Annotated in this window: 49 protein-coding genes (2 of these 49 running past the window's edge); 27 read left to right on the top strand and 22 right to left on the bottom strand. The window is 56.9% G+C overall.

Annotation, left to right across the window (positions count from 1 at the left end):
• From ACU6HM_RS00760 to ACU6HM_RS00745, 4 genes are all read right to left on the bottom strand, one after another.
• Positions 1–316 carry the start of an HAD family hydrolase gene (locus ACU6HM_RS00760; protein ID WP_009459750.1) on the bottom strand. The gene continues 365 nt to the left of window position 1, outside the view, so only the first 316 of its 681 coding nucleotides appear in the window; it begins with the start codon at positions 314–316; its stop codon lies beyond the left edge, outside the window.
• Positions 317–386: 70 nt separating this feature from the next.
• Positions 387–1,226, bottom strand: a complete 840-nt coding sequence (locus ACU6HM_RS00755; protein WP_009459752.1) for an AfsA-related hotdog domain-containing protein — start codon at positions 1,224–1,226, stop codon at positions 387–389.
• A gap of 97 nt (positions 1,227–1,323) precedes the next feature.
• Entirely contained in the window at positions 1,324–2,520 is a 1,197-nt protein-coding gene (locus ACU6HM_RS00750) for an MFS transporter (protein ID WP_446763240.1), read from the bottom strand.
• 62 nt (positions 2,521–2,582) lie between these two features.
• Positions 2,583–3,098, bottom strand: coding sequence for a MarR family winged helix-turn-helix transcriptional regulator (locus tag ACU6HM_RS00745; RefSeq protein ID WP_009459754.1), 516 nt, complete (start codon positions 3,096–3,098; stop codon positions 2,583–2,585).
• A 191-nt stretch (positions 3,099–3,289) separates the two neighbouring features.
• On the opposite strand from ACU6HM_RS00745, the gene ACU6HM_RS00740 reads away from it, so the two are divergent.
• A complete protein-coding gene (locus ACU6HM_RS00740; RefSeq protein ID WP_446763239.1) occupies positions 3,290–3,790 on the top strand; it encodes a DinB family protein in 501 nt (166 codons plus the stop codon).
• Between the two features lie 175 nt (positions 3,791–3,965).
• Here the strand turns inward: ACU6HM_RS00740 and fauA are convergent, their stop codons facing one another.
• The 3 genes from fauA to ACU6HM_RS00725 all read right to left on the bottom strand — a co-directional run bounded on the left by fauA (position 3,966) and on the right by ACU6HM_RS00725 (position 8,538).
• The gene (fauA, locus tag ACU6HM_RS00735) at positions 3,966–6,164 is read right to left on the bottom strand and encodes a TonB-dependent alcaligin siderophore receptor FauA (protein WP_336971207.1); all 2,199 of its coding nucleotides are present in this window, start codon (positions 6,162–6,164) and stop codon (positions 3,966–3,968) included.
• 106 nt (positions 6,165–6,270) lie between these two features.
• A complete protein-coding gene (locus ACU6HM_RS00730) occupies positions 6,271–7,446 on the bottom strand; it encodes a Bcr/CflA family efflux MFS transporter (protein WP_446763554.1) in 1,176 nt (391 codons plus the stop codon).
• A gap of 147 nt (positions 7,447–7,593) precedes the next feature.
• Positions 7,594–8,538 carry a helix-turn-helix transcriptional regulator gene (locus ACU6HM_RS00725; RefSeq protein ID WP_239054538.1) on the bottom strand — a complete coding sequence of 315 codons (945 nt, stop codon included), beginning with the start codon at positions 8,536–8,538 and terminating at the stop codon, positions 7,594–7,596.
• Positions 8,539–9,019: 481 nt separating this feature from the next.
• Here ACU6HM_RS00725 and ACU6HM_RS00720 point away from each other — a divergent pair, with 481 nt between their 5' ends.
• Positions 9,020–9,922: an alpha/beta hydrolase gene (locus ACU6HM_RS00720; RefSeq protein ID WP_446763238.1), complete on the top strand. Its 903-nt coding sequence runs from the start codon at positions 9,020–9,022 to the stop codon at positions 9,920–9,922.
• Between the two features lie 51 nt (positions 9,923–9,973).
• On the opposite strand, the gene ACU6HM_RS00715 is transcribed toward ACU6HM_RS00720, so the two are convergent.
• From ACU6HM_RS00715 to ACU6HM_RS00670, 10 genes are all read right to left on the bottom strand, one after another.
• A complete protein-coding gene (locus ACU6HM_RS00715; protein ID WP_446763237.1) occupies positions 9,974–11,725 on the bottom strand; it encodes a DUF4153 domain-containing protein in 1,752 nt (583 codons plus the stop codon).
• Between the two features lie 193 nt (positions 11,726–11,918).
• Positions 11,919–12,614, bottom strand: a complete 696-nt coding sequence (locus ACU6HM_RS00710) for an RES family NAD+ phosphorylase (RefSeq protein ID WP_009459224.1) — start codon at positions 12,612–12,614, stop codon at positions 11,919–11,921.
• Positions 12,607–13,281 carry a hypothetical protein gene (locus ACU6HM_RS00705; protein ID WP_254498933.1) on the bottom strand — a complete coding sequence of 225 codons (675 nt, stop codon included), beginning with the start codon at positions 13,279–13,281 and terminating at the stop codon, positions 12,607–12,609. The genes ACU6HM_RS00710 and ACU6HM_RS00705 overlap by 8 nt, the downstream gene beginning before the upstream one ends.
• A gap of 319 nt (positions 13,282–13,600) precedes the next feature.
• The gene (locus ACU6HM_RS00700) at positions 13,601–14,755 is read right to left on the bottom strand and encodes an iron-containing alcohol dehydrogenase (RefSeq protein ID WP_021446920.1); all 1,155 of its coding nucleotides are present in this window, start codon (positions 14,753–14,755) and stop codon (positions 13,601–13,603) included.
• Between the two features lie 11 nt (positions 14,756–14,766).
• Entirely contained in the window at positions 14,767–15,429 is a 663-nt protein-coding gene (locus tag ACU6HM_RS00695; protein ID WP_083053200.1) for an ABC transporter ATP-binding protein, read from the bottom strand.
• Positions 15,419–16,168, bottom strand: coding sequence for an ABC transporter ATP-binding protein (locus ACU6HM_RS00690; protein WP_446763236.1), 750 nt, complete (start codon positions 16,166–16,168; stop codon positions 15,419–15,421). The genes ACU6HM_RS00695 and ACU6HM_RS00690 overlap by 11 nt, the downstream gene beginning before the upstream one ends.
• Positions 16,165–17,151 (bottom strand): branched-chain amino acid ABC transporter permease, encoded by a 987-nt coding sequence (locus tag ACU6HM_RS00685; RefSeq protein WP_021446921.1) that lies wholly within the window; start codon positions 17,149–17,151, stop codon positions 16,165–16,167. Before ACU6HM_RS00685 ends, ACU6HM_RS00690 begins: the two co-directional genes overlap by 4 nt.
• Positions 17,148–18,044, bottom strand: coding sequence for a branched-chain amino acid ABC transporter permease (locus ACU6HM_RS00680; RefSeq protein WP_250755965.1), 897 nt, complete (start codon positions 18,042–18,044; stop codon positions 17,148–17,150). Before ACU6HM_RS00680 ends, ACU6HM_RS00685 begins: the two co-directional genes overlap by 4 nt.
• A 252-nt stretch (positions 18,045–18,296) precedes the next feature.
• Positions 18,297–19,595 carry an ABC transporter substrate-binding protein gene (locus ACU6HM_RS00675; protein WP_446763235.1) on the bottom strand — a complete coding sequence of 433 codons (1,299 nt, stop codon included), beginning with the start codon at positions 19,593–19,595 and terminating at the stop codon, positions 18,297–18,299.
• Between the two features lie 98 nt (positions 19,596–19,693).
• The gene (locus tag ACU6HM_RS00670; RefSeq protein WP_009459235.1) at positions 19,694–21,169 is read right to left on the bottom strand and encodes an NAD-dependent succinate-semialdehyde dehydrogenase; all 1,476 of its coding nucleotides are present in this window, start codon (positions 21,167–21,169) and stop codon (positions 19,694–19,696) included.
• A gap of 310 nt (positions 21,170–21,479) precedes the next feature.
• Here ACU6HM_RS00670 and ACU6HM_RS00665 point away from each other — a divergent pair, with 310 nt between their 5' ends.
• The 3 genes from ACU6HM_RS00665 to ACU6HM_RS00655 all read left to right on the top strand — a co-directional run bounded on the left by ACU6HM_RS00665 (position 21,480) and on the right by ACU6HM_RS00655 (position 24,763).
• Complete coding sequence (locus tag ACU6HM_RS00665; protein ID WP_031232690.1) at positions 21,480–22,268, top strand: IclR family transcriptional regulator; 789 nt, start codon at positions 21,480–21,482, stop codon at positions 22,266–22,268.
• 337 nt (positions 22,269–22,605) lie between these two features.
• Complete coding sequence (gene dbpA / locus ACU6HM_RS00660; protein WP_083053198.1) at positions 22,606–24,006, top strand: ATP-dependent RNA helicase DbpA; 1,401 nt, start codon at positions 22,606–22,608, stop codon at positions 24,004–24,006.
• Positions 24,007–24,316: 310 nt separating this feature from the next.
• Complete coding sequence (locus tag ACU6HM_RS00655) at positions 24,317–24,763, top strand: OsmC family protein (RefSeq protein ID WP_239054546.1); 447 nt, start codon at positions 24,317–24,319, stop codon at positions 24,761–24,763.
• A 45-nt stretch (positions 24,764–24,808) separates the two neighbouring features.
• Here the strand turns inward: ACU6HM_RS00655 and ACU6HM_RS00650 are convergent, their stop codons facing one another.
• Positions 24,809–25,762, bottom strand: coding sequence for a LysR substrate-binding domain-containing protein (locus ACU6HM_RS00650; protein WP_009459251.1), 954 nt, complete (start codon positions 25,760–25,762; stop codon positions 24,809–24,811).
• Between the two features lie 385 nt (positions 25,763–26,147).
• Between ACU6HM_RS00650 and hcaE the strand changes: the two genes are divergently transcribed.
• The 12 genes from hcaE to ACU6HM_RS00590 all read left to right on the top strand — a co-directional run bounded on the left by hcaE (position 26,148) and on the right by ACU6HM_RS00590 (position 37,537).
• Positions 26,148–27,506, top strand: a complete 1,359-nt coding sequence (gene hcaE / locus ACU6HM_RS00645; RefSeq protein WP_009459253.1) for a 3-phenylpropionate/cinnamic acid dioxygenase subunit alpha — start codon at positions 26,148–26,150, stop codon at positions 27,504–27,506.
• The gene (gene hcaF, locus ACU6HM_RS00640; protein WP_035272051.1) at positions 27,503–28,051 is read left to right on the top strand and encodes a 3-phenylpropionate/cinnamic acid dioxygenase subunit beta; all 549 of its coding nucleotides are present in this window, start codon (positions 27,503–27,505) and stop codon (positions 28,049–28,051) included. The genes hcaE and hcaF overlap by 4 nt, the downstream gene beginning before the upstream one ends.
• A gap of 28 nt (positions 28,052–28,079) precedes the next feature.
• Positions 28,080–28,400, top strand: a complete 321-nt coding sequence (hcaC, locus tag ACU6HM_RS00635; protein ID WP_060186504.1) for a 3-phenylpropionate/cinnamic acid dioxygenase ferredoxin subunit — start codon at positions 28,080–28,082, stop codon at positions 28,398–28,400.
• Positions 28,397–29,212, top strand: a complete 816-nt coding sequence (gene hcaB, locus ACU6HM_RS00630; RefSeq protein WP_060186371.1) for a 3-phenylpropionate-dihydrodiol/cinnamic acid-dihydrodiol dehydrogenase — start codon at positions 28,397–28,399, stop codon at positions 29,210–29,212. The genes hcaC and hcaB overlap by 4 nt, the downstream gene beginning before the upstream one ends.
• Complete coding sequence (hcaD, locus tag ACU6HM_RS00625) at positions 29,212–30,498, top strand: 3-phenylpropionate/cinnamic acid dioxygenase ferredoxin--NAD(+) reductase subunit (RefSeq protein ID WP_060186370.1); 1,287 nt, start codon at positions 29,212–29,214, stop codon at positions 30,496–30,498. The genes hcaB and hcaD overlap by 1 nt, the downstream gene beginning before the upstream one ends.
• A 14-nt stretch (positions 30,499–30,512) precedes the next feature.
• On the top strand, positions 30,513–31,460 hold the full coding sequence (locus tag ACU6HM_RS00620) for a 3-carboxyethylcatechol 2,3-dioxygenase (protein WP_083053195.1): 948 nt from the start codon (positions 30,513–30,515) through the stop codon (positions 31,458–31,460).
• A gap of 32 nt (positions 31,461–31,492) precedes the next feature.
• On the top strand, positions 31,493–32,347 hold the full coding sequence (locus ACU6HM_RS00615; protein WP_060186368.1) for an alpha/beta fold hydrolase: 855 nt from the start codon (positions 31,493–31,495) through the stop codon (positions 32,345–32,347).
• Between the two features lies 1 nt (position 32,348).
• Positions 32,349–33,146: a 2-keto-4-pentenoate hydratase gene (mhpD, locus tag ACU6HM_RS00610; protein WP_009459271.1), complete on the top strand. Its 798-nt coding sequence runs from the start codon at positions 32,349–32,351 to the stop codon at positions 33,144–33,146.
• 25 nt (positions 33,147–33,171) lie between these two features.
• Positions 33,172–34,116, top strand: a complete 945-nt coding sequence (locus ACU6HM_RS00605; protein WP_250755969.1) for an acetaldehyde dehydrogenase (acetylating) — start codon at positions 33,172–33,174, stop codon at positions 34,114–34,116.
• A gap of 17 nt (positions 34,117–34,133) precedes the next feature.
• A complete protein-coding gene (gene dmpG / locus ACU6HM_RS00600) occupies positions 34,134–35,168 on the top strand; it encodes a 4-hydroxy-2-oxovalerate aldolase (protein WP_115634055.1) in 1,035 nt (344 codons plus the stop codon).
• A gap of 141 nt (positions 35,169–35,309) precedes the next feature.
• Positions 35,310–36,554: a 3-(3-hydroxy-phenyl)propionate transporter MhpT gene (gene mhpT / locus ACU6HM_RS00595; protein WP_250755970.1), complete on the top strand. Its 1,245-nt coding sequence runs from the start codon at positions 35,310–35,312 to the stop codon at positions 36,552–36,554.
• 362 nt (positions 36,555–36,916) lie between these two features.
• Positions 36,917–37,537, top strand: coding sequence for a hypothetical protein (locus ACU6HM_RS00590; RefSeq protein WP_238441753.1), 621 nt, complete (start codon positions 36,917–36,919; stop codon positions 37,535–37,537).
• Between the two features lie 42 nt (positions 37,538–37,579).
• On the opposite strand, the gene ACU6HM_RS00585 is transcribed toward ACU6HM_RS00590, so the two are convergent.
• On the bottom strand, positions 37,580–38,752 hold the full coding sequence (locus ACU6HM_RS00585; protein ID WP_254498928.1) for a fimbrial protein: 1,173 nt from the start codon (positions 38,750–38,752) through the stop codon (positions 37,580–37,582).
• A gap of 366 nt (positions 38,753–39,118) precedes the next feature.
• Between ACU6HM_RS00585 and ACU6HM_RS00580 the strand changes: the two genes are divergently transcribed.
• The 6 genes from ACU6HM_RS00580 to ACU6HM_RS00555 all read left to right on the top strand — a co-directional run bounded on the left by ACU6HM_RS00580 (position 39,119) and on the right by ACU6HM_RS00555 (position 50,021).
• Positions 39,119–39,682: a fimbrial protein gene (locus ACU6HM_RS00580; protein ID WP_247966543.1), complete on the top strand. Its 564-nt coding sequence runs from the start codon at positions 39,119–39,121 to the stop codon at positions 39,680–39,682.
• Between the two features lie 67 nt (positions 39,683–39,749).
• Positions 39,750–40,505 carry a fimbrial biogenesis chaperone gene (locus ACU6HM_RS00575; protein WP_446763234.1) on the top strand — a complete coding sequence of 252 codons (756 nt, stop codon included), beginning with the start codon at positions 39,750–39,752 and terminating at the stop codon, positions 40,503–40,505.
• A 129-nt stretch (positions 40,506–40,634) separates the two neighbouring features.
• Positions 40,635–43,310, top strand: a complete 2,676-nt coding sequence (locus ACU6HM_RS00570) for a fimbria/pilus outer membrane usher protein (RefSeq protein ID WP_250755973.1) — start codon at positions 40,635–40,637, stop codon at positions 43,308–43,310.
• Positions 43,311–43,336: 26 nt separating this feature from the next.
• Positions 43,337–46,099, top strand: a complete 2,763-nt coding sequence (locus ACU6HM_RS00565) for an ATP-binding protein (protein ID WP_446763233.1) — start codon at positions 43,337–43,339, stop codon at positions 46,097–46,099.
• A 96-nt stretch (positions 46,100–46,195) separates the two neighbouring features.
• Positions 46,196–49,339: a response regulator gene (locus ACU6HM_RS00560; RefSeq protein WP_446763232.1), complete on the top strand. Its 3,144-nt coding sequence runs from the start codon at positions 46,196–46,198 to the stop codon at positions 49,337–49,339.
• Positions 49,340–49,361: 22 nt separating this feature from the next.
• Positions 49,362–50,021: a response regulator gene (locus tag ACU6HM_RS00555; RefSeq protein ID WP_035272032.1), complete on the top strand. Its 660-nt coding sequence runs from the start codon at positions 49,362–49,364 to the stop codon at positions 50,019–50,021.
• A 32-nt stretch (positions 50,022–50,053) separates the two neighbouring features.
• Here the strand turns inward: ACU6HM_RS00555 and ACU6HM_RS00550 are convergent, their stop codons facing one another.
• Both ACU6HM_RS00550 and ACU6HM_RS00545 read right to left on the bottom strand, forming a co-directional pair.
• Entirely contained in the window at positions 50,054–51,052 is a 999-nt protein-coding gene (locus tag ACU6HM_RS00550; protein ID WP_369327081.1) for an EAL domain-containing protein, read from the bottom strand.
• A 160-nt stretch (positions 51,053–51,212) separates the two neighbouring features.
• The gene (locus tag ACU6HM_RS00545) at positions 51,213–52,331 is read right to left on the bottom strand and encodes a fimbrial protein (RefSeq protein ID WP_115633983.1); all 1,119 of its coding nucleotides are present in this window, start codon (positions 52,329–52,331) and stop codon (positions 51,213–51,215) included.
• Between the two features lie 402 nt (positions 52,332–52,733).
• Here ACU6HM_RS00545 and ACU6HM_RS00540 point away from each other — a divergent pair, with 402 nt between their 5' ends.
• Together ACU6HM_RS00540 and ACU6HM_RS00535 are read left to right on the top strand one after the other, a co-directional pair.
• Entirely contained in the window at positions 52,734–52,916 is a 183-nt protein-coding gene (locus ACU6HM_RS00540) for a hypothetical protein (protein ID WP_003803240.1), read from the top strand.
• Complete coding sequence (locus ACU6HM_RS00535) at positions 52,909–54,321, top strand: amidase (protein WP_446763231.1); 1,413 nt, start codon at positions 52,909–52,911, stop codon at positions 54,319–54,321. Before ACU6HM_RS00540 ends, ACU6HM_RS00535 begins: the two co-directional genes overlap by 8 nt.
• A 373-nt stretch (positions 54,322–54,694) precedes the next feature.
• Here the strand turns inward: ACU6HM_RS00535 and ACU6HM_RS00530 are convergent, their stop codons facing one another.
• Positions 54,695–56,041 carry an aminotransferase-like domain-containing protein gene (locus ACU6HM_RS00530; RefSeq protein WP_254498925.1) on the bottom strand — a complete coding sequence of 449 codons (1,347 nt, stop codon included), beginning with the start codon at positions 56,039–56,041 and terminating at the stop codon, positions 54,695–54,697.
• A 219-nt stretch (positions 56,042–56,260) separates the two neighbouring features.
• Between ACU6HM_RS00530 and ACU6HM_RS00525 the strand changes: the two genes are divergently transcribed.
• Both ACU6HM_RS00525 and ACU6HM_RS00520 read left to right on the top strand, forming a co-directional pair.
• Positions 56,261–57,457: an MFS transporter gene (locus tag ACU6HM_RS00525; protein ID WP_324575434.1), complete on the top strand. Its 1,197-nt coding sequence runs from the start codon at positions 56,261–56,263 to the stop codon at positions 57,455–57,457.
• Positions 57,458–57,668: 211 nt separating this feature from the next.
• Positions 57,669–57,671, top strand: partial view of a hypothetical protein gene (locus ACU6HM_RS00520; protein ID WP_446763230.1) — the 5' end (the start) only. The gene runs 360 nt beyond the window's last position; only the first 3 of its 363 coding nucleotides appear in the window; its start codon is at positions 57,669–57,671; its stop codon lies off the right edge, out of view.

Below are 57,671 nucleotides of genomic sequence, written 5' to 3'. Positions count from 1 at the left end.
CCCGCAAAGCCTGGATGGCTGGCTGAATGTAGTAGTTCTCTTGCTGGCGCATTTGCTGATGCCAGTCTGCTATCGCTGCTTGTAAATCAGTTTGTCTGCAGCCCTTGAACACATGCCAGAACAAGCGATTAATTTCGTCTCTGGATGTACCATCGGCAATCTGTCCACGCATTCGCCGCTCAGCTTCTTGACTAGCAGCCTCACCGCCCTCTTGTCCAAGCGTTTTGCACCAGTAGTAATTGCGAAAACTGAACATGCTTTTCATGTTGATGAGAGTTTCATCAACATCAAAAAATGCAAATTGAATTGTTCCCATCCCCTGCCTTTCCTTAAGTTCGACCAGGACAAAATCCTGGTCGACGATCTTTCAAAAAACCGTAATCGCTCTACAGCAAGGCTTGCTCTGGGCAAGAAGCCGTTGCCTGATTCGATAGAAAGGCAGAGACATCATCCGTGACATCGCTCTGGGCATTGAGCATGCCCAACTCATTGACATACTGCTGGACAACACTGGCGGCCAACTGGTTTTCCTTCTGAGTAATCAGCACATCATCAAAGACCGTGAACTTGACTTCCATACCTGCAACGACTGCACCGCCCTGATAAATATTCATGTCAGCATGAAACCAGACCCGATCCGCCCTGAGCTTTTTCTGCTCCAGAACGTGATAGCGGATTTGAGCGGGCAAAGGAAACGCAAACGCCTGAAACCGCATCGTCATCGTGTTGATCACAAAGTAGCGCTTGGGTGCTTGGTAGTCCTCCAGGCAAAACCGCTCTGTTACCGCCAAAAACATCTGACGGCACGCCTCTGTCAGCACCATTCCCTGCACATGCTGTCCAGTCAGATGGTCCAGCATCAGCTCGTTCCGATCATCCAGCATCAAGTCCGCAATAAAGCCACCATCTTGCGCAACTTCAGGTACAGAGATCAGTGTGTTTTCCGGGCGATGCTTATGTACCAGGGGCTTGGCAGCCAGGCGCTTCCCTCGCCATGTGTGCCAATGCTTGAACTCCTGAAGCAGGCCTTTACTGATACCTACAAACCAGGCATGACTGACCTGCTCCTGACTCAAACCCTGGCCAGCGATCAACTGCCGGCCAGCCAACGGTCCGCGCTCAGGAGACTCGTCATGCAACAGCTTCATCAGACGCTCATACAGCAATAAATTTTCATTCTGAGCAAATCGGTCAAAGCCCTTCGGAACAACAATAAGTACTTCCATTTTTCTACTCTCCCTTAAAAATTCTTGACGCTGATGTTTTGCAAAGGCACTTATTAACTGAGCCCTTCTCATCTTTCCGTGATAGCTGCCTTTCTTCTTATTGCTTGTTAACGAGCAGCTCACTGCGCCTTAATCCACTAAGGGCATAGATCGCACACCCTGCCAGCAAGCCAGCCAGCAATAAATACGTATCCTCCAAAGGCCAGGCCGCAATCTGCTGAGCCACCCAAGGCCCCAGGCTTGCGCCGATGAACAGCACAAAGGTGTAAAGCGATACCGCCAAACCTCGTACTGACAATTCGCTTAGCCCGGCTACTCGAGCGATCAGGCTCGGCACACTGATACCAATCCCAGCCACAAAGATGAAACTGGCTCCAAGCAGTCCCAAAGGATGGGCCTGTCCGGCTAACGCACTGAGTGCCAGGCCGGTGGCAGCACACACCAGGCCAGCGCTCAGTACTCGCTCAGGCCCCATTCTGGGCATGACCAGCGCCACCAATAAAGGCATCAAAAAGGCAGGGGCAACCAGAGCGCGCGTCATCATGGGAGACAGGCCCAACTGTGTGAACTGCGCAGCCAGCTTGCTATCAAGCGTCATATAAAAGGCAACAAAGCACAGCAGCAGAAAGAAGGCCGGCACATAGACACGCAGCAATCCGGGGTTGGCCAGCAGTCGGCCCACCGATCGGTAATTGCGCAGAAAACCGTGCAGGCCCTGCGACTCCATCTCATCAGCCGCTCTGCGCCATAAGCGCCATGCCGTCAGCATGAAAATGCCACTCAAGGGCAAGAAAGCCGCTCCTAGCCCCCAACGACCGGCAATCAAGCCGCCATATATTTGCCCCAGCAGGCCTGCCGACAAAAAGGCGGTGCTCATCCAGGCAACACTCCACATCCTCTGTCGTGGACTGCCCCGCTCTGCCAGATAGGCAATCGCCACCGGAGGAAATGAAGAAGCAGCCAGCCCCTGACACAGCCGGCCAACAACAATGGCGGCAGGTGACTGCACCACCGCCAGCAAAGCAGTCAGTCCGGCCAAAGCCAGCAAGCCGCCAACCATGACCTTGCAGCGCCCCAAGCGATCCGACAGCGGTCCAAAAATCAGAAAACCCAAGGCGTAGGCAAACCCAAAACTGCTGACCATGCCTGTTGCACCCACCCCGTAGGATTGCTCCAGGACGGCAAGCACCGGCAAAGGCAGATAAAGCAAAGAGACGACGGACAAGGCACAGATCACCATCAATGCCCGCAGGCCCGTACCTACAGATCCCTCTTCATGTGCGGATACATTCATCTTTAATGTTCCTGGCTGTTATACAGTAAGCTACATATCTGTTTAAAAAAAACGGCAGACAACTATCCGCCGTTTGTCTTGGGCAACACGCCTTCCTGCTTAATCTTGAACATCAATCGAATCAGCATCTCCCGCTCTGATTCATCGAAATGGCTCATCAGCTTGGCAACCCACACATAATGCGCTGGCAAGGCTTGGCCCAGCACCTGTGCCCCGTGCTCGGTCAATCGAACCACCCAGGCACGACGATCCTGTGGGTGCTGCTCCCGATCACACAGGCCTGCTGCTTCCATGCGATCAATAATGCGTGTCATGGTTTGTGAGGTGACCGACACCCCGTCGGCCAGCACACCAATGCTCAAGCCCTCTGGATTGCGTTTCAGCAAAATCAGAACAAAGAACTGGGTCTGAGACAAACCGCTTGTCCGATCAAGATTGGCCTCAAACGCAGATAACATCTCGCTGGTGGCAGAAGCCCAGATCAACCAGGTATGCAAGCCATCCACATCCGGATTGCTGTACTCGGCTCCCAGCGTTACCAATGTGTCGTAACTGGGAAGGTCCTTGAGTTCAAACATCGCGTCACCAAATAATCACCACGGCTGAAATGTAGCTGACTACCTATCTGCAGGTCAAGCGCTTTGACATTGGGGCAAGTCAGGACAGGCAAAGACAAGATTCCGTCTTGCTCCTGCTGCCTGTTTGAAGAAATAATCACGATACTCCAGCCCCTGACACAGCCCCCATGACACCTCAAACTGCAATCCGAATGGCTGATTACAACAGCCAGATGAACCGCCGTCTTTACGATGCGGCGGCGAGCCTTTCAGCGCAGGACTTGCATCAGGAACGCGGGGCTTTCTTCGGTTCGCTGTTCAAGACCATGATGCACATTGCTGTGGGAGACACCGTCTGGCTGCAGCGCTTTGCCCAGCATCCTGATGCCCACGTCTTGCGCGAAGAAATCGAGGTGTTTACCAAGCCACATGCACTGGACCAGCAGTTGTTCGACACCTTGGCAGAACTGAATCAGTACCGTCACAAGCTGGACCGGATCATTATTGATTGGGCCGCCACGCTGACACCGGAGCAACTGGGCCAAACGCTACGCTACAGCAATATGGCGGGCCAGAGTATGGAGAAGGATTTTGCGCTTTTAGTGACGCACTTTTTTAATCACCAGACTCACCATCGCGGTCAGGCCAGCACCTTGTTGTATCAGGCAGGTGTCGATATTGGGGTGACTGATTTATTGGCTTTGGTGTCCTGATTTTGTAGCCCGCAGGCCTCAAAGCAGACCGACAGCGCTGTACTTGTAGCTCAAGGGCGACAAGATCTCGGTGTCCGAGATACAGCAAGCAACCTATCCGCTTCCAATAAAAAAGCCTGCTTGGCGATGGCAAGCAGGCTTTTGCATCAGGCTCTACTGCCTGCACCTTTCTCTCTTAATACTGCGCCCGCAAGGACAGCATCACGTTCTGGGGCGCCCCATACCAGCCCTGGTTATAAAACCCGATCTGCGAGTAGTACTTCTTGTCGAACAGGTTATTCACGTTCAGCGTGGCGGACATGCGCTTGTTGAAGTCATAGCGCGCCATCAGGTTGACGATGGCATAGCTGCCCTGCTCTACCTTGACCACTTTACGGCCCGGTGCGGTCGCATCCTGGTACATGCGGTTTTGCCAGTCGATACCACCACCCACTGTCAGCCCTTGCCAATCGCCCTGCAAACGATAGGTGGTGTAGAGCTTGAACAAAGTACGCGGCTTGCTGGTGTTGATGGGTTTGCCTTGTGCATCCTTGGCCGTGAAGGTCGTCAAGCTGCTGGCCAGGTTCCAACCGGGCATCAACTCCCCGCCCAGCTCCAGTTCGATACCTTCTACCTTGGCTCCTGACACGGGGCGATAGGCGGGGGTATTGGGCGGCGCGCCGATCACATTATTGCCAGTGGCTTCGGCAAGATTGTCCTGGCGGGTCTGGAACACGGATACCGCCCCATTCAAGCGGCCATCCAGCCAGGCGGCCTTCAAGCCCAGTTCGTAGCTTTTACCCGTGATGGGAGCCAGAAGATCACCCTGTTCGTTGCGGGCGTTCTGCGGTTTGAAGATTTCCGTATAGCTGGCGTAAGCCGTGTAGGTGTCGTCAAAGTCGTAGATCAGGCCGGCATAAGGGATGAACTCATTGCGGTTGCGATACTGGCGTTTGGCACCAAAGTAGGTCTGGTCCGTCTCCCAGTTACTCAAGCGTCCACCTACCATCAAGCGCAGATTATCCATCAAGGAAAAACGCCCTACGGCATAGGCACCAGACTGTCTGTTGTTCATGTCATCCGCCTGGGAGGGCTCGCCTGACCACACGGGTTCGGGCACGCGGCCCGGCTGATAAAAACTGCCCGCATCCGGCAAAGGTGCCAGGGCGCGATACTGCGGGAAGGAGACGCGGTCCTGGGACATCATCCAGCCCGCAGAGAACTCATGCTCTTTACCGAACAGCTCGAAGGGGCCGGACAAAGAGGCATTGAATGCCTTGCGACGCACATCCCCCTTGTAATAGGAATAGGAGTTGGCAGTACCCAAGCCGGTTTCCCGATCCGGGTAGCCGCCCCGGAAAATCTGCTTCATGGATGCATCGGTGTGCGACTGGTTATAAGTCAGGCGCAGCTTCAAGTCATTGGCAAACTGATGGCTCAAATCCAGAAAGCCCGTGGTGGTGTCATTCTCGATGCGCGACCAGTCCGTATTGTTGGAAACAGAGCGCTTGAAGTCTGTACGCGAACCATCGCTATAGAACAGCGGAAAACCACTGCCAAAGCCATTGTTCGAGCTGGACTGATAGGCCACTCCACCAGTCAATTCCATGCCGGGCATCAGGTCAGCCGTAATCACGCCATACAAGGTGCGCGTCTTGGTGTCCTGCAAACTGGTGTAGCTATTGGCCTTGCCATAAGCCCCCACAATACGCCCGCGAATACGGCCATCTTCGGTAATGGGTGTGGAAACATCGGCATAACCACGGGCAAAGTCCCAGCTGCCTACGTTCACGCCCCCCGATGCTGCAAAATCACGCAAGGGACGCTTGCGTACATAGTTGACCGAGGCCGAGGGGCTGCCCGCCCCCGTCATCAAACCTGTCGCACCGCGCACCACTTCAACCCGATCAAACACCACCAGGTCCAGATTGCTTTCACCAAAAGCCCAGGGCGAGAGCACAGGCTGGGTCCAGCCATCAAACTGATAGTTATCGATACCAAAGCCACGCGAGGAAAAGGAATAACGGTTGGTATCGCTACGCGTCACGGAAATACCCGGCGCGCTTTGCAAGGCATCAGCCGTTGTCTGCATACCGCGGTCTTCCATCATCTGGCGGGTCACCACGCTGACCGATTGCGGTGTTTCACGAATGGACAGTGACAAACCCGTGGCTGTGCTCATTGCCTTGGTGGTGTAGGACTGGCTGGTTTCGGTCACCCCCGGATCTCGATTGCCTTTGATCGTAATTGTGGACAGCTCCACGGGGGATTGATCAGGAGCCTTGTCCTGTGCCCAGGCTGGGCTGCCCGCGGCCGCCAGCAGCATGGCGGAGCGAGTAAGAGGTGTCAGCAAACGCACTCGCAGGCGAGCAGAGCTGGAAGAAACGGCAAACATGAAGGTGGATCTCAGCAAAGGTTTTAGATGCGAACAATTATCATCTTCATGCTTGAGAGCGATGTATTCACAAACGCAAAAACGCTATGCCAAACATCAGTCCTGCCTATGACACGGCCCGATCTGCACGCTTTTGCAGCCAAAGCCAAGCGACAAGACTGGCAACTACGGCCAACAGCATCGCGGCCGCCATGCGCACAGGCTGCCCGTAAACCCAAGGTACGCACCAGCCACTGACCAGGGAAAAGGTAGCCATCTGACAAAACCCCAGCAAGGAAGCCGCCAGCCCTGCGCGTGCGGGAACCTGCGCCAAGACCTGCATGGTCATCACCGGAAACAGCATGGCCAGCCCGGCGGCAAAGAATGCCGGCAACCCGACCGCCCACAGCAACGCGGGTTCTGCAGCACGTGCCAGGTAGGCGACATAGGCCAGGCAGCTCCCCAGCATCAAGCCATAGGCACAAGTAATCAGCTTGCGCGCTTCCCAACGGCGAGCGAGCTGGGCCGAGGCCAAGGCTCCCGCGCTGGCCCCAATCACCAAGGGCACGAACAAGGCAGCAAACGCGGTCTCGGGCAGCTTCAAGGTATGGGTGATGAAATCAGGCGCGGCACCAATCAAAAATGCCTGCGCACCGATCAACAAGCTCAAAGCCAGGCTCATCCCCATAAAAGGGATATTGCACAGCAAAAGCCATAGCTCGACCCGCAACTGCGCCCAGACCAAAGGCTGACGTCTGGACGTCGGCAAGGTCTCTGGCAGGCGCAGCGCGCACAGACAAGCCGCCAGCGCGGCCAATACGGCCAGCATCCAGAACACGGAGCGCCAGCCCAGATGGGCGATCAACTGCCCGCCCACAATCGGCGCCAGCGCGGGCGAGACATTGAACACCAGCACGATATAAGAAAATGTGCGCTGCGCCTGCTGCCCCTGATAGCAATCACGCACCATGGCCTGCCCGATGACCAAGCCAGCTCCGGCGGACAAACCTTGCAGGACACGGCCCGCCAACAAGAACGAGAAGCTGGGCGCTACAGCCACCATCACAGAACCTGCCACATAAACCAGCAAGGAAACCAGCACCACTGGCTTGCGTCCCCAGGCATCGGAGAAGGTACCGTGCAAGAGCAACATGGCCGCATACGCAGACATATACACACCCAGGGTCTGCTGCACGCTGTGTGGCGGCACATTGAATTCCTGTTCCAGAGCGCTGAATGCAGGTAAATAGGCATCAATGGTGGCCGGTGCCACGCAGGCGAGCAGGCCCAACATCAAGACCATCAAGGGATACGGAGGAAGCAGGAAGGGCGGCACAGTCACATACAAAAAGAAGCAGCCCACAAGGGGCAGGGTCTTTCAGCATGAGCGATGCAAGCACCGTCGGGGAATGCGCAACGCTTGAAGAGCTTTGGGCAATGACGGGACAGCCTAGTTCAATTCGCTAGGTGAGATGCCATAGCGCTCACGGAATGCCGTGGCGAAGTTGGTGGCATGGCGATAGCCTACATAGTGCGCTGCCTGCTGTACGCTCCAGCCTTGTGCCAGATACTCTCGCGCCAGTTCCAGCCTGCGCTCACGCAGCCAGCCAAATACCGAGCATTGATAGACCGCCTGAAACTTCACCCGCAAAGTGCTGGGACTCATGCAGGCCAGTTTGGCCAGATCTGCCAAGGTGTAGTCCTCGCCAGGCGAATGGTAGAGGCGCTCTCTGACACGTTCGAGCAATTGCCGGTCGCGCGCGGAGACGGGGGAATCTTTTTCTGTTTCTCGGGCCAGGCCATCCAGCGCATGAGCCAGCACTTGCAAGCTGACCCCCTCCAGCAACAGATTGTGCAAGGTGCCCTGCCAGGGACTGTCTATCAACTGATCGATCGCGCTCAACAAATGCGGGGGCACCGCCCAGCGTTGCAATCGTATCCGCGAAGAACCCATGACGTTGGCCAGCATCTCTCCCAAGGGTGAGTCAGCCAAGCTGTCAGGCGTATGTAAAGTGATGTTCAAGCCACGCAGACGCTGCCCAGCAGGATGAGTTCCTGTCATGGCCACCGCGTCCGCATGTGCAATGGTGGCCCCACTTTGAGCCATCATGCTGACCGTTTTCTGGCTGGCGAGCTGAGTCTGCGCCCGACCCTGCAACATGACAATGGCCGAGAACTGCGGCGCGGCCAAAGAGGTCGCCTGGTATTGGTGGTGAGTGATGATGTCTGAAAGCACCATCTTCATGCCGGGCCGGACCTCGTATTCCTGCACGCGCCCTTCGGCAATACAAACCTGCTCCATGTCCTGCTTGGGACCGTTGTAATCCGGCAAGCAATAGCGAAAACCCGTCGGACTACCGAGTCGGTCAAAGTCCGATACCGTAAATCTGATCATAGGAGTGTGGGAGCAAGCAGCCCGAGCCAGGCCCGCAAATAATTCTTTAATGGCGCGGATGGCAGGAAAGGGTGAAATAGGCCACATGAGAATAGCACACATTCTCAATTATATGGCGGCTTTATATTTCTACCCTTGCCGTCATGAAACCTGCGCTATCGGGATAGACTGGCAGGCAAGCCTGTCTCTGTACGCTGAACCAGCATGAAATTTATAATCCATACCATCGCTGCTCTCTTTTTCTGGTGGCTATTTTACGAACGCTATTACCAGTATCGCGACTGCATTCAAGCCGCTTCTTCAAGCTGCTATGGGCCTGAAGGTAATAACCTGATCAGTGGGGGAGCAGTCTGGTCTGTCCCCGCTTTGTTCTTTAGCAGCATCGCGGCTTACCAGCTGTATAAATTGATTCGTCACTACAGAGGCCGCGGGATGTAATAATAATCATTATCAACTCACCTTATCGCCCTACACTTTGATAATGACCTCCCTGCCCCGCTTTCTGATCAGTGCCGCCACGCTCTGCCTGGCGTTCACACTTCCCTCCCACGCCCAACAAACCCAGCGCCCCTGGAACGAGGCAGCCGGCCCCTCCATCGTAGGCCAGCAACAAAGCCTGTACCGCTTCGAGACGCTGATCATGTCCTCGGAAGACAGCAAGCGGCACTACAAAATACAGATAGGCACGCCCAACCGTCCCGCCCCCGCACGCGGTCATCCGGTGATTTATATGGTGGATGGCAATGCCGCCATGGCCAGTATTGATGTGGACGACCTGAAAGCCATCAGCGCCTTGTCTGCCCCGGTCCTGGTTGCCATTGGCTACGACACCGAAGCGCGCCACGATGTGATTGCCCGCGCCTTCGACTACACGCCTCCCGTTACGGAAAACGGCGTCAGCAAACCTGTGGAAGTACGGGGCCGTTCAGGCGGCGGTGCAGATATTTTTCTGGACTATATAGAAACCCACATCAAGCCTGCCGTGGAAGAACGCGAGCCTATTGATCGCTCCCGCCAGACCCTGTGGGGCCACTCTTACGGCGGCCTGTTCGCCTTGCACACCCTGTTCACCCATCCTGATCTGTACCAGCGCTACGTGGCGGGCGATCCCTCCCTGTGGTGGTATGACGGGATTCTGGTCAAGACGGCTCAGGCTTTTGATACAACGCTGGCCAAGGACAAGCGCATTGCCATCATGGTGGGCGGGCAGCGCCGCAGTACCTCCATGAGCAATGCTGCGGCTCAATGGTCCGCACAGGATATGGCCAAGCATTTACAGGATGCAGGGCTGAACGTCAGCTACGAAAACTTCAGCGACTTGAACCACGGGCAGATGCTGGCCGCCTCCTTGAAGCCTGCTCTGCGACTTGCGGCCCAGCCGTGATGCCTTCAAACCAAAGGCATCACCACTGATCGCTCTATCAGCGCCCTGCCCTCAAGGGCGCTGAGCTGCACCTATAAAGCCGCCGTCCGGCAACTTCAAGACACTGAAAGGCGCGGGCTCAATGACCGCTCCCTTGGCGTGAATGCCATCAATGACGGCGCCCATATTATCCGGCGACAAACCGGGCGTGAAAGCGGTCGCCTTCTCCCATTCCCCATTAGCGGTCTGCACAAAGACAGCACCATTATTCATGGGGTTGTTGACCGACAGAACAACCGCTTCGTCTCCCGCTTCGCCCGGCAACAAATCCACAAATACCAGCAAGCAACCGGCGTGGTTACCCTGAGTTCGAGTCTCGCAAGCCTTGGCCAGATAGGCGATGTCCCAACCTGGATAGGTTTCGATAAAGGACTGACGTAAAGGATGGTCAGCCGGAGAGCTGGGCAAAGAGCCCAAGAGCATCTGCCGCGCCTTGTCCTCACCGATGTCCCAGACTTCGAGCTCTTGATCCGGCACAGCCTCCTCAGGTTTATCCTCGGACTTCCCGACCAGCAAGTTCTTCTCAACCACATAGTCCACGGCCTTTTGCCCTGGCAGTCCCCAATACATTCTCATTTCCGTATCCGGGAACTCATCCGCGCTTAGCGTGCCGGCCTCCAGCCGGGCCACTTGCGAAGCCGCCGAGATCGCTTCGGGAGAGCCGATGCGAAGCAGCCAGATAATGGCCAGCACTATCAGGGCCAACGCCATCCCCACATTGGAGCGACGTACTCGCGCCATCCAGTTTTGAGGGTGGCAGGAAGCCCAGAAGTAGCTCAAACCATAGCCCGCCGCCACCAGCGCTGCCGTCGTTACCAGAACACGAATTGGGGTCCAACCATATTGAGCAACTCGCTCCCCTATCGCCCACAAGGCAACGCCTGCCAGCACGGGCATGACAAAACCCAGTAAACGGGCCGAGGCGCGCAATAAAGGGTTTGCGCTGGCATTCGTATCCTCGTCCGCAACAACAGAAGACACCAGAGTCGACGCCCCCAGAACAGCCGCCACGCACAGGGCGGCCAGTGGCAAGCCCTCACCCGTACGCCAGGGCAAGGCGACGATGAACACCACCATCACCACCAGCAAAACAGGGGTCAGCAAACGCAGCAGTTTCAGCAACAGAATGGGGGACAGATAGCCACCATCCGAGTCCGAGGCCAGAGCCAGACCGGCTCCCACCAAAGCACCAGACACCACAGCCGCAACCGTGGGTTCCAGCAGAACATCCCCTAACAGGGTGATGCCGACAAAGCTGAGCAACATATGGCACGCCATCAGCACGCCCCAGGCCAGGCCGCAGAAGAACAATGCGACGGCCCAGGAACACACCATGGACCAACTCAGCTCGAACAGGCGACGGTAATCAGCCCAATCGCGTGGACGCTCTACCAGAATGGCAAGAAATGGCAGAGTAATAGTCGCCAGCAGCCCCATTGCCACCCACATCTGCGGGGCCCGCCAAAAAAGGGCGACCTCAGCATATCCCCCTTGCGCCTGCAAGATCAGCGCCGCGCTGGCCACTCCCAGCCCCAGGGACACCAGCAAGGCCTTGCGCACAGCGACGTGCATCAGCAAGGTGAAAGACGCCACCCCAAAGATTCCCACCGCCAACAGCAAGGACACCCAGATATGCTCACGCGGCGCGGGCGCCATCATCAGATTGCTGAAGGCCACCCATTCAAGCAGGCCCAGCACTGCACCGGCCAAACACAAGGTCAGCGTCCGCCGGTTTTGTAAGGAAGAAAATGAGATCGCAATCATGGTGAGTAAAAAGCAGTCGATTCAACAATGACAGCATATGGAAAGCACCATTGCTGACGACATCAGGCCATAAAAGGAAAGCCCAGACTATGCCCTGCAAAACTGGGCTAGTTTAGTACGGTGAAGAGCCGTCTCTCAGTACCGGATAGAGCCGCTCTTGTAAGCAGACGTTAGGCCTGAAGATATCGATTACTTAGGCACTACCTGGAACGATCACCACCCCAATCCGTTCGGCCAGATCCAGCACGGCATCGTAGCTAACCGGATCTTCGCTCAAGCTCTGCGATGGGCCCTGGGCTTTCAAGACGCTTTTGACGATGCGATTCCCAAAGAGCATCACAGCTCGCGCCGAATCGTCCTGCCGGGACACCCAGCACAAGCCTTGGGCTTGGGGGCATTGCTGATAAATCGCGGCAGCCCACAGGCGGGTTGCCGGATATTGATCTTTTTCAGTGTCGATCAGTTGCTTGCGTGTCACACCCAGCTTCCTTAGCGAAACGCTGGCCAGATCCACTAACACCAAAGGCGCGTTCAGCAGCACGGTGGAATGCACCTGCCCCAACAACTTTTTCTTGTCATAGCTTTTAAAGCCTGCGGCGTGCGGAACGTCATGAAAGACAGTCTCCATCATGGCGCAATCGCGGCTGGTGCCACCGTACAAGGTGGGAATCGGCTTGCCCTGCTCATCCTGAATCGGACTGAAACGCGCATTGCCCTGCATGCCCGGATTGAACTGAGTCGCCAAATATTTATCTTGATGAACGCGATGCAGTAACTGCCCTTTGGGCCAGTCCATCAAGGTCAAGCGCAGCTCACCGTCCGGAACGGGGATTACCGATACCCCCTCCGCCGGGATGTGCTTTTTATCCAGAGCCGCAGGCTTAGCCATGAGTCACGGCTTGCACTTCATCTTGCGCAGCGGCGATGACCTTTTCCGGCGCAGAAATCAACAAGTCCTGCGGGCGCTTGCCACCCAAGAAGCTGTTGGTGGACATGAACCAGTAGGCCATGCCCCAGCTGTCTTTATGCCCGGCCAGAATGTCGAGCACTTGCGCCAAGGGTTTGGCGGGACGAAAACTGGTGTCCGGGTCCAGACCGTAGCCGGGGAAATAATCCACACCACCATGATTGATGGCAAAAATCTGCCCCTGCTTCTTCCACTTGTTGGGCTGGGCACTGGGATTGCGTGTGCTCAATCCTGCCAGTTGCGCCACTTCTGCGGCACTGAGCCAGTCCCCGCTTTCCAGTACGGCCTTGCGGGCCTGCACCAGCATGGCAGCTTCTTTCAACAAACGGGGCGATGGGGGCGTGCGCGGCACCAGCACTTCGGCCAGGCGCTCCAGCGACTCCTTGTCCTGACGCTCTTGCAAGACCTCGAACATGGACGAGGCCACATTGGTGAAGTTCTCTGCCAAAGCCTTGAAGGCGGCCGGTTTGATGTGATCGAAAGCCAGCACCAGCACTTGTTCTGCCTTGGATTTGCCCAAACTTACCTTAACCTCTTTGGGCGTACCCACCAGGGTCGAGACGCTGGGACTACTTACCAGGACGCTCATGGATAGACTCCTTGAAGGTTATTTATGATGATTAATAATAGCATAACCTTGATAACCCAAAAACCGACCTGTACAAGCAAACAGCCTAGCCTCAGCTACGTCCTTATCGCTCGTTCTGACACGCATCAGGCAGACGCGGCACCGCTGCCCTGCCGCATAAAACGGAACTCGCGCCATCAAGAAACTTAACTCCCCATTCCTATTTCTCTTCCCTATCTCTATTAGCGTCGTTGCAGCCCCCCATTGAGCAGACGAAAAAAAAACCTGAGCCGGCACAGCACCAGACTCAGGCAAAAAGGTTTCCGCTGTTAGCGGTCTATCAGAACGCGGCGCTGTAAATAGCGAAGGCGTCGTCTTCAGTCACGTCGCGGGGGTTGTTACCCAGCAGACGGGTTTGTTTCATGGCTTCCTGGGCCATACGGCGCAGGTCGCTTTCCTTGATGCCGACTTCGCGCAGTTGACGCTCGATGCCGGTATCAATGGCGATCTGTTCCATGAAGTTGATGAAGGCTTCGGTCTTGGAGGCCTCATCACCCTGGATGCCGGGGATCAGCACTTCCGCCAGTTCGGCATACAGCGGAGCGGCGGCCGGAGCGTTGAAGCGCAGAACGTGGGGCAGCACCAGCGAGTTCGACAAGCCATGTGGCACGTGGAAAATACCGCCGATCGGGTAAGCCAATGCGTGTACGGCACCCACGGGAGCGTTCGCAAAAGCCTGACCAGCCAGCGTGGCACCCAGCAGGATGTCCTGGCGAGCCTCGGCATCCTGGCCGTTGCGACAAACGTGCACCAGCTTGCTGCCAATCAGACGCAGGGCCTGTTTGGCCAGATTGTCCGACAGCGGGTTTTTCAGAATACGGCTGGTGTAGGCCTCGATGGCGTGCACCATGGCGTCGATACCCGTCGCCGCAGTGATGCGCGGTGGCAAGCCCAATGTCAGTTGCGAGTCCAGAATGGCCAGATCAGCGTACAGCTCGGGCGCCACCACACCGGATTTGGTGGTTTCGCCGGTGGTCACGATGGAAATAGGCGTCACTTCCGAGCCTGTTCCCGCCGTGGTCGGGATCTGCACCAAGGGCAGGCGCGAGCCGCGCACATTATCAATGCCGTACATCTCTTGCAGGGGCTGGTCTGACGCCAGCAGGACGGCCAGCAATTTGGCCACGTCCATGGACGAACCGCCACCCAGGCCAACAACGATTTCCGTTTTGGCCTGGCGAGCGCGCTCCGTTGCCTGCAAAACAATGTGCTCTGGAGGATCGGCAATAACATCGTCAATCACTTGCACGGTCCAGCCGTTGGCTTTCAGATCAGCCAGGGCAGGATCCAGCAAGCCGCTTTCGTGCAGGAAACGGTCAGTCACCAGACAAACGCGCTCTTGCGAGTAGCGCTTGCGCAGGATCTGACCGAGCCGGGCAGCGGCTCCGCTTTCAACATAAATAGCGGGGGTGGTTCTGAACTCGAATGCCGACATGGGCTTTCTCCTTATGGTATGGCGGGCTGCGGTACTTCGATACGGCCGCGGTCCATCCGGTAGGTGTAATCAATCACATTGCCTGCGTGCTGCAAGTCAGCACCGGACAACAAGGCACTGAAGCCCTCTTTGCTCAACTCGCCCACCACTTCTGCAATACGCTTGGACAGCGCAGGAGCAACACCTTCAAAAGGCTCGTCCAGCAAAAGCAGCTTGTCAGCCGTCATCAAGGCTCGGCCAATGGCGACCAGCTTTTGTTGACCGCCCGACAATTGCAGGGCGCGGCGTGGGCCAAATACTTTCAACTCAGGAATGATGCGCCAGACGCGATCCAGACGCTCTTCAATGTCCTGGGATTTCAAGGCCCAGGCGGGCAGGCGGATGTTCTCTTCCACGCTCAGCTCGGGGATCAGTTTGCGATCCTCGGGGGCAAAACCCATGCCCAGGCTGGTGCGACGGTAAGCGGGCATCTTGGCCAGTTCCTGACCATCAAACATGACCGAGCCATTGTCCACGGCCAGCAAGCCCATTACGGTGCGCATTAGCGTGGTTTTACCCGCACCGTTACGGCCGGCCAGACCCACGATCTGGCCTTGGCGCACTTGCAGGTTTACCTGGCGCAAGATGCTGGTGGGGCCAATACGTACATCCAGATTTTTGACATCAAGCAGCATTATCGGCCTCCTGTTTATTGCGTCGCACCGGCTCGCCGATGATGTATTCACGGACCTGCTCATGGGCCAGCACTTCGTCCGGAGTGCCGTTGGCCAAAATGGTGCCGTCGTAGAAAGCCAGCACGCGATCGCTGTAGCGACGCACGATTTCCATATCGTGCTCCACAAACAGAACCGTCACGCCTGCATCACGAACCACTTTCATGACGCGGTCCATCACTTCAAATTTCTCGTCACTGGCCACACCACTGGTGGGCTCGTCCAGCAACAGCACTTTAGGCTGGGCCACCATGGCCAAAGCAATGTCCAGCAACTTGCGAATCCCTTCAGGCAAGGTGCCTGCCTGGGACTGGGCGAAGGCGCTCAGGCCAAAACGCTCCAGAATCGCACTGGCTTCGGACAAGGGCTGCTTGGCCACGCCCAGGGCAATTTCCACGTTTTCCAAGGCGTTCAAGGAGGTGAACAGCTGAGGGATCTGGAAAGAACGGGCGATTCCCATGCGTGTTACTTCCCGGGGTGGCAAACCCGTGATCTCGCGACCGGCAAAAAAGATATTGCCGGAGTCCGGCTTCATGTAGCCGGTCAACATGTTCACGAAGGTGGTTTTACCTGCGCCATTGGTACCGATCAGGCCCGTAATGGTTTGCGCATGGATATCAACGGTCATATCGCGCGCAGCGTGGACAGCGCCAAACTGCTTGCACAAACCTTTAGCAGAAATCAAGGGTGACTGACTCATGAGCGGGCCCCTGTCGGTGAAGAAGAATCGTTGGAGGTAGCCGCTGCATTGCGACGGTTCAGAATACTGATCAGGCCACCGGGCAAGAACACAATCAGGGCCAACATGCTGACACCCATGACAATCTGCCAGGTGTTAGGAGCATATTGATAAGCCAGTGTGCGGATCAGTTCCAGGCTCAGCGCACCCAGGAAAGGTGCGTAAGCGTTACGAGTACCGCCCAGCACAGCAATAAAGATGAACTCGCCCGAAGTGGTCCAGAACGCCAGTTCAGGGTCCACGTGACCGATGCTCAGCGAGGACAAGGCACCGCCCAGACCAGCCAGAGCCGCCGCCAGCACGTAGCTCAGGTGAATATTGCGGTAAGCCGAAGCACCCAGATATTCAACACGGATTTCATTGTCCTTGATGGCTGGGCCCAGACGACCGGCACGGCTGCGCAGAAAACCTTGCATGGCCCACAGCACAAAACCCACCAGAACCACGGTCAGGACGAACACGCCTGGACGCGAGAGGGTTTCAGCAAAGGCACCCCACATGAAGGAAGGCGCGTGCACGTTAAAGCCGTCACTGCCACCCAGGCTGGGGTTACGCACCAGCAAGCCGTACATGATCATGGACAGGGCCAGGCTCAGCATGGCGAAGAAAATATCGCGGTAGCGAGCCAGCAGAAAACCCAGAACCCAGGCCAGCAGCGCAGCGCAAGCAGCGGCAAATGGCAGCAGGATCACGGCTTCACGCCAGTCCAGGTAGTTCATGGCCATACCGACACCATAGGCGCCGATGCAGTAGTACAAGCCTTGACCAAAAGAGGCCAGGCCGGAGCGCAGCAAGAGCACCACGCCCAGGGCAACCAGGCCCTTGGCCAGCGCCACCGTGATCAGAAACTGCCAGGATGGCAGGCCAAAGCCCACAATCAGGGCGGCCACCGTAATGACCAGGGCAATCATGCCCTGCTTAAGCGTAATGTTGGTCTTGTTCATATCTTTCGGGCCTCGGCGGCAGCAAACAATCCTTTAGGACGGACGGCCAACACCAGTGCCATTACCGCGTAGATGGAGAAGAGTTCGATTTCAGGCCAGTAATGCACGGCAAAAGAGCGCACCAGGCCCACAATCACAGCGCCCAGAGCAGCACCAGGCAAGGAGCCCAGACCACCGATCACGACCACGGCGAAAGCCATCACGATGACTTCCACGCCCATGCCGGGAGCGACAGAGATGGTAGGAGCCGTCAGCGCACCACCCAGGGCGGCCAGCGTGGCACCAGCAATAAACGTCAGCAGGAAGTAGCGTTGCACGTTAACGCCCATGGCCTGACTGACTTCGCGGTCATGAATCACGGCCAGCAAGATGCGGCCTTGACGCGAATACTTCAGGAACAAGGTCAGGAACAGGCCAGCCAGAATGGCAGCCACAACAATCACAAAGCTGTAGGTGGGGTAGAACAGGTCGCCGAATTCGACGTTACCCAGCAAACCATAAGGTTCGGCGATCACATAAGGATCCACGCCCCAGACCAGCTTGACGGTATCTTCCAGGATCAGGAAGACCGCGTAGGTAATCAGCAAAGAGACAACAGGTTCTTCCTGGTAGAAGAAGCGCAGCAGGCCATATTCAATGACCAGCCCCAGCACCAGACCGGCAATAAGCGCGGCCAGGATCAGCATCAAATAGCTGCCGTATGGGCTTTGATCGGTAGAGAGCCACTGCGTCACCATGGTGACAGCGGTATAGGCGCCAATGGTATAGAGGCTGCCGTGGGCCATGTTCAGGATCTTCATCACACCATAGATCAGCGTGAGTCCGACCGCGACCAGAAACAGCCAGGCGGCGTACATGATGCCATCTATTAGGGCAGCAGAAAGAAGAGACATAGTCGGTTTCTGTGGAAAGGGAATAAAAAATGCCACCACGCCACAAGCTTGGTGCGCTTCTCCTTGGGGGAGGAGCCTTTACCTCGCAAGCAACTGGGCGGTAATGCACATACCACTGCGACGCCTTCGGTGTCCCCCTTACAGGGAGCCTTAACCTTGGGAGCGGCCCGGCGGTAAAAACCGGACATGCAAAAAACGGTCTTGCATGCCCGGATTGTCAGGGCAGCGTCCTTTTCAGGACGTCTGCTCGGATCAGTACTTCAGACCACCCTTGATCCAGTCGATGGACTTCACGCCTTCGGGTGGAGTGACTTCTTCAGGTTTGAAGTGACGCAAGTCGGTGTAGCTGATCACGCCTTTATCGTTTTTCACCACGCCCAGGGTCGTACCTTGAACAGCCTGGTGACCTTTACCCAAAGACATGGTCACATCGCCCGATGGGCTCTCGAAGGTCAGGTGCTCGAATGCAGTAACCACTTGTTCGGTGGAAGGGGTTTTGCCTTCGTTGGCAGCCTGGGCTTTTTCGTAAGCCGCTTTCAGACCCAGCAGAGTTTGCGTCATCTTGTAGGACGGGTAGCTAGGATCTGCATTGAACTGTTCGCGGTAGCTGGCACGCAACCAACGGTTCAATTCATTGTCAGGAGCGAAAGCAGCGTGCGGGCCGCGAGCACCGATGATGGTGCCAGTCGGGATCTGGTTATTGGCACGGTGTGTTGCCGTTTCACCGGCGGTCAGCACGGTCAGGGTGTTGCGGAACAGACCGCGTGGCAGAGCCTGCACCACGAAGCCCTCCAGATCACCACCCCAGAAGCTGGAGTGAATCACTTCAGGACGGGCAGCCATCAAGGACGAGATTTCGGCGTTGTACTGACCAGCGCCCAGCTTGGGCATTTGCGAGGTCTTGGCTTCTACACCGGGCTTGAGGGCTTGCAGTGTGCCTTCAAAGTCGTGCCAGGCGTCCTGGCCCCAGGCGTAGTTCTGGTTGATACCGGCGTAGCTCTTCAACTCGGGGTTGCGCTCCAGCACAAAGCGGGCAGCAGCCACGTTGTCCATGGTGGCGTGAGCCACCGGACGGAACACGTATTTGTAGCTGGCATCTTCAAACAGACGCGGTGTGCCGCAGTCGAAAATCAGGGTCAGTTTTTTCAGCTCTTCAGCAACGGGGGCCACGGCCAGGCAATCACCCGAGGAGATGTAGCCAACCACGATGTCCACGTTCTGTTGCTGAACCAGGTTGCGGTATTCGCTGACCTGTTTGGCGGTGCCGCCGTTCTCGTCAATGAAAACCAGTTCAATCGGCGCGCCACCCAGACCCTTGGTGTTGTAAGGGGCAGGAACTTTACCTTCATTCAATTGGGCAGCCGTCAGTTCAGCGGCATTTTTGGCTGGAACGCCAAAAGGACCGGAAGCGGCGCCGGACAAGAAGGTGACCACACCAATCTTGATGGGTTTGACATCATCAGCGTTAACAGTCGTGCTGACCATCAGGCCGGCGGTGGCCAGTGTCAGGGCCAAAGTCAATTTTCGTGGGGTTGCAGACAGGATAGACATAGCGTCTCCTTTATTTAGCTTATTGTGGGGTTCTGCTGATGGGGTGCTCTATATAAGAGCGGCCCCCTTCGCTGCGCTGAGCGCGGGCATGTATCAACTTACAGCTGCTGGCACATGTATTTGATTTCCAGGTACTCATCGATTCCGTAACGGGAGCCTTCGCGACCCAGACCGGATTGCTTGACGCCACCAAAGGGAGCCACTTCGTTGGAAATCAAACCGGTATTGACGCCAACCATGCCGTACTCCAGCGCTTCGCCCATGCGCCAGGCACGTGCGTTGTCGCGGGTGAACAGGTAGGCAGCAAGACCATATTCGGTGTCATTGGCCATCGCGATCGCTTCGGCTTCGTCCTTGAAGCGGAACAAAGGCGCCACAGGGCCAAACAATTCTTCGCGGGCCACGCGCATGGCCGGTGTTGCATCACCCAGCACGGTGGGCGAGAAGTAGGTACCGCCCAGAGGATGAGGCTGGCCACCTTGCAGAACGCTGGCGCCATTTTCAACGGCGTCGTCAATCAATTCGCGCAAACGATTGACGGCTTTTTGCTCGATCAAAGGACCTTGCTCCACGCCCTCTTCCATACCGTTGCCCACTTTCAGGGCAGCAACCCGTTCGCTCAGGGCTTTGGCAAAGCGATCGTAAATACCGTCTTGCACCAGGAAGCGGTTGGCACACACACAAGTCTGACCGCTGTTGCGGTACTTGGAGGCCATGGCGCCTTCGATGGCGGCGTCCAGATCCGCATCGTCAAACACGATGAACGGGGCATTACCACCCAGTTCCAGCGACAGACGCTTGATGGTTGGAGCACACTGCGCCATCAACAAACGACCCACTTCGGTGGAGCCGGTAAAGGACAGCTTGCGCACAATGGGGCTTTCCGTCAGAGCGGCGCCCACCACACGGGATTGACCGGTGACCAACTGGAACACACCAGCAGGGATACCCACGCGCTCGGCCAGTACGGCCAGCGCCAGGGCAGTCAGGGGAGTCAGGTCGGCAGGACGAACAATAATGCTGCAACCGGCGGCCAGAGCAGGCGCTACCTTGCGGGTAATCATGGCCGCAGGGAAGTTCCAGGGAGTGATGGCAGCGCACACACCGACGGGCTGCTTGACCACCACAATGCGTTTGTCCGCTTGGGGGTGGCCGACCACATCGCCATATACACGCTTGGCTTCTTCGCTGAACCATTCCACAAAGGAAGCGGCGTACAGCACTTCACCACGAGCCTCGGCCCAGGGCTTGCCCTGTTCCATGGTCATGATGGTGGCCAGGTCGTCCGCGTTGGCAACCAGCGCATCGAACCAGGCGCGCAACAGCTTGGCACGCTCGTGCCCGCTACGTGCCTTCCACTCGCGCTGGGCCACTTCAGCATCGCTGATGACCGCTTCGATTTCCGCTGTGGCCAGGCTGGCGACATTGGCCAGGCACTCACCCGTAGCAGGATTAAGAACGGCGAAGGTATTGCCATCGCCTGCCGAGACCCAACCCTGAGCGGTCCAGGACTGATCTTTTGCCAGGCTGGGATCCTTCAGTTTGCTAATCAATGATGCCGCGATATTGTTCATTATGCTGAACCTGTTTCTCTTATAGTGAACTTGATAGAATTATAGGAGCCGAAAAATCGCGACGTCAACGAATCGGCTTACGGGTTTACCCGTAGAACATCAGTCACCGTATTTTTTGTTTTGGGGCATTTGAAGGCACAATGTAAAGTTGGCATCCCGACAGCAAATCTGGCCTAATTCAGGGCCTGTACGCCTGGTCTGTAGGCTGATTGCCCTATGAGATGCTTCTGGCTGTGCTGACAGAACCCTGCCCCTGTTCCCAGAGTTCAGCCCTGTCCATCCGGGCTTATTGGACTTCCTGTGTGTCGTTATGGAGTTAGTCGTAGTGGAAGAGAAGAAACTGGTTCCGGCTGTAGTACGTGCCGTCACCGTACTGGACGAATTGGCGGCCTCGCCGGAGCCCCTGTCATTTACGGACCTGGTCAAACGCCTGGGTATGCCCAAAAGTTCCTTGTATGGTCTGTGCACCACCTTGCTGGATCTGCACCTGATCCGTAAGCTGGAAAATGGCAGTTTCACCCTGGGTACACACGTGATGGGCTGGGCCAATGCCTTCCTGTCTCAGCTCGATCTGACGCAGGAGTTTTTTGCCGCTTGGGACGATATGCGCGTCCTGCCTGAAGAGACCATCACCCTGTCCATTCTGGATGGCGAAGACGTGGTCTACATTGCCTGCCGCAACGGAACCCGCCCGCTGGGTTTCACCTTCCGTGCCGGGATGCGCTTGCCTGCGGTCTATACCGCTACCGGCAAAGCCATGCTCAGCACCTTGCCGGGATCGGAGCTGGAGCAGGCCTTGAATCACCCCTGGCCCGAACCGCTTACCGTGCATGGCCCGCGCAGCAAGGAAGACTTGATGGTGGAATTGAACGATGTGCAGCGCCTGGGATACTCCGTGGACGCCTGTGGCGTACGCGACGGTATGCACTGCTTTGGAGCTGCCGTGTTTGATTCCAATAACCGCGCTGCCGTGGCCGGAGTGGCCGTCAGCTTGCTGACCCAGGAAGCCGATGAAGCAGCCCAGCGCCGTGCCGGTGAAGCCATGCGCAAGCTGGCCAATCGCCTGTCAGAACGCCTGGGGGCGTCGCGCAAGGCATAAGCTTTTTCCAGCCTGCACAGCACGTTATAAAAACAAGGGGCGGCATCAGCAGCCCCTTTTTGTTTGAATTATTTCTTGATCCGGAAGGCGGTAGCGGCATCTACCCTGAAGTTTGTTTATAAAGCGCAGGCCTATGAACCCTGGCCTGGACTGTCACCCCCGCCAGGCATTGCAAGAAAGCCAGTGAATCGCAGGAGCCCCCTGCACTGCCAGCCCTACTTGCTTGCTTGCTTGCTTGCTTGTCAACATCCAATCATCTTCCCCGCTTTCTATTTCCCAGCGATCGGCCCGCAAACGGTAAACTGTCGCTAAATCCTTTATTTTGCAGTCCTTTTTGATGTCACCCATCGTGCCCCATACCTCTTTCAGTACCCTTCCCCTTCTGCCTGCCTTGCTTGAAACCCTGGATAGCCTGGGTTTTGAAAAAATGACGGCCATTCAGGAACAAAGCCTGCCCTTGATTCTGCAAGGCCGCGACCTGATCGCCCAAGCCAAGACCGGCAGCGGCAAAACCGCCGCGTTTGGCCTGGGTCTGTTGCAAACCCTCAACCCCAGCAAGCTGACTCCGCAAGCCCTGGTGATCTGCCCCACGCGCGAGCTGGCCGATCAGGTCACCACGGAACTGCGTCGTCTGGCCCGCCAGATTCCTAACGTGCGCATGCTGACTTTGTGCGGTGGTGTGCCTTCACGTCCGCAAACCGAAGCCTTGCGCAACGGTGCGCACGTGGTGGTGGGAACGCCGGGCCGTATTCAGGACCATCTGGAGCGCGGCAATCTGGACTTGTCCGCCCTGAAAACATTGGTGCTGGACGAAGCCGACCGCATGGTGGATATGGGCTTTCATGATGACATCGTTGCCATTGCCTCGCACTGCCCTCCACGCCGTCAAACCCTGCTGTTCTCGGCCACCTACCCGGAAAATATCCGCAACCTGAGCGCCCGCTTCCTGCACAAACCCGCAGAAGTCAAAGTGGAAGCGCTGCACGATGCCAGCCAGATCGAACAGATCTTTTATGAAGTTCACCCCGAGCAACGTCTGTCTGCCGTGGTGACGCTACTGGAGCATTTCCGCCCTGCTTCTACCCTGATTTTCTGCAACACCAAGATGCGTTGCCAGGAAGTGGTGGAAGAGCTGCAATCCGAAGGCATCCAGGCCCTGGCTCTGACCGGCGACCTGGAACAACGCGATCGCGACGAGATTCTGGTGCAATTCTCCAACCAGAGCTGTGCCGTGCTGGTCGCGACCGATGTGGCGTCACGCGGTTTGGACATTCAGAATCTGGGGGCAGTCATCAACGTAGACGTCACCAAAGACAGCGAAGTGCATATCCATCGCGTGGGTCGGGTCGGCCGGGGTGATCAGAAAGGCCTGGCCCTGAATCTGGTCTCGCGCAGCGAACAGCGCTGGGTGAAGTTGATCGAGGAGTTCCAGGGCAGCGAAGTGAAATGGAGCAATCTGAAAGGCTTGCGCCCTCAGTCCAAAGAGCCGCTGCGCGCACCCATGATGACGCTGGAAATTCAGGGTGGCAAAAAAGACAAGCTGCGCCCCGGCGACCTGCTTGGTGCCCTGACCCGCGATGTGGGCCTGAAAGGCGAGCAGGTTGGCAAGATTGCGATTACCGATGCCCGCTCCTACGTGGCGCTGGACCGCAAGATTGCACGTCAATACTTTGACCGAATTGCCAACGCCAACATCAAAGGCCGACGCTTTCGCATGCGCTTTGTAGAAGATAAATAAATAGGACAGCGACAGTCTCTGAACCAAGGACCGGCAACGCCAGCACCATAACCTATTGGAAGCAATAGCCAGTGCCGTTGCCGAGTCTGCAAGCAGCAGCTCGTGCCATACCAGGCAGTTATTAGCTTAGGCAGCTAATTTTTAAAATAAATGCCGCAGCCAAAAAAAATATATAAACTACCTTTCAAGCCCAAAAGCGCCGCACGCTCCCACCGGAGCACACTAAAGCACACCCATATCCAATTTTAAAAAAGAGACAGAAGCCTGGAATCATTAGCCAATTAACAAGCTATAAGCAAAAGGAACAGCCATGAGCAACCACGTTTTTTCTGCAACCGCAACGTTAATAGACCAACTAAAGATTGAATGCACTTCCAGGGATTTTTCCATTGTTCTGGATGAACCCGGCAAGAGAGATAATGGCAGCGGCGGGATGACTCCCCTGGAGGCCCTGCTTTCAGCAATTGGCGCCTGTAAATGCATTGCTGCAAAAAGCTTTGCAAAGAGTCAAAAAATTGACTTAATCGACATCAAAATCGAGATGGACGGTGAAATAGACACAGATGGCTTCTACGGGATCAATAAAGAGGCCAAAATGGGATTTCATAAAATTACGTGCAAATACTATATCCAGGCCAATAACAATGATGAAGAAATAGAAGAATTCGTCAATTTCATTGAAAGAACCTGCCCAGTTCTGGACACAATAATAAATACGCCTGAACTGTCAAACGAGATCCACATTATCAAACAGTAAGATAGAGCCCGTATTTTTGAAAAACGCCCTCGCCTGTATGTGCAACTACATACAGGCGATTTTGCTGGGAGCCAGTTTCAAATGACTGGCAGCCGAGGGGCCCGAACCGTGCCAGCGAGCCAGCTCCCGTATACGTTCTATCAGGCTGACCGCAGCCTCGCTCATGCAGCCAGTATCTCGTGGATAGGCCATCAATAATTCACAGCGCGGGCCGCCACCGATCAAGGGGCGCGACACCACATTCTTGGGCATGAAGTATTCCGCGTAGGTAGGCAGCAAGGTATAACCCAGGCCAGCAGCGACCAGATTAATACTCATCAGGGGGTTGGCCGAGTTATAGGTGTGCTCGGGCACCACTTTATGATGAGCCAGATAGCGGGCCAGCACATCGTGCATGGAGCGGCCATAGGAACGATCCACCGCAATCATGGGCAAGCGATTCAGGCGTGCCGGCGGGATCAGACTATAAGCCTCCAGGCTATGCCCCTGAGGCAGATACACTCGCAAGGGCTCATCCAGCACCACTTCGCTGAACACATTGGTGGCGCGCACCGGGCCGCGCATGAATCCCAGGTCCAGCTCGCCACGCGCCAGGGCTCCCTCCTGCTCATTGGAAGTCAGGCTGCGCAACACTACATCGACCTGAGGAAAGGCTGCACGAAAAGCGGGCAGCACTGCTGGAAAGATACGCACCTCGGCCGCGGGCACAAAGCCTATCGTCAGCACTTCCCGCGCCTGCGAGGCCGCCTTGCCGGCCCGCTGTACGGCCTCCTCCACCTTGTGCAGGATCTCGCGCGCGTCATCCAGGAAAATCACACCAGCTTCGGTCAATTCGACTTTACGGCGCGTGCGGTTCAGCAAGGGATAACCGATTTCTTCTTCCAGATTTCGGATCTGCTCGCTCAAGGAGGGTTGAGAGGTATACAACCGCTCGGCAGCACGGGTGAAATTCAACTCTTCCGCGACTGCAACAAAGTAACGCAAGTGTCGCAACTCCAAGTTTGTCTCCTGTCAAATTGATCGTTCCCTGCCCGGAACGTACCCGCACAGCGTTGGACACTGCCTGCTGTGAGGACCAAAACAAGCCTTTCTTTTAGGCACTATTGTCGCCGCTCCCACGCCCTGAAAAGCAGACCCAATCTTCAATGCTGCAGCGCAGCAATCATAGCTAGCGTAAACCCTAGGTGTCGCCAAAGCCGCATCAATACTGGCCTGAAACCGAAACCCACATGCAAGCAAGGGGTTTTAGAGGGACTTATCGGGTTTGCCGATCACCCGATCTAAAGCAAGTATTGGTCGGATTCATTTCAAGCTTCTACATTTTGCCGCTAGCGACAAAAACCTGTTTTGCAAAAGCACGCATTGCAATAGCGAGGAGCAAACGATGGGAATCAACCCTGAAAAAATCGAAGCCTTGGTCGATGCACGTAATGGACGCGTCACCCCCTCCATTTACACCGACCCGGATATTTATGAGCTGGAGCTGGAGCGCATCTTTGGCCGCACCTGGCTGTTCTTGTGCCACACCAGCCAGATTCCCAAAGCGGGAGACTTCTTCAATACCTATATGGGCGAGGACCCGATCATCGTGGTTCGTCAGAAAGACGGCTCGATCAAGGCCTTCCTGAACCAATGCCGACACCGCTCCATGCGCGTGTCTTATGCAGACTCGGGCAACACCAAAGCCTTTACCTGTCCCTACCACGGCTGGAGCTACGGCACCAACGGCGATCTGGTGGATGTACCGCTGGAGCCACGCGCCTATCCGCAAGGCTTGTGCAAGGAAAAGTGGGGCCTGCAGGAAGTAACCCGCGTCAAAGTATACAAAGGCCTGGTCTTTGGCAACTGGGATGCCACAGCGCCTGATCTGGAAGAGTACATGGGCGACATTGCCTGGTACCTGGACGGTGTTCTGGACCGACGCGAAGGCGGCACTGAAATCATCGGTGGTGTTCAGAAATGGACCATCGAATGCAACTGGAAATTCCCCGCCGAGCAGTTTGCCTCCGACCAGTATCACGCCCTGTTCTCGCACGCCTCTGCCGTGCAAGTGCTGGGCCAGAAACCCGGTGATGAGGACAAGGCTCTGGGCGCCGGACAAACCGCACGCCCGGTTTGGGAAACCGCCAAGGACGCCGTCCAGTACGGCCAGCGCGGCCATGGCAGTGGCTTCTTCTTTACCGAGCAGCCCGACGCCAACGTGTGGGTGGACGGTGAAGTCTCCCAGTACTTCCGCGACACCTATGCCGAAGCCCACGAACGCCTGGGTGAAGTCCGCGCCCTGCGCCTGGCCGGTCACAACAATATGTTCCCTACCCTGAGCTGGTTGAACGGCACCGCCACACTACGCGTCTGGCATCCCCGTGGCCCCAATCAGGTAGAAGTCTGGGCCTTTTGCATTGCCGATGCAGCCGCCCCCGACGATGTAAAAGCCGCCTTCGAGCGCAGCGCTACCCGTGCCTTCGGTCCCGCCGGTTTCCTGGAACAGGACGACTCCGAGAACTGGGCTGAAATCCAGAAAATCCTGCGTGGCAAACGCGCTCGCGGCACGCAACTGTGCATGGAAATGGGCTTGGGCAATGAAGGGCTGCGCAGCGATGGCGTACCCGGTGTGACCAATTACATCTTCTCCGAGACCGCCGCCCGTGGCCTGTACAAGTACTGGGCCGACCTGATGGTGTCCGAGACCTGGGATGAAGTGCTGGAGCGCAGCCGTGCCTACGAAGAGGAGCTGGTGAAATGAGCGCCGTCATTCAAGAGCCAAGCCAAGCTGCCATCGTCGACATGCAGCTGCATCACGAGATTGCCGACTTTTTGTACCAGGAAGCCGAACTGCTTGATGACTGGCAGTTCCGTGACTGGCTGGACCTGCTGTCCGAGGATGTGCACTACCACATGCGCAGCACGACCAATGCGCAAACCCGCGATCGTCGGCGCAGTGTGCAGCCACCGAGCACCTGGATCTTCAACGACAACAAGTTCCAGCTGGAGCGCCGCGTCGCACGTCTGGAAACCGGCATGGCCTGGGCGGAAGAGCCCCCTTCCCGCACCCGTCACTTTGTGAGCAATCTGCGTATCCGCCCAACGAGCGATGGCCAGGGCTACGAGATCCGCAGCAACTACATCCTGTACCGCGCTCAGAAAGAACGGGATGAGACCTGGTATGCCGGCAAACGCATTGATTGCGTGCGCCGCAGCGACAACCGCTTTGGTTGGGAGCTGTACGAACGCGAAATCGTTCTGGATCAGGTCGTCATTACCTCCCACAACTTAAGCGTTCTGTTCTGAACCCGCTTATTTTCCGATGTTGATTGATATGACCCGCATTACTGCATGTGAAACCGGTGCGCTGGCCGATGGCGAAGCACTGAAGATAGACACCCCCGAGCGCCAGATCGCCTTGTTCAATATCGCTGGCACCTTCTACGCCACGGACGACCGCTGTACCCACGGCAACGCTTCCATGTCCGAAGGCTATGTCGAGGACGACGGCACCGTGGAGTGCCCCTTGCACGCTGCCCGCTTCTGTCTGAAAACGGGCGCGGCACTGTGCCAGCCCGCCACGGAAGCGCTGCGTACCTATCCGGTCATCATCAGCGAAGGCATGGTCTATATCGATCTGGAGGCCCAGGCATGAAAGGCTGGCTTGAAAACGAAGTCGCACTGATCACCGGAGGCGGCTCCGGCCTGGGCCTGGCTCTGGTGGAACGCTTTTTGAAAGAAGGGGCCAAGGTGGCCGTGCTGGAACGTTCGGCAGAAAAATGCGCCCAGCTGGAGCAGCACTTTGAAGGCAAGGTGCTGGCCGTCCAGGGGGACGTGTGCAGCGCGGCCGACAATCAAAAAGCGGTCGCTGCCACAGTGGCCCGCTTTGGCAAGCTGGACTGCTTTATCGGCAATGCGGCTGTCTGGGATCACGGCGCACGCCTGATCAACACCAGCATGGAGCAATTGGACAAAGGCTTTGATGAGCTGTTTGCCATCAACGTCAAAGGCTATCTGCTTGGGGCCAAAGCGGCTGCCGCCGAGCTGGTGAAATCCTGCGGCAGCATGATCTTTACCTTGAGCAACTCCGCCTTCTACGCCGAAGGCGGTGGCCCTTTGTACACCGCCAGCAAGCACGCGGCGGTCGGTCTGATCCGTGAACTGGCATTCGAGCTGGCCCCCAAGGTACGCGTCAATGGCGTGGGCCCTTGCGGCATGAAAACCGATCTGCGCGGACCGCAGGCTTTGGGTCAGCAAGACACCCGCATCATGGACTCTCGCTCGCCCGATGCAATCAAGGCCATCCTGCCCCTGCAGTTCTTCCCCGAACCGGAAGAATTTACCGGCCCCTTTGTGCTGCTGGCATCACGCCAGAACAACCAGACGCTGACCGGCGTCATGATCAATGCTGATGCGGGCCTGGGTATCCGGGGCATCCGCAATGTGGCTGGCGGTCTGGAGCTGTGATGCAAGCACCACATATCCTCATTATTGGAGCTGGGCAGGCCGGTACCACAGCAGCCGCTGAACTGCGCAGCCGTGGCTTTCAAGGCTCGATCACGCTGGTCGGTGATGAGCCTCATCTGCCCTATGAGCGTCCACCGCTGTCCAAGGATGCCTTGCTCAACCCCGAACAGGCCCAACTGACACTGCACCCCGCAAGTTTCTACCAGGAACAGAATATTGATCTGAAACTGGGCGTACGTGCTGTGGCTATTGATGCTCAAGCTCGTCAGGTCAGCCTGTCCAATGGCGACAGCCTGCATTACGACTCGCTGCTGCTGGCCACCGGTGCGCAGGCCCGACGCCTGCCCGAACTGGATGCCTTGGGTTCTGTATCGCATGTGCTGCGCACCCTTGACGACGCCCATCGCATTCGCGCCCAGATCAAACCCGGTAGTCATGCACTGCTGGTAGGGGCTGGCGTGATTGGTCTGGAGCTGGCCTCCAGCCTGGTCGCCATGGGCGCAACTGTCGAGCTGATCGACCCGGCCACCCGCATCATGTCGCGCAATGCTCCCGAAGTCTTGAGCGATTACTTGCTCGGCGTCCATCAAGCGCGCGGCGTCCACGTTCATCTGGGCACCCATGTCGAGCATGCAAGCCTTGAAGCTGAACAAAAAATTGCTTTGACACTCAGCAACGGCAAGACACTGCAAGGTGATCTGCTGATTTACGGCGTAGGCGTCACCATAGACACCTGCCTGGCTGACAGTGCCGGGCTAAATACCGAGCAAGGCGCCGTGGTCATTGATGAGCATGGCCGCAGTTCCTGCCCAGGCATTTATGCCGCCGGCGACACCACCGTTCAGATCGGGCTGGATGGCCGCTGGCAGCGGCAGGAAACCTGGGAGAACGCCAACCGCCAGGCCGTGATGGCTGTGTGCCACATGCTGAACCAGGAACCCGCCAAAGCCACTCCCTCCTGGTTCTGGACCGATCAATGCGACCTGAATATTCAATTCGCCGGGGAGATGCAGGCGGCTCATTGGGTCCTGCGTGGCTCACTGGAGCAAACGCCCTTTGTGCTGATCGGCCTGGACCCGGAAGGTGCCATCTGTGGCGCCATCACCGTCAACCAAGGTCGCGATATGCGTCCCTTGAAGGAATTGATTGAACAAAGAGCCATCTTGCCATTGGAGGTCTGGGCCGATACCACCCAGGCCTTGCGCAATCTGGCCAAACAGGGGGCGAGCCTTGCGCTTGCCGCACAAGCCGCGGCTCCATGCGTCGCGGCCCCTTCACACTCATAAAACAGGAGACCGGGATGCAGGCACATCTGGAGTGCTTATCGCACACCCCCTTGCTGGGTCATCACGACCCGGCACAGGCCGTGCTGGACGAAGTCTTTGCGGTACAAAAAGCCGCCCGCGAGCGCATTGCCGCCTTCAAACCGGATTTGATCGTGCTGTTCACGCCCGATCACTTCAATGGTTTTTTCTATAACGTCATGCCCAGCTTTTGCATCGGCACAGGTGCCCATGCGATTGGGGATTTTGGCAGTCTGGCCGGGCGCTTGAACGTGCCCTTCGAGCTGGCTACCGACTGCGCCACCCATGTCATCAATAGCGGTGTGGATGTGGCGATTTCACACGATATGCAGGTCGATCACGGTGCTGCCTATCCGCTGGAGCATCTGGTAGGCAGTCTGGATCAGTACCCGGTTATTCCGGTGTTCATCAACTCGGTAGCGGCCCCCCTGCCCACGTTCAAGCGTGCACGCCTGCTGGGTGAAGCCATCGGTCAATGGGCCCGTTCTACCGGAAAACGCGTGCTGTGGCTGGGTTCCGGCGGCCTGTCACATCAGCCACCCGTGCCCGTTTACGCCGAAGCGCCCGAACCCGTGCGCCGCTCCCTGGATGGCGAAGGCTACACCCTGTCGCCCGAAGCCCGTGCCGCCCGCACCCAACGCACGATTGATGCTGGCAAGGCTTTCACCCAGGACCCCTCGGTGTTGCATCCGCTTAACCCCGAATGGGACCAGAACTTTCTGGATCTGCTGCAAACGCAGCGCTATGCCCAGCTCGATGAGGTCGCCAACGACGAGGTCTCCGCCCTGGCAGGCCGCAGCGCCCACGAAGTCAAAACCTGGGTAGCCGCCTTTGCCGGGCTGTCGGCCTATGGCCCTTACGAAGCAGGCCATCGCTACTACCGCGAAATTCCCGAGTGGATTGCCGGTTTTGGCGGCTTGTCCGCCCATCCCAGCAAGAACTGAAATCCACCACAACAAAACATCAGGAGATTGTCATGAGTCTTAATGAAGCTGATTACAGCCGTTTCGCGACCGTGGTCGAGGAAGGCAAGGAACTGCGCATTCACTACAACGATCTGGGCCAGGGCGAACAGACCGTCGTCATGCTGCACGGCTCTGGCCCCGGTGCAACCGGTTGGGCCAACTTCAACCGCAATATCGAGCCCCTGACCCAGGCCGGCTATCGCGTCTTGCTGATTGACTGCCCCGGCTGGGGCAAGAGCGACTCCATCGTCAACAGCGGTTCGCGCTCGGATTTGAATGCCCGTGTCGTCAAAAGCATCATCGACCAGTTGGGCATAGCCAAGATTCACATGCTGGGCAACTCCATGGGCGGACATAGCTCGGTGGCCTTTGCCCTGACCTGGCCCGAACGCGTGGCCAAACTGGTTCTGATGGGCGGCGGCACAGGTGGCATGAGCCTGTTCACCCCCATGCCCAGCGAAGGCATCAAGCTGCTGAACGGCCTGTACCGCGAACCTACGCTGGAAAACCTGAAGCGCTTTAACAATGTCTTTGTGTTCGATGCCAGCGTTCTGACCGAAGAGCTGCTGCAAGCCCGTCTGAACAATATGCTCAGCCGCAAGGATCATCTGGAAAACTTCCTGAAATCCCTGGAAGCCAACCCGCGCCAGTTCCCCGACTTCAGCCCGCGCCTGCCCGGCATCACCGCCCCCACCCTGATCATCTGGGGCCGTCAGGACCGTGTCGTTCCTTTTGACACCGGCCTGCGCTTGCTGGCGGGTATCCCGAACTCCGAGCTGCACGTCTACAACCAATGCGGCCACTGGGCGCAATGGGAACACGCCGAGAAGTTCAACCAGCTGGTGCTGGACTTCCTGGAGCGTTGAGATGAGCGAATCATCCATTGAACTGCTGGACACGCTGGCTGCCCGCCTGCGCCAGGCCGAACACAGCGGTCAGGCCATTGAACCGATCCGCGCTCTGATCGGTGAAGACAATGCCCAGGCCGCCTATGACATCCAGCGTATCAATATTGCTCGTGGCTTAGCGCAGGGACGCCGCCTGACGGGCCGCAAGATCGGCCTGACCAACCCCAAGGTGCAAAAGCAGTTGGGCGTGGACCAGCCCGACTTCGGCGCCCTGTTTGCCGACATGGCCTATGGCGATGGCGACACCGTCCCCTTCGAACGTGTATTGCAGCCCAAGATCGAGGCCGAAATCGCCCTGATTCTGGAGCGCGACCTGCCCCACGCCGACACCAGCTTTGCGGATGTCGCCACCGCCGTAGGCTGGGTCATGCCTTCTTTGGAAATTGTGGGCAGCCGCATCGAAAACTGGGACATCCGCTTTGTCGATACCGTGGCCGACAACGCCTCCAGCGGCCTGTATGTGCTGGGCGGACCCGCCCGTCGCCTGGATGGTCTGGACCTGCGCGCCGCCCGCATGACTCTGCTGCGTAACGGCGAAGCGGCCTCCAGCGGCAGTGGTGCCGAGTGCCTGGGCCACCCCTTTAATGCAGCCGCCTGGCTGGCCCGCACCCTGGCCAAACTGGGTGATCCGCTCAAGGCCGGGGATGTCATTCTGACCGGCGCTCTGGGCCCCATGGCGCCGGTGGCCAGCGGCGATCACTTTGAAGCCGTGATCGAGGGCATAGGCTCGGTATCGGTCACCTTCAGCGCAGGCTAAGTCCTCTTTGTTCGGAGTAACACACATGACAAACCCCAAAATTGCCGTCGCCATTATTGGCTCGGGCAATATCGGCACCGACCTGATGATCAAGGTACTGCGCCAAAGCAAATACCTGAGCATGGGTGCCATGGTCGGTATCGACCCCAGCTCGGACGGCCTGGCCCGTGCGGCACGGCTGGGCGTGCCCACCACCCATGAAGGTATTGAAGGGCTGTTGAAGCTGCCCAACTTCCAGGACATTCGCATTGTGTTCGATGCCACCAGTGCCGGGGCCCATGCCCGCCACAATGCGCTGCTGCAAGAACACGGCATCAAGGTGATTGACCTGACGCCTGCCGCCATTGGCCCGTACACCGTGCCCGTGGTGAACCTGGAAGACAATCTGGACGCGCCTAATATCAATATGGTGACCTGCGGCGGACAGGCCACCGTGCCCATCATCGCGGCCATCTCGCAAGTCACCCCCGTGCACTATGCGGAAATCATTGCCTCCATCTCGTCCAAGTCGGCCGGTCCCGGCACGCGCGCCAATATTGACGAGTTCACGGAAACCACCAGCAAAGCCATGCAAGTGGTAGGCGGCGCACAGGTAGGCAAAGCCATTATTGTGCTGAACCCGGCCGAGCCCCCGCTCCTGATGCGCGACACCATCTACACCCTGACGGATCCGGGCAAAGAGGCTGAAATCGAGCAATCGGTTGAAGCTATGGCAGCCAAGGTTCAGGCCTATGTGCCCGGCTATCGCCTCAAGCAAAAAGTGCAATTTGACCTGATCCGGGAAGACCAGCCCATCAATGTACCTGGTCTGGGCTTGCGCTCCGGTCTGAAAACGTCGGTCTTTATCGAGGTAGAAGGTGCGGCCCATTATCTGCCCGCTTACGCAGGCAATCTGGACATCATGACCAGCACCGCCCTGGCCTGTGCCGAGCGTCTGGCACAAACCCGCTTGCTGACGCAGGCCGCATGATTAGCAAGGACACGAACATGGCACACGACTCACAAAAAAAGCTTTTTATTTCCGATGTGACCTTGCGCGACGGCAGCCACGCCGTGCGTCACCAGTACAGCGTGCAGAACGCCATCGACATTGCCCGTGCCCTGGACCAGGCCAAGGTGGACTCGATTGAAGTGGCCCACGGCGACGGGCTGTGCGGCTCCAGCTTCAACTACGGCTTTGGGGCGCACTCTGATCTGGAGTGGATCGAGGCAGTGGCCTCGGTCGTGCAGCACGCCAAGATTGCCACCTTGCTGCTGCCGGGCATTGGCACCATTCATGATCTGAAAGCCGCCTACGACGCCGGCGCACGCATCGTACGCGTTGCCACGCACTGTACGGAAGCGGACGTCAGCAAGCAGTACATCGAATACGCCCGCTCGCTGGGCATGGATGCCGCCGGCTTTTTGATGATGAGCCACATGACCAGTCCGCAGCATCTGGCCGAACAGGCCAAGCTGATGGAAAGCTACGGGGCAACCTGCTGCTATGTGGTGGACTCGGGCGGTGCCTTGAACATGAACGATGTGCGCGAACGCTTCCGGGCCTTCAAGGATGTACTCAAGCCTGAAACCCAGACCGGCATTCACGCCCACCACAACCTGTCCCTGGGCGTGGCAAACAGCATTGTGGCCGTTGAAGAAGGCTGCGACCGCATTGATGCCAGCCTGGCAGGCATGGGCGCCGGTGCCGGCAATGCACCGCTGGAAGTCTTTATTGCGGCTGCCGAGCGCATGGGCTGGAACCATGGCACCGATCTGTACACCCTGATGGATGCCGCCGACGACATTGTGCGCCCGCTGCAGGATCGCCCGGTCCGTGTGGACCGTGAAACCCTGGCCCTGGGTTACGCCGGTGTCTACAGCAGTTTCTTGCGCCACAGCGAAGCCGCAGCCAACAAGTACGGGCTGAAAGTCGTGGACATTCTGGTCGAGCTGGGCAAACGCCGCATGGTGGGCGGACAGGAAGACATGATTGTGGACGTGGCGCTGGACTTGCTGCAGCGCCAAGGCGCCACAGCTTGATTCCGAGACTCTAAAAAAAGTTCTACCCCCGCTCAGCGCTGCCTTGCCGCGCAGTGAGCGGGTTTCTGCACCCTGAATTCGGGGCGGGCAGGGGGCAGAAGCAACAAGAAAAACGTCCCGGTCAACCGAGGAGACATAGCAATGACACATACTCAAGGCCGCAGACATGCGGTCATCACCGTGGCGATCTGCTTTCTGATCGCCGTTATCGAAGGCATGGACATACAGGCTGCTGGTATTGCCGTGAAAGGCGTAGCAGCAGAGTTTGGTCTGAATAAAACCTACCAAGGTTATTTTCTAAGTGCGGGCATTCTGGGGCTACTGCCCGGCTCCCTGATGGGCGGACGCTGGGCCGATAAATACGGTCGCAAGGCCGTGCTGATTGCCTCGGTCGCCATCTTTGCCCTGTTTACCCTGTTCACTGCCTGGGTCAATAGCCTGGCCATCCTGTTGATGGTCCGCTTTCTGGCTGGAGCAGGTCTGGGCGCGGCCATGCCCAATCTGATTACGCTGGCTGCCGAATCCGTCAAACCGGAACACCGTGCCCGTGCAGTGGGCATGATGTATGCCGGCATGCCTGTTGGGGCCGCCATTCTGTCACTGGTCGCTGCCTCCAACTTTGGTGAAAACTGGAAAAACATCTTCTATCTGGGCGGCCTGCTCCCCCTGCTGGTTATTCCTGTCATGGTATGGTTCCTGCCCGAATCACGCGAGTTCCTGCAGGCTCGACAAAGCCCTGCTGTCGTTCAAGGGCGCTTCCAGGATCTGTTCAGCAATGGTCTGGCCACCCGCACCCTGCTCTTGTGGGTCAGCTATTTTTTCACGCTGATGGTTGTCTACCTGATGCTGAGCTGGCTTCCTTCCCTGTTCCAGGAGCTGGGCTTTAGCCGCAAGCAAGGCAGCACAGCCCAATTCTGGTTCATGGTCAGCGCAACCGTGGGCACCGTCTTGTTAGGGTATCTGACCGACCGCTGGCACAAAACCCTGGTTATTGCACTGATGTACGGCGGTATTCTGGCTGGTTTGTTAAGCCTGAACGCCGCATCCGGCCTGACGCAGATGTATTGGGCTGCCGCACTGACGGGTGCGTTTGTGATTGGTTGCCAGGGCGTCTTGTATGCCTTTGGCGGTATTGTCTACCCTACTTCCGTACGTGCCACTGGCGTCGGCACCGCTGCAGCCGTTGGCCGTATCGGCGCAACACTGGGTCCAACCCTTGCAGGCATGTTGCTTAGCCAGGGATATGGAGCCGCTGGCGTCATCAGCTCGGCAATTCCCTGCATTATTGTTTCGGCCTTGTGCATGCTGCTGGTAGTCCGTCAGATCAGCCAGGAGCAAGTACGGGCATCCGACAGCCCCGCCCTGCCAGCCGCTGGAAAAGCGTGAGAACAGAGCCAATTGCAGCTTGGAACCCAGCTGCAACCTGGACACCAGCCCTCCTATAGTCAGCCCTTGCACCAAGGGCTGCGTTCTACCTGGAGGACGCACCCCACACATACGTAGTTCCCCAAGCTTGAATTCGTCTTCAAGCTTGGGGGCTGCTCGGGGGGACTGCCCCCTTCTTCAGCGATTTCCGTCTATGCAATCCACCTGGCCTCACTGGTGGCAATCCCCGACAAGAATGAAAACAAGAATAAAGAATGGCGGGATACAATGGCCGGCTGCTATTTGGCAGCCGAGATTTTTATAGCCAGGCTTGGCGCTGCAGCAGAAAACAACAAGGTGCCTGGCCCTGCACGGAAACACGGATGATGGACACAGTAATTCTTCTTCTGGTCGCCGCAATAGCCCTGCACTTTGTGCGGGCACGGTATCAACGCGGACGCATTATCTTGCTGGGTCGCCACTTGAGCAGCTTCCAGCTGGAACGTCATATGGAAACGCTGACGGAAGGCTATACCCGCGCGATTGGCGAACAGGACCCCTCACGCCAACTGCAGGTGTTGGAGATGTTTGCCCAGACCGAAAACGCGGTAGCCACCCAGATTCAATCCCTGGCTGACCTTCTGCAAAAAGAACCAGCAGAAAACACCCGAGTAGGCATGCTGCCCTTTTGCGTGCCCTATGCCGAACGCATCATCCCCTCCATGACGCGCGACTTCCGCCAGCTATTGCAGATTCATGCTGCCGGGCTGCGTCATATGGTGGACAACCCCGAACAGCTGGACCCAAAAAGCCGGGCCTTTCATCTGTCCGCCGAGCTATACCTGTTTCAACACAGCTGCCACTGGTTCTGCAAATCCCGAACAGTGGCAGATGCACGCCTGCTGGCACGCCATAAGGTGACACATCAAAAGGTGCTGGAGTCCGTGTCCACCCAAACCCGCAATGCCTATTTACGCTGGCAGGAACCCGCCACCAGCAAATAAAAAAAGCGGAGCCCCTTGGCTCCGCTTTTTTCTTCCTGCGTATCAGGGATACACAATCACAAAAGTTGCAGCCGCTTCCAAAGGCCCCGGTCTGACATCTGATTCGGTTTTATTGGGAAGCCGTACATACTGAGCGGTAAAACCGGTAGACAGTACAGCACCATCCGTCAGAGCCGGCCCTACAGAAGGCGCATAACGCGACGGCACCCAGGAGCCTGAAGGCGCAGGACCAAAAGGCAGGGGGTCAGATTCACCGCGATGAAACAAACGTACCCCGACTGCCGGGTTGCTTGAGAGCAAATAATTTTTATTCGTTGCACTATCCCTGGTGTCGGTGAAATAGATATTCAGTTTGGTGTCTTTGGTACACCCCGTTCCCTCAATCAAGAAATGGGCTTGCCCTGACGCACCTGAAGAGCGACTTGCACCTGCAGGCACAATCTGACCGGGATCAACGGGTCCCAGAACCACATTTTGAGTCAAGGTACTGGTCGAGAACTTACAGCTGGGCAGAGCAGGTTTGGGCAACTCAGGCACTTGCACGGTGCCGGTCAAAGCCGCCATGGGGTCCACGAATCCATTAATACAAAGCTGTGCATTAGCCGTGCCCTTTTGATTGGCTGTCATAACAAGGACTTTATTGGCTTCAGTAAAGGTCAGTTTGCCGCCTTTATATACCTTGTCATCAATAACCACCAGTTCAAAACTGTAGAACTGGGCCAGCGTGTAACTGGCCGTTGTTCGCGCTCGTAGCACAGAAATCCACGGGCTACTGGAAATAATCGTTCCCTGCGGAGCACTTGGTCCGATTGGCGTCAAAGAGACAGTGGAGGCGTACCCCGCCCAGCGAACGACCAAACCCAACCCTGGCATCCCACTCAAGGGAACTGCTTGATAAGCGTTATCCGCTATCTGCCCGCTTGCATAGACATTCACTGTTTCGCCGTGAGCAAGGGGCAGGTAGTACTCAGCATAGGCAGACGTACGCCCTACAATATCGCCATTTTTAAAGACGGTGCCGCTAGGGGCCATGCTCCAGCTTGAGCTGGCCGTCAGGTCTCTGGATCTGAAACAGCTCGTTGACTGAGCCTGGACTTGGCCCATCCCGACAAGCAGGGCAATGGGCAGCATCAGTGCTTTAGCCCACACGAATCGCTGGCGGGAAAACTCCTGCTTCCTGAGTATACGGCTCCACATACCACGCATCCCATTCATCAAAATTCGTTTGCAGCCCCTATCGGAGCCAATTAATGATGAAATTTTAAAAGCACGGTCTATTCAATTATTTAAGATTATTCCTAGAGTTATTTCTCCGCTCTTAATAGATACTCAAACCCAATCAAGCTTAATCGTCAAGAATTGCAAACCAAGCAAACAAGCCACTTGACAGAAAAAAACAATTAAAAAAAACATTCTCAATTAATAGGACTGCATTTTAAGAATAGTCCTAAATCTTTTCCCCGATTGATTTCCTAAACTTCAATTGTGCCCAAACAGAGCACACTCCTGGGAACCTTAGAGCGCCCCAAGGCGTACAACAAGGTTGCTTCGTTTGTCCAACAATCGGAAGTCAAATCAATCATGAAAAAGATCCTTTTCGGCCTCACTATCCTTTCCGCTTTTGCTGCTACCGGTGCCCAAGCCGAGCTCACGACTGCTGCCCGCGGCAACATCAACTTTGTGGGCAGCATCAACGCTGACAGTTGCACCGTGCGTTCTCCTGGTGCTTCCAGCTCCGGTGCCAACATGCTGGTCGATATGGGCCCTGTGTCGGCCAAGACTCTGGGCACGGAAGCGACGCCCGCTACCTCTACAGGCGGCATCACCTCGATTTCCAAGAACATCGATATGCAGATCGAATGTGCCACCGGCACCAAAGTTGAGCTGAAGCTGGCTCCTACCGCGACCTCCGGCAAGGGTATTGCTGTCACTGGCGGCGCCCAGAACGTGCAGATCATGCTAGTCAGCGACCAAACCATTCTGGACTTCACCAGCGGCACCGCCAAGCTGGAAGCTCCTTACGCTGACGGCGCCATCAACATTCCTCTGACCGCCTACTACACCCGCAAGGCCGGTGCTGACGTTGCTGATGTTGTCGGTGGCCAAGCCAACGCGACCGTCGCCTACGAGCTGTCTTACGAATAAGACTGCCTGAACCTCTGGCGAAGGGTTATCCCTTTCGCCAGAACTAACCCCTCAAGGAGAATGAACCATGTCCATCTTAACTTTCAAGAAACTGGCTTTTGGATGTCTGGCCCTGAGCGCTGCGCTGTTGAGCAACCAGGCCCAGGCATCCATCTCCTTGAGCGGTACCCGCCTGATCCTGCCCGAGAAGCAGCAAGAAGCGTCCATTGTGGTTCGCAACGACAATTCGCCCATCCTGGTTCAGTCCTGGCTGGAAACGAATACCGATCACGATCAAGCAGAACTCCCCTTTGCCATTACCCCTGCACTGGTCAAAGTTGCCCCTAACGGCCAGCAAGTGATGCGTGTGCTCTATGCCGGTGGTGACCAGGGCCTGCCTCGTGACCGCGAAACCGTGCTCTGGCTGAACATCCAGGAAATCCCACAACAAAGTCCCAGTGACAATCAGCTGCAGATAGCCATTCGCCAACGCATCAAATTATTTTTCCGTCCTGACGGCTTGCCCGGTTCGGCCGCCCAGGCCCCTGCCGATTTGCAGTGGTCCGTGGTCAACGCTCAGGGCGCACCTATGCTGGAGATCCACAACCCCAGCGCTTACCACGTGTCCATGTCCACCCTGCGCACTGCGAAGGGCCAGGAAATGGAAGACCCCGGCATGATTGCCCCTGGCCAGACCCGTCGCTTGCCCTTGGGTCGCTCCGGCGCACAAGACACCTTGCAGTTTCGTGCGATCAGCGACTACGGCAGCGCCGATCCCTATGAAGTTCGCCTGAACGGCCAAAGCAAAGTTCAGGCCCGCACCTTGAGCTCGGACACTCCGTAAGCCGGCGGCACGACCCGCCGCCCACTCCCCGCTTCTCACGTCTGACCCTTTCGGCTACTGGCACCCGGCCAGTAGCAGGAGCCCTTGCACGTCTTCAAATCGTCAATCACGCCCCCTGGGTGCAGAGTCATGTTCACAAAAAACCATCTGTTCTGCCATCGCATTCATCCCATCAGCCGCCAGCCACTGGCCGCGTTGCGGATTGCCTTGCTGCCCTGCATGGTATTTGCAGCTTGTGCTGCCCAGGCTCAGACGACCGCCTCCGTTACCGTGCCCGCTCCCGAAGAAAACAAGACAGAGCCCGTACAAGTTGCTGCTCTGGATAGCGGTGACTCCATGGCATTTAACATGGCCTTCCTGCAAGGCAACGCCTCCACCGCCGACTTGCGCACCCTGCTCTCGAGCAGCAACGTCGCTGAAGGCGTACAGCGCGTGGACCTGTACGTGAACCAGCAGCGTACCGGACGACGCGACATCACCTTCAAACGCAACCCGCGTACGGACGAAAACGAGCCCTGCTTTGACCAGGAGATGCTCGAGCAGATCGGGATTGATCTGAGCAAATTGCCCGCTCCCGTGTCGGCCGAGTCCACCTGCTTGCGTCTGCCTGAAATTGTGCCCGACGCCACGGTGGTCTACGAAAGTGCCCAATTGCGTCTGCTGCTGAGCATCCCGCAGATCTACCTGAGCCCCAGCAAACGCGGTTATGTTGATCCTTCTTTGTGGGACGAAGGCCAGACAGCTGCCTTTGTGAACTACGGTGTCAATGTACGCCGCGATCAAAGCAAAGGCATGTCCGCCACCAACCACCTGAGTGCAGACCTGCGCCTGGGTGTGAACATCGGCCCCTGGCGCATACGCAACAACTCCTACTACACCTCGGGCACCAATCGTTCCAGCTCCTTTACCAGCCAGAACACTTATGCCCAGCGCGATATCGTGTCCCTGAAAAGCCAGTTGCTGGCCGGGCAGACGTATACCCGCTCGCCCCTGTTTGACAGTGTGCGCTTTATGGGTGTGCAGATGCTCTCGGACGAGGCCATGCGCCCCGACAGCGAGCAGGGCTACGCGCCGGTTATCCGTGGCACGGCCGAAAGCAATGCCACGGTCGAAGTACGCCAGAACGGCTATGTGATCTACACCACCAACGTCGCCCCCGGTCCTTTCGCCATCAGTGACCTGGCGCCCTCGGGCTCGAACGGTGATCTGGAAATCACCATTATCGAAGCCGATGGTTCGCGTCGCATCTTGCGCCAGGCATTCTCTGCCCCGCCCTTGATGGTGCGTGAAGGCCGCCTGAGCTATGACATCGCCGCCGGTCAACTGCGCCTGAACGACGAAATGCAGGAGCGTCCCCACTTTGTCAGCGGCTCCATGCTGTATGGCGTCAGCGCCAACACCACCCTGGCCGCCGGGGTGCAGGTGTCCAAAGACTTCAATGCCTATTCCCTGGGGGTCGGCATGAACACCCAGTTGGGTGCGGTCTCGCTGGATGCGACCCGCTCCACCAGTCGTGTCCAGGGCCAGCAATCCCAGGGCACCAGCATGAACCTGCGTTACAACAAGTTCATCGAGGCTACCGGCTCGAACGTGTCCATCAATATGCGTCACGACTTGAGCCGTGGCTATCGCACCCTGTCCGATCACGTCACCGCCACAGAAGCACCAGCGCACTTGCGCCTGTACGGTCAACGTGACTCGCGCCAGCGCATCGATGCCAATATCAGCCAACCTGTAGGCGGTGGCAATCTGTACCTGAGCGCTTCCTACAACAAGAACTGGGAGAACAACTCCTCCAATAGTTTGTCGGTGGGCTACAGCAACCATATCGGCAAGGTGAACTACAACCTGTCGTACACCCGTACCCGGAACCTGCAGTCTTCCTTTGGTCCTTCGCGCTCGCACGACAACGCGGTCATGCTGACTCTGAGCATTCCCCTGGGCAGCGGACAAAATGCACCGCAAAGCTTCACCACGGTCAGCCACGACAATAGTGGCAATGCTGTCCAGGCCGGTGCCAGCGGCCTGCTGCCTACCGAGCGCGAGATCAGCTACGCCGTTGCTGGTGGCCGCAGTGCTGCCGGTGAAAGCAGCGCCTCGGTCAACGTAGGAACAGCAAGCTCTTTTGCCCGCATGAATGCCGGCTACTCCTATGGTAGTCAGCACAGCTCCGGCAATTTCTCGGCCAATGGTTCGCTTGTCGCGCATAGCGGTGGGGTAAACCTGGGGCAGGCGCTGGGCGAGACCATCATGCTGGCCAAAGTAGAGCCGCCTGTAGCCGGGGTAGGCGTATCCAGCCACGCAGGTGTCAAGACCGGCTCGAACGGCTACGCCATCATCCCCAATGCCACCCCCTACCGCAGCAACCACGTCAGCCTGGATACACGCAACGCCCCGCGCAATGCCGAATTCGACAACGCCGTGCAGCAAATCGTCCCTACCCGCGGTGCGGTTGCCCTGGCTACTTTCAAGGCCGAAGTCGGTTACCGCGTACAGTTTGAATTGCGCGATGAGCAAGGTGCAGCGTTGCCCTTTGGCGCCATGGTGCGGGATGCCGCCGGCCAGCAACTGGGCATGACCGACCCGCGTGGCCGTATCCTGACCATGGTCTCCCCTGAACAAATGCGCGGCTATCTGGATATCAGCCGTAATGGTCAGCTGTGTCGCGCCCGCTACGAGCTGGCCGAACAAGCCGAAAGCCTGAACTATCAGTTGCTTCGCCTGAACTGTGTCAAGCGTGAACCCGATCCCATGCTGCCCGGCGATCTGGCCAACCAAGGCGCAAGCCAGGACGGAACAGTATGAGGCCCGTTCAGCTAAGAGGCAGCCCCATGCGAGAGAACCTGCCCTGCATGCAGGTTCCTCGCTTTCCCAGCGTCTTGCTGGGTGCCTTGTCCTTAATCCTTATCCTGTGTGCCTCCTTGGGCACCGGGGCATATCTGTATGCATCGGCTACGCACCTGATTTCCGAGTACCGTCGGCAACTGAACGGTGCTGCCGACCACGCCCAATTATTTTTTGACCAGCGTGAGGTCCTGCTGCGCGCCGTGGCCGCAGCAGCGGTTTCTCCCGACACCGTGCAGCTCTCGTCCAATAGACAAAACCTGGAAACGCTCGACACCCCGAACAATGGCTCAGCCGATCACTACGTCTTTTTACTGACGCGCCGCCATTGGAATGCCATCCATCGCACAGGCACCTTGCGATACAGCGAGCTGGATCCTGCCCGAGACTACCGTCTGGAGCGCGACGGCCAGGGCCGGTTCTGGGAACCACAGGCGAATGCGCTAGCCACACGCCTGAACACCATCAATAAACAGCCTCACGCCCGTCAAGTTCCCGTACTCTGGCTACACCAGGACAATGACTCTTTCTCGCAGTTGGTGGCTTACACCCCTATAGACAGAGAAAACCGTCAGGGAGCCTGGTTGGGTCTTGAACTGAACAATATCGACCGCGCCCTGACCTTGACGCCACCACCACCTGGCACGGAATACATTTTGTTCGATATACGCGGGCAAGCTGTTTTGTACAGCAGCTCCCCGCCTGATGCGTCCGAGTTGCGCTGGGTTCAGCAAGACTACTTTGGTTTTGACGGCAAAGGCTGGCCCAAACATATCATCCTGAGCAAATCCATTGGGACGGGCGGCCTGCGCGTACTCTACGCCCTGCCCACCAAACAGTTATTGCACGATGGCCGCAATGCCTTGATCACGGCCTTGCTGACCCTCACCGTCTTTACCACCGTTGTTCTGGTCGGCGCTTGCCTGATACGGAGGCGCTTGTTGCTACCTGCGCGCCAGCAGCAACAAAGCCTGGTCGATAGCGTGTCCTTGAATCGCAAGCTGGTTGCCATGGCTCCTGTCGGCCTGGCCCTGGTCGACGCTCAAGGTGAAGTGGTTTTTCAAGAAAACCTGCAGGCACGCACCTGGATGCAAGGTGATGATCAATGGCGTACGCGCTTACCCGGTGAGCATGAGCCCAGCACATGCACCGACGTTACCCTGAAGGACGGGCGCAGTGTACGTGTCCATGCCATCAGCTTGCATTACCGCGGACAGCCCGCGGCTCTATGCTCCATTATTGACGTCACCGCTGAAAAAGCCGAAGAGGCTGCCCTGCGTCACTCCCGCCAACTGGCCGAGAACGCCAACATCGCCAAAACTCAATTCCTGACCACCATGAGTCATGAAATCCGCACGCCCCTGTACGGAATTCTAGGGACGCTGGAGCTCCTGTCTCTGTCCGAAAAGCAGCAACACCCTTCGCCCTATCTGGACACCTTGCGCCGCTCGGCCGAAACACTGTTCCGGGTAGTGGGTGAATCGCTGGACCTGTCTCGTATTGAAGCGGGGCACGTCACCCTGGAACCGCGCGAATTCTGTGCGCAGGAGCAGGTGGATGAAACTATTGCAGCGTTTGCTGCAACCGCACAAAACAAGGGCTTGCTACTGTATTCCATCACCCCTGTCAGGGCCCTGGTTCCCACTATTGGTGATCCCCTGAAGATTCGCCAGATTCTGAGCAACCTGATCAGCAATGCCATCAAGTTCACCACTTCTGGCCATGTGGTGCTGCGTCTGCATACTGAACCCCAGCCGGGCAACCGCCTGTTACTGCGCTTTCAGATTACGGACTCCGGACAGGGCATCAGTGCAGAGGTTCTGCCCAAACTGTTCCTGCCCTATTTCAGCCTTAACGAAGGCAGCGCCAACAAGCAGCCTGGCACGGGTCTGGGCTTGCCCATTTGTCAGCGCCTGGCCAGCCTGATGGGCGGCTCTCTGTCTGTGGTCAGTGAACCGGGCCTGGGCACCAGTATCACGTTTGAAGTGATTCTGCCTGTGGCCTCCCCGCCCGGCACAGCTCCGGCTCCCGAGTCCCAATTGGCGTTCCGCCCCGTTTATGTAACTGGAGACATCCCGGAAATCGTTTCCAACGTCAGCAAATGGCTCCGTCATTGGGGTGCCTATGCCCTGCCCTACACCGGGCAAGTCGCCAAACCGGGGGCTGTGCTGGTGCATAGCTGGCCGTCTTTTGCCACCAGTACACCTGAGTGGACTGGCCGCCAGGTCATGGTTCAACCCAATACCCAGACCCAACCCCCTCAAGCCGATAATCCCGACTGCTTCTACACTGCCTCGACCGCCATGAAACACATCATGCAAGCGGTGCAGCAGGCTCAAGCGCTCGATTGCGCGCCTCAGCCGACCAAAGAGACATTAAAACCCTCCGTACGCCCCCAACGTGTACTGGTCGTGGACGACAACCCGGTTAACCGGCAAATTCTTCAGGAGCAATTGACCTTGTTGGGCTGCACCACCCATCTGGAAGCCAGTGGCGAAGCCGCCTTGACCCTGGCCAACAAAGATCGCTTTGATATTGTGTTTACCGACCTGTTCATGCCCGGCATGGATGGCTACTCTCTGGCCCGCGCCCTGCGTGCGGAAGGCTACCAGGGACGCATTATTGGCATTACCGCCAATGCCATTCTGGACAAAGACAAAGAATGGTCCGCCGCAGGCATGGATGCCCTGCTGATCAAACCTCTGCCCATGGCCGCCTTGCGCGACAGCCTGCAGCCTGCGACTCTCTAGACCTATCCGACCATCTGCAATTGCTGCGTCGTGACCACGGCGCGGGACGGTATGATACGGCAGGAATTGCCCAACACGGCGACCTCACGGAGAACCATGGCCAACTCACCTTTTAATCGTATGACGCGGCGCTCGCGTGGACACACACGGCTATTGCTCAGCGTTATTCCTGTCTCCTTCATTTTGCTGGGCGCTCTGCTCGTAGGCGGGCAGCATTTTTTCAGCCAGGAGCGCCATCGTCTGAAATCTGATTTCGCCGTGACGGTAGCTTATATCCACGAACAGGAACGATTTTTAGCGCAGCTCAAGGCTGATGCTGCCAAACTGCAGGCAGGGCCAGAGCCGGAACCGCCGCCGGTAGAAAGCGGCCGCTCCGTCAATATCTGGCGACCCACCGCCAGTGTCTCCTTTTCCATGATTTGCGAGCAGCATTGCCGTGCCCCCAAAGAGGCCTACGGAACCTTGGGTGCCGATCTGGCCGACAGCTTTGCGTCCTTTTGGGCCAGATCCTATTTTCCGTCCGGCTACCTGTTCCTGTTCCATCCCGACATGGAGGACAGCCTGAGCATTCCGGAGCTGGAATCCTCCCGCACAGATACGGTCCTGCCTATTGCGTCGCACAAAGAAGCACGCGACCACGTCCAGCCCTGGAGCACGCCTTTACCCGGTCCACAAGCAGTGAAGTGGGTTTCCCTGCCCGACCACCCCTTGCATATGCTGGGCATCATCCCGGTTGCCTTGCCCGGACTGCCCGTACCTGGTGCAGACCCGGCCCGATTCCAGGCCATGAGTCTGTTTGACAAAGGCAGGCTGCGGGAATTTTTCAATCAGTCCGAAGCGCCTGTCGGGTATCGATTCTGGCTGCACCATACCCAGCAAGGTTTGCTGATCGGTAAAAACGACTCCCCTGATTTACAGCACGATGGTTTTAGCATCAGCTGGCGGGGCCTGGCCTTTCAAATGAGCGATCCCTCCGGCACCTGGACAGGGCGCTACCTGATCAGCCCCAGTCAGTTGCTGGACAGCACATGGGTGCCCCTGGGCACGGTCGTATTTTTATTGCTGAGTTTGCTGGGCGGCATGGCTTATGCCCGCTGGTACGGGCGCCGTGTGGTGGAGCCAGCACGTCAGGCCCAACGTGCACTGCTGGAAAGCCGGGACTTCAACCGCAGCATCATTGATACCTCGCCGGTAGCTCTGTGCGTGATCAGCAAAGAAAAACGGCAGATTATTTTTGGCAATGCCCAGGCACTGGAATGGCTGGGTCTGGATGCGGGGGATGTATTACCTGAACAGGCACCGCTAGCCTTGGCCCTGAACACCTTGCAGCAACAGGGAGCGCAGGCCACCGAAGGCAAAGTAGATTTAGCAGATGGACGCAGCCTGCATTTGGCCTGCGCACCCAGCCGCTACCATGAGCAGGACGTTCTGCTGTGTGTGTTGATGGACCTGACGGCACAAGAAGAAATCCAGCGTGAACTGGAACGCGCGCGCGCGGCCGCCGATGAAGCCAGTACGGCCAAATCCGCTTTCCTGGCCACGATGAGTCATGAGATTCGCACGCCTCTGTACGGCGTTTTGGGCTCCCTGGAGTTGCTGTCCATGACCGAATTAAATAGCCAGCAGCATCAACAGGTAGACCGAATTCAAGGTGCCTCGCGCCAATTGTTGCAGATCATCAGTGACATTCTGGATATCAGCCGGATTGAAGCGGGCCAAACTCATGTGCAGTCGGTGCCCCTGGACCCGATTGCTTTGGTCCAGGATTGCACCGCCACCTATACCGCCATGGCTCAGCAAAAAAACCTGCTGCTGTTTTGCCATATAGACCCGGATGTCCCTTCTTGCGTCCTGGGCGATCCTCTGCACATACGTCAGATTCTGAGCAATCTGATCAGCAATGCCGTCAAGTTCACTCAGGCAGGTCACATTATTGTGCGACTGCGTCTTGAGCAGATTGCCCAAGGAAAAGCCCAATTAATGTTTCAGGTGGCTGATAGTGGCGTGGGCATTGAGCACGAACGACAGGACAAGCTGTTTACCCCCTTTTATGTCGCCCATGCGGGCGAGCACACCATACGAGGAGCAGGCTTGGGCCTGTCCATCTGTGCCCGTCTGGCCGAACTGATGGACAGTCAGATTCAGTTAACCAGTGAACCAGGACTGGGCAGCAGTTTCTCCTTTACGCTGAATCTGGACATAGAGCCCAAAGAGGCCCAAACCCGCCCTGCCCCGAACCTGCATGGCATGAAGCTGCATGTGCGAACACCCCATGCCGAATTGTCCGAGTCAATCTGCAATTGGCTCATCCGCTGGAATGCCCAGGCACAAGCCCTGCTGCCCAGCGACTCTCTGACAGGCCAGGCCGAAGAGATCTTGCTGGATGTGATGATGCCCGGCAGCCAGCCGGTACCTCATTGGCTCGGCCCCTACCTCAGTGTCTCGGCACGCGATGGCAGTAGTACCTTGCCCGAGGCGGATGGCACCAGTCCCGAAAGCATCGCTCGTTCCCTGGAGCGCTGGCGGGCACAACAACATGCCACGCCGGCACAAATCCTGGAGTCCACGCCACCCGCCAAAACAGCGATCAAGCCCCCCAGCCGCCCAGGCCTGCATGTGCTGGTCGCTGAAGACAACCCGCTCAATCAGGCGACCTTGCGGGAACAGCTGGAGCGTTTGGGATATCAGGTAACCCTGGCTCAAGATGGCGAAGAGGCCTTGAGTCTGTGGGATGACAACAACCATGATTTGCTACTGACAGACGTCAATATGCCCAATATGACGGGCTACGAGTTGGCACGCCAACTGCGTGCACAAGGCATGAATGCACCCATCATTGGCATTACCGCCAACGCCATGCGCGACGAAGCCCAGCGCTGTACGCAAAGCGGCATGAACGCATGCCTGGTCAAGCCCATGAATCTGGCCACCCTGAGCAGTCTGCTGGAATCGTTAGCTACCTCACCTGTGCCCAAACGCTATCGGGATATTTTCCGCAGCACCATGAGCAAGGATTTACAGACTCTGGAACAAGCCCTGCAAGAGCAAAACGCGGCGCAAAGCCAGGCCGTCCTGCATCGCATGGCTGGAGCTCTGGTGGTAATGGGTCTGCATGAAATCGCGGACAGAGTGAAAGAACTGGAACAGAATTTCAGGCAAAATACTCAACAAACTGAAACACAAGTTCATACAGCCGCTGCCGTGTGCCAGGCACTACGCGAGCTGATTGAACAAGTCTAGCAAAACAGGCAAGGAAACCCGAATGCCCGCCATTCAGAAACTGCGCGTCATCATTGCAGACGATCACCCATTGATTTTGATGGGGATACGCGAGCTGCTGGGCCGCGATATCAACCTGAGCGTTGAGGCCGTAGCTGCCAGCCCCTCGGAGCTGGTCGAGCACCTGCAGAAAAACCAGCCCGATACCATCATTACCGACTACTCCATGCCCGGCGATGAGCAGTATGGCGACGGGATGCGCTTCATTTCTTATCTACGGCGCCACTTTCCAGACGTCAAACTGATTGTGCTGACCATGGTGTCCAACCCCATGATTATTTCTTCTTTGTACGATGCTGGCGTACAAGGAGTTGTCCTCAAACAGGACGAGCTCTCTGAAGTCCTGGTCGCCCTGCACTTGTTGCGCCAGGGCGTGAAGTACTACCCGGCCAATTTCAAGCAAGATACGCCCAAAGACGTGCTGACCAGCTCGGTACAGGAACGCCTGGAGTCCCTGAGCCCCCGGGAATTTGAAGTCCTGCGCCTGTTTGCCATGGGAGACTCCATCAGCGCCATTGCTGAACAATTAAACCGCAGCATCAAGACTATCAGCGCCCAAAAAGCATCGGCCATGCGCAAACTGAACGTGCATAACAACCAGGACCTGATTGCGTTCTGTACCCAGAACAACCTGTTCTCCTAAATACGCACAAGGCAGGGCCGGGCATGCTTGATTCATGTCGCCCAACGCTGACGCATCCACATATCCAGCTCAAAGGCGGGTGTGGGTTTGGCGAACAAATAGCCTTGAGCATAATCACAGCCCATTTGTCGTAAGCAATCCAGATCCTCCTGCTGCTCTACTCCTTCGGCGGTAACACGCAGGCCACGCTGCTTGGCCACCCGGATCCAGTCTTGTACCTGTTCGCTTTGCTCGCGACTGTGCGCCAAGCCATACACACTTTGCCGGTCCAGTTTGAGTTCTGAAAACGGGGCTGACATCAAACGTTCCATTGAGCTGTAGGCCACCCCGGCATCATCTTGCGCCAGCCCAAAGCCCATCGCTACCAGGCGTGAAGCCCCTAAAAATAAGGCGCAGGGCGTCCGGGTGTTGGAGTTTTCCAGCAACTCCAACGTAATCTGGCTGGCCTGCCCCTGCTGTTCCTGTACACAGGCCATCAGACGATCTGGCAGGCTGACATCATCAAGCAAATGAGTGGGCAGGTTCACTGCAACAGGCACCGACAAACCCTGACGACGCCAATAGGCCTGTAAACCTAGAACCTCTTGCAGCATATGCAAGAGCAAAGCCTCGTCCAGGCCATGCTCACTGAACCAGGGCAAAAACACATCGGGTGACAAGACACCCCATTGAGGGTGACGCCAGCGCGCCAGAGCCTCCAACGCAACCAACTGCTGGGACTGCACCGAGACCTTGGGCTGCAGCCACGCCTGAACCTGCTCCTTCCGCAAGGCATCGAGCAAAACGGCCCGCGTAATCAGCATCCCGCCCTGTTCAGCCTGAGCGCACCCGCTACGGCCCGAAAAGCCGTAAGGCCGGACTAGGCGGCTGCTCAAGGCCTTGCTGTCTACCGGAGCTGCGCTTGCTTTAGCAGAACGCCCGACAGCAGGGACAATGCGCCGGGGCATCCACAAGCCGGACTCCGAGCGAGGCTGACGAAGCAAGTTCATCACCATCGTAGGTGGCAGGTGAGAAGTGGATGGTGCGAACATGAATGTCCCCGGCTAACAATGAACAGACTGGAATTTCCAGGCCAGAATCGATAACTGAGATCGTAAGATTTCCTGCGGGCTAATGGCCTAGGAATAGTCTGAAAACCCCAGCCCTTGCCAGTGCAGCCCGCTCTTTGTATGAGCGGATGCCATCACAGGCCTAGTCATACATGAAAGTGACCACGGCCTCGGCCTGCAAACTGCCTGGTGTTACCGTGCCGCTTTGCACATTGGGCAATTGCACATACTGGGCGGTGATAGGCAAATACATATCAGATAAAGAGCTGCTTGTTGGCCCTTCCACGACGGGGGGACGGTCCGGCAAAGTGGAACCCACAGGCGCAGGCCCAAACCCGATTGGCTGCTGGCTATCCCGGTGATACAGACGCACACCAACCGACGGATGTGAAGAGCGCAAATAATTCTTGGGCTCCGAACTGGCACGAGTATCGGTAAAAAAGGCCTTGATCGTGGTACCTGCCGGACAGCCGCGGCCTACCAGTTCAAAGTTTTGTTCAGCGATCCTCCCCTCGCTGCGACTGCTGCCATATGCGGCCAACTGCGAGAGGGTGATGGGCGGCATGGACACCACCCGGTTCAGGTCCGCCGACGAACAGGTAGGAGCTGGAGGTTTGGGCATTTCGGGAATTCCACCCCCTTTTACCAAAGGCGCCATCAAATCAAGAATCCCATTAACGCAAATTGTGTTTCTGCCTGCTGAACTAGTCCGAGAAACAAAAGCAGTAACTGCCTGCTCATTAGTTACCTCAAGCTTCCCACCCTTATATTTTTCCGCGTCGATCACCACAATTTCGTATTTGAAATAATACGAAATCGTGTAGCTTCTGGGGCCTTCTCCAGTCAACATCTTCCCCAGATAAGGAACAGAAACCGGGGTTCCGTTAGGACGGACAGAAGAAGCAGTAAACGCGTAAAGGCTATAAAATCCATTCCAGGAAACTCGCACTCCCACACCAGGTGTTTTGGGCATAGGAATAGCGTTATAGGGGTGTTCACCACCGTTCACCCCCCCTGCATCCACACTGGTTTTGCGCTCGTATCCCGAATAAAAAAATGTCGAGTATGTCAGCGCCGAGGCTATTACCTGACCGTTATAGAACCCATTTCCATAAGGCTCAACCTTCCAATCATATAAATTCAAATCCGTATTTCTTATGCAATCCTCATTAGTTTGAGCAATAGTATTCACGGAAAAGCAGGTAATAAAACCGGCTACCAGCATTGAACACAACTTGCTTTTGAATTTTTTATTTCTCATGGGATTACCTTTTGTTAAATAGGTATGTAAAAAGACCCAGATACAATTTCACCAATTCATACCCCAACAAACCATAAGACTATTCCGATAGTGCTTTTTACCTACTGTCTAAATCTGTGAATCAAGCCGGCTAAAGCGCATAGATCAGAGGCCGGAAAGCTGCAAAATCGACCAGCTTTTCCCGTCCTCGACGCCCTCTGGTAAACCCCAGTATGTTTAGGCATCAATATTTTGTAGATTGAAAAAGCAGACATCTGAGTCTGCCAAAACACATGCATGCGCTGCCAACGTTGCCAGCGACATGCAGGCAATAAAGCCTCACTCCCTGTCACCAGGGGTGGGGCTTTTTTTGTGCGCGTCATCGGCGCATGCACGGTTTTGAAAACGATAAGGAGAGGACAAATGACTGTAAGTGTCAAAGACACCCTGGCTGCAAAAGGAATACACCCCAGTCCCGAACATCTGGCCAAGCTGGAGACCAAATGGCGCGAGATTCAAGCCATGAAAGGCAATCTGGAAGGTATTGCCATTGACGATGCCGACCTTGCTATCAAACACCTGGCCGGAGGGGATCACCATGAATAAGGAATTGCTTGAGCTAAGCGTCATTGAACTGGCGGACAAACTGCGCAACAAGGCTGTTTCTCCTGTCGAAGTGACTGACAACCTACTGGCCTACATCGACAAGTCGAACCCACAGACCAACGCCTACATTTCCGTCACCGCCGAGCAGGCCAGAAAAAGTGCCAAGCAAGCCGAACAGGACATCATGGCCGGCAAGTACAAGGGCGTGTTCCATGGTGTGCCCCTGGCGCTGAAAGACAATATCTACTTTGCGAACGAGGTCACCACCATGGCCTCCAAGATTCACAAGGACTTTGTCTCCAAGGACGACGCCACCGTTGCCACCAAGCTGCGCGATGCCGGGGTAATCTTCACCGGCAAGCTGAACATGCACGAATATGCCTGGGGTATCGACAACAACAACCCGCACTTTGGTGCCGTGCATAACCCCTGGAACCCTGATCGTGTCCCCGGCGGCTCCAGCGGTGGCTCCGGCGCCGCCGTTGCCTCCCACAGTTCCTACAACACGTTGGGTACTGACACAGCCGGCTCCATTCGCATCCCGTCGGCCGCTTGCGGGATTGTGGGCCTGAAACCCACGCACGGACGCGTCAGTAAATTTGGCGTCTACCCACTGGCCTGGACCCTGGACCACGTTGGCCCCATGTCCAAAACCGTAGCGGACGCTGCCGCGATGCTGGAAGTGATTGCCGGTTTTGATCCCCGCGACCCGACCTGCGCCAATGTCCCTGCCGGCTCCTACCTGAGCGCCCTGAACGGCAACGTCAAAGGTCTGCGCATCGGCATCATCGAAGACTACTTCTTCAAGAACGTCGACTCGGGAATTGAAAAAGTCATTCGCGACCGCCTGGCCGACCTGGAAAAACAGGGCGCCAAAGTCATCCCCCTGAAAGTGCCTGCCCTGCGCTACTCCGAATGGGCCGAGTTGGCCGTCAGCCTGACCGAGGCGGCGACCATCCACCACCAGGACCTGATCAAACGCCCAGAAGACTTTGGCGGTGACATTCGCTTCCTGTTTGAACTGGGCGAACTGTTCAGCGGCATCGACTACCTGCAAGCCCAGCAAGTACGCCGCGCCCTGAAACAGCAATTTACCGGCACCTTCAGCGACGTAGACGTCATCATCGCCCCCACCCTGCCTTGCCAGGTACCGGACATTGGCATGGATACCGTCAACATCAACGGAAAAACGCTGGACTTCATCGACGAAGGCATCCGCTTTACCGGCCCCAGCAACCTGACCGGTCTGCCGGCCGTCACGGTGCCCGCCGGTATCTCCAACGGCATGCCCGTAGGCCTGCAAATCATCGGCCCTGCCTTTGAAGAAGCACGCATCCTGAACGTAGCCTACGCCGTGGAATCGATGAAACCCCTGGCAGGACACCAACCCGTTCTGAAGCCTTAAGCCGACCCCGGCCCCACCTGTATGCATAGGCAAACGGGGCCGGTTTTTTTACACCAACAAGCCAGAACCCAGTTTGGGATTCTGGCTTGTTCTTTATGTATTTCCCAAGCCCCTCAAGCCCGCCGCCCGACCAATCGGCGGGTCAGAGTCCTTGCCGCCGGCGAACCATTGCGTAGGGATGCAAGCGCCCTTCTGTTTGACGGGGACGCTTGTGGCTGGTCCGGGGGACCAGTCACCCCCGGAGTTAAGGGCGCGCCCGGAGCAATGGTACGCCAAGGGCACCGGTGCGCAGCACCGGCAAGGGCTCAGCAGATTGGTCGGGCGGCGGGCTTGAGGGGCGTCTTGGCAAAAAAACCCAGATACTGACCAAGAATCAAGCTCCCACACTCACATCCAGACAATCAAACACCGCAGGCATCAAATGCGCCACATTCAATCGCGTCCTGTCCTTGAACTCCTTGCTGACGGCAAACGCACTGCCCGGCATCAGCAAAACCCCTTTGCTCTCCAGCCGCTGAATAAAGTCCGTCAAATCCGGCAGATCCGGATGCCGAATCCACAAGAACATTCCACCTTGCGCCTGCACCTCGAACTCCCAGCCGTATTCTTTCAGTACCTTTTGCGCAACTTGCTGATGCGTCATCAACTGGCGCTGAATCGCCTGCGTGTGCTTGGCATAAGTGCCATCGGCCAGAATCGTATTCACAAAACGCTCGCAAAACCCCGGTACGGCCACACTGGTCAACAATTTCAGACGCAGCAAGGACTCCATCAACTTCGGCCCACAAACCAGATAGCCGATACGCAAGGAAGCCGACAGCGACTTGGAGAAACTGCCTATATAGACCACATGCTCAAAATCCCCCAACCCCGCAAACGTCTGACGCACACCAGGGAAAAAATCCCCATACACATCATCTTCCACAATCAGAAAATCGTGTTCGGCTGCGCGCTTTAGCACTTCAAAAGCCACCTTGGGACTTAAACCCGCAGCAGTTGGATTATGAAACGTGCTATTGCAGAAAAAAGCCCGCACTTTGTGAGTCTGCAAAATACGATCCAGCGCCGCCACATCCGGCCCATCCGCCAGACGAGGCACCCCGACAGGTATCCCACCGCACAAACGAATCAGCTTGATCAAATTACTGCTGCAAGGCTCATCCACCAGAACATGATCCCCGGCGCGAATCACCGTGCGCGAGATCAGATCCAAGGCTTGCGTTGCTCCCAGGGTCGTCAAAATCTGCTGAGGGGAAACCTGGATCAAGGTCGATTGACGCAGCAAAAGGGACAACTGCTTGCGTAACGGCAGATACCCATGAATATCGCCATACTCCACCAAACCACTACGGCCAGATCGGGCCGTTTTGCGTATGGCCTTGGCCAGCATATCCGTATCCCGCCAAGGCAGGGGCAACCAACCACAGCCCAGCTTGCACTGCTCGGGCCTGGCCTGCAGCAGTTTAAACAAGGGATCCATCGGGGCTTCGGACGGCAGAATGGGCAGGTCCTCGTTCAAACCGGACCAGCGGGCCACAAAATAACCGCGCCCTTGCAAGGCCTCCAGCATGCCCTCACCCACCAGACGGGTGTACGCACTGACGACTGTGTGATGGCTCAAACCCTCCCTTACCATCATCTTGCGAATCGAAGGTAACTGCTGCCCTACCGCCCACTCGCCCTGGAGGATGGCGTCCTTCAAACGCTCGTGAAAATCCATACCTGCCTGCTCCCCAAACACTGTTAGAAAAAATTAGCTAACAGTTTTCAGGATAGTACACCGACTGTTCGAGACAGGGGCCCCCGACAAGGCCAAAATCCCCACCAGCATGTGCAGGCGTGACCCGCATTTTCTCCTGCACATACAGAACGCGTTGCATCACACTTCCGCTGTTCCTGACTGCACGATCAGCCTCAATATCCCTCACCACGTAGCACCATGACTGCCACCCACCTTCCTTACAGAACCTACCTTTACTTCCTGGCCCAATCCATCAACCTGACCACTGCCGTCATGTCTGTCACCATGGCTGCTTTGGTAGGTGGCAGTTTGGCTCCCGAGCCCTGGTTATCCACCGTGCCCTACGGTTTTCAGTTCCTGTTCGTGATGCTCTTTACCCTGCCCGCCTCCAGATTGATGGCTGCCATAGGTCGTAAGAAATCCTTTCTGCTGGCAAGTCTGCCTTTGGCTGCATCGGGGGTGGTGGGCTATTGGGCGATCGAAATGAAGCAGTTTTCCTGGCTGGTAGCCTCACACGCTCTGCTGGGAACCTATATTGCCTTTGCCAACTTCAATCGCTTTGCGGCCACGGACGGACTGAACAGCACCTTGAAACCACGAGCCATTTCATTAGTTGTGGCTGGCGGGGTGATTGCCGCCGTGTCTGGCCCGATGCTGATACGGGGTTTGAAAACCAGCAGCTTCGGACAGGAATTTGCCGCCTGCTATGCTGCCTTCACCGTACTGGCTGGGGTGTCGCTACTCCTGAATCTATTGATCAAGGAAGTGAAGCCGGTCCAGAGCACCACACTCAAAAAAACCAGTCGTGGCCAGACACTTGGGCTGGTGCTGCACAACAAGACTCTGGCCATTGCTATCTGCATTGCGGCCATAGGCTACGGCATCATGAATCTGCTGATGATTCAGGCATCCATGCATATGTCCCACCTTCATGTGCATTTCTCCGACATCAGTACCGCCATTCAATGGCACGTTCTGGCCATGTTTGCCCCCTCTTTTTTCACCGGCATTCTGATCCAAAGGTTTGGTCTGAAAACCATTGCCATCAGCGGCATCGTACTTTTGCTGCTTAGCAGTCTGATCAATATCGTGGCCCACGGCTATACAGCACTTAGCCTGTCTTTACTGATTTTGGGATTAGGCTGGAACTTCACTTATGTGGGCGGCAGTGCCTTGCTGAGCAACAGCCTGGAAGACAAACCGCAGGCTTTGGAAGTACAGGGCCTGAATGATCTGGGCGTTTCCATCTGCGCCACACTGGGTGCCTTTGCCCCCGCTTTTCTGTTCAGCTTTGCAGGCTGGAGCGGCACCAATATTCTGTCTGCCTCCATCTGCCTGTTGCTGCTGCTTCTGTCGCTGATCTACATCCCGCCCCAACAGTCAGGCAAGCCGTGAAAATCAGATAGTTCTTAATTTTTTGCCCGCATCCACATGGTCCAATTTCAGTGCAGCACAGACTCAGGCAGTGCAATCACATTGAGTGACCTCACCGTCCAACACAGGCAACACAGGCCTGCATTGCCGAACCTGGCTGCAACGCTCGAACCCAATGCTCGTCCCCTATAAAAGAACCTGAATAAAGATAGTCGAACGTCTCGAGGTGTTTATG

The organism is Alcaligenes sp. RM2, assembly GCF_052931795.1.
This window is presented reverse-complemented; position numbering and strand designations above follow the sequence as displayed.

Coding starts and splice junctions, on each gene's coding strand:
- ACU6HM_RS00755 (WP_009459752.1), bottom strand. CDS start 1,226: ATGGAAGTACTTATTGTTGTTCCGAAGGGCTTTGACCGATTTGCTCAG.
- ACU6HM_RS00750 (WP_446763240.1), bottom strand. CDS start 2,520: ATGAATGTATCCGCACATGAAGAGGGATCTGTAGGTACGGGCCTGCGG.
- ACU6HM_RS00745 (WP_009459754.1), bottom strand. CDS start 3,098: ATGTTTGAACTCAAGGACCTTCCCAGTTACGACACATTGGTAACGCTG.
- ACU6HM_RS00740 (WP_446763239.1), top strand. CDS start 3,290: ATGGCTGATTACAACAGCCAGATGAACCGCCGTCTTTACGATGCGGCG.
- fauA (WP_336971207.1), bottom strand. CDS start 6,164: ATGTTTGCCGTTTCTTCCAGCTCTGCTCGCCTGCGAGTGCGTTTGCTG.
- ACU6HM_RS00730 (WP_446763554.1), bottom strand. CDS start 7,446: ATGGTCTTGATGTTGGGCCTGCTCGCCTGCGTGGCACCGGCCACCATT.
- ACU6HM_RS00725 (WP_239054538.1), bottom strand. CDS start 8,538: ATGATCAGATTTACGGTATCGGACTTTGACCGACTCGGTAGTCCGACG.
- ACU6HM_RS00720 (WP_446763238.1), top strand. CDS start 9,020: ATGACCTCCCTGCCCCGCTTTCTGATCAGTGCCGCCACGCTCTGCCTG.
- ACU6HM_RS00715 (WP_446763237.1), bottom strand. CDS start 11,725: ATGATTGCGATCTCATTTTCTTCCTTACAAAACCGGCGGACGCTGACC.
- ACU6HM_RS00710 (WP_009459224.1), bottom strand. CDS start 12,614: ATGGCTAAGCCTGCGGCTCTGGATAAAAAGCACATCCCGGCGGAGGGG.
- ACU6HM_RS00705 (WP_254498933.1), bottom strand. CDS start 13,281: ATGAGCGTCCTGGTAAGTAGTCCCAGCGTCTCGACCCTGGTGGGTACG.
- ACU6HM_RS00700 (WP_021446920.1), bottom strand. CDS start 14,755: ATGTCGGCATTCGAGTTCAGAACCACCCCCGCTATTTATGTTGAAAGC.
- ACU6HM_RS00695 (WP_083053200.1), bottom strand. CDS start 15,429: ATGCTGCTTGATGTCAAAAATCTGGATGTACGTATTGGCCCCACCAGC.
- ACU6HM_RS00690 (WP_446763236.1), bottom strand. CDS start 16,168: ATGAGTCAGTCACCCTTGATTTCTGCTAAAGGTTTGTGCAAGCAGTTT.
- ACU6HM_RS00685 (WP_021446921.1), bottom strand. CDS start 17,151: ATGAACAAGACCAACATTACGCTTAAGCAGGGCATGATTGCCCTGGTC.
- ACU6HM_RS00680 (WP_250755965.1), bottom strand. CDS start 18,044: ATGTCTCTTCTTTCTGCTGCCCTAATAGATGGCATCATGTACGCCGCC.
- ACU6HM_RS00675 (WP_446763235.1), bottom strand. CDS start 19,595: ATGTCTATCCTGTCTGCAACCCCACGAAAATTGACTTTGGCCCTGACA.
- ACU6HM_RS00670 (WP_009459235.1), bottom strand. CDS start 21,169: ATGAACAATATCGCGGCATCATTGATTAGCAAACTGAAGGATCCCAGC.
- ACU6HM_RS00665 (WP_031232690.1), top strand. CDS start 21,480: ATGGAGTTAGTCGTAGTGGAAGAGAAGAAACTGGTTCCGGCTGTAGTA.
- dbpA (WP_083053198.1), top strand. CDS start 22,606: ATGTCACCCATCGTGCCCCATACCTCTTTCAGTACCCTTCCCCTTCTG.
- ACU6HM_RS00655 (WP_239054546.1), top strand. CDS start 24,317: ATGAGCAACCACGTTTTTTCTGCAACCGCAACGTTAATAGACCAACTA.
- hcaE (WP_009459253.1), top strand. CDS start 26,148: ATGGGAATCAACCCTGAAAAAATCGAAGCCTTGGTCGATGCACGTAAT.
- hcaF (WP_035272051.1), top strand. CDS start 27,503: ATGAGCGCCGTCATTCAAGAGCCAAGCCAAGCTGCCATCGTCGACATG.
- hcaC (WP_060186504.1), top strand. CDS start 28,080: ATGACCCGCATTACTGCATGTGAAACCGGTGCGCTGGCCGATGGCGAA.
- hcaB (WP_060186371.1), top strand. CDS start 28,397: ATGAAAGGCTGGCTTGAAAACGAAGTCGCACTGATCACCGGAGGCGGC.
- hcaD (WP_060186370.1), top strand. CDS start 29,212: ATGCAAGCACCACATATCCTCATTATTGGAGCTGGGCAGGCCGGTACC.
- ACU6HM_RS00620 (WP_083053195.1), top strand. CDS start 30,513: ATGCAGGCACATCTGGAGTGCTTATCGCACACCCCCTTGCTGGGTCAT.
- ACU6HM_RS00615 (WP_060186368.1), top strand. CDS start 31,493: ATGAGTCTTAATGAAGCTGATTACAGCCGTTTCGCGACCGTGGTCGAG.
- mhpD (WP_009459271.1), top strand. CDS start 32,349: ATGAGCGAATCATCCATTGAACTGCTGGACACGCTGGCTGCCCGCCTG.
- ACU6HM_RS00605 (WP_250755969.1), top strand. CDS start 33,172: ATGACAAACCCCAAAATTGCCGTCGCCATTATTGGCTCGGGCAATATC.
- dmpG (WP_115634055.1), top strand. CDS start 34,134: ATGGCACACGACTCACAAAAAAAGCTTTTTATTTCCGATGTGACCTTG.
- mhpT (WP_250755970.1), top strand. CDS start 35,310: ATGACACATACTCAAGGCCGCAGACATGCGGTCATCACCGTGGCGATC.
- ACU6HM_RS00590 (WP_238441753.1), top strand. CDS start 36,917: ATGATGGACACAGTAATTCTTCTTCTGGTCGCCGCAATAGCCCTGCAC.
- ACU6HM_RS00585 (WP_254498928.1), bottom strand. CDS start 38,752: ATGAATGGGATGCGTGGTATGTGGAGCCGTATACTCAGGAAGCAGGAG.
- ACU6HM_RS00580 (WP_247966543.1), top strand. CDS start 39,119: ATGAAAAAGATCCTTTTCGGCCTCACTATCCTTTCCGCTTTTGCTGCT.
- ACU6HM_RS00575 (WP_446763234.1), top strand. CDS start 39,750: ATGTCCATCTTAACTTTCAAGAAACTGGCTTTTGGATGTCTGGCCCTG.
- ACU6HM_RS00570 (WP_250755973.1), top strand. CDS start 40,635: ATGTTCACAAAAAACCATCTGTTCTGCCATCGCATTCATCCCATCAGC.
- ACU6HM_RS00565 (WP_446763233.1), top strand. CDS start 43,337: ATGCGAGAGAACCTGCCCTGCATGCAGGTTCCTCGCTTTCCCAGCGTC.
- ACU6HM_RS00560 (WP_446763232.1), top strand. CDS start 46,196: ATGGCCAACTCACCTTTTAATCGTATGACGCGGCGCTCGCGTGGACAC.
- ACU6HM_RS00555 (WP_035272032.1), top strand. CDS start 49,362: ATGCCCGCCATTCAGAAACTGCGCGTCATCATTGCAGACGATCACCCA.
- ACU6HM_RS00550 (WP_369327081.1), bottom strand. CDS start 51,052: ATGTTCGCACCATCCACTTCTCACCTGCCACCTACGATGGTGATGAAC.
- ACU6HM_RS00545 (WP_115633983.1), bottom strand. CDS start 52,331: ATGAGAAATAAAAAATTCAAAAGCAAGTTGTGTTCAATGCTGGTAGCC.
- ACU6HM_RS00540 (WP_003803240.1), top strand. CDS start 52,734: ATGACTGTAAGTGTCAAAGACACCCTGGCTGCAAAAGGAATACACCCC.
- ACU6HM_RS00535 (WP_446763231.1), top strand. CDS start 52,909: ATGAATAAGGAATTGCTTGAGCTAAGCGTCATTGAACTGGCGGACAAA.
- ACU6HM_RS00530 (WP_254498925.1), bottom strand. CDS start 56,041: ATGGATTTTCACGAGCGTTTGAAGGACGCCATCCTCCAGGGCGAGTGG.
- ACU6HM_RS00525 (WP_324575434.1), top strand. CDS start 56,261: ATGACTGCCACCCACCTTCCTTACAGAACCTACCTTTACTTCCTGGCC.